The 57671-nt window shown below is 51.6% G+C and carries 53 protein-coding genes and 1 tRNA gene (2 of these 54 only partly in view); 22 read left to right on the top strand and 32 right to left on the bottom strand.

Annotated features, from left to right (window positions below; translation table 11 throughout):
• On the bottom strand, positions 1 to 838 hold the 5' portion of the coding sequence (yeiB, locus tag ACJHW7_RS06035) for a DUF418 domain-containing protein YeiB (protein WP_040234816.1). 320 nt of this gene lie to the left of the window's left edge; 838 of the gene's 1158 nt are visible here — the first part of the coding sequence; its start codon is at positions 836 to 838; its stop codon lies off the left edge, out of view.
• 16 nt (positions 839 to 854) lie between these two features.
• A complete protein-coding gene (gene folE / locus ACJHW7_RS06030; protein ID WP_001139613.1) occupies positions 855 to 1523 on the bottom strand; it encodes a GTP cyclohydrolase I FolE in 669 nt (222 codons plus the stop codon).
• Between the two features lie 257 nt (positions 1524 to 1780).
• On the opposite strand from folE, the gene yeiG reads away from it, so the two are divergent.
• Complete coding sequence (yeiG, locus tag ACJHW7_RS06025; RefSeq protein ID WP_040234818.1) at positions 1781 to 2617, top strand: S-formylglutathione hydrolase; 837 nt, start codon at positions 1781 to 1783, stop codon at positions 2615 to 2617.
• 31 nt (positions 2618 to 2648) lie between these two features.
• Here yeiG and cirA read toward each other — a convergent pair whose 3' ends face one another.
• From cirA to yieE, 3 genes are all read right to left on the bottom strand, one after another.
• Entirely contained in the window at positions 2649 to 4640 is a 1992-nt protein-coding gene (gene cirA, locus ACJHW7_RS06020) for a catecholate siderophore receptor CirA (RefSeq protein WP_040234819.1), read from the bottom strand.
• A gap of 291 nt (positions 4641 to 4931) precedes the next feature.
• Positions 4932 to 6401 carry a lysine-specific permease gene (gene lysP, locus ACJHW7_RS06015; protein ID WP_000253273.1) on the bottom strand — a complete coding sequence of 490 codons (1470 nt, stop codon included), beginning with the start codon at positions 6399 to 6401 and terminating at the stop codon, positions 4932 to 4934.
• A gap of 204 nt (positions 6402 to 6605) precedes the next feature.
• Positions 6606 to 7487, bottom strand: coding sequence for a DNA-binding transcriptional regulator YeiE (gene yieE / locus ACJHW7_RS06010; RefSeq protein WP_000548294.1), 882 nt, complete (start codon positions 7485 to 7487; stop codon positions 6606 to 6608).
• 98 nt (positions 7488 to 7585) lie between these two features.
• On the opposite strand from yieE, the gene ACJHW7_RS06005 reads away from it, so the two are divergent.
• The 3 genes from ACJHW7_RS06005 to ACJHW7_RS05995 all read left to right on the top strand — a co-directional run bounded on the left by ACJHW7_RS06005 (position 7586) and on the right by ACJHW7_RS05995 (position 10657).
• A complete protein-coding gene (locus tag ACJHW7_RS06005; RefSeq protein WP_000182053.1) occupies positions 7586 to 8635 on the top strand; it encodes a YeiH family protein in 1050 nt (349 codons plus the stop codon).
• Positions 8636 to 8708: 73 nt separating this feature from the next.
• Complete coding sequence (gene nfo, locus ACJHW7_RS06000) at positions 8709 to 9566, top strand: deoxyribonuclease IV (protein ID WP_000873890.1); 858 nt, start codon at positions 8709 to 8711, stop codon at positions 9564 to 9566.
• Between the two features lie 2 nt (positions 9567 to 9568).
• Entirely contained in the window at positions 9569 to 10657 is a 1089-nt protein-coding gene (locus ACJHW7_RS05995; protein WP_001065014.1) for a sugar kinase, read from the top strand.
• Between the two features lie 55 nt (positions 10658 to 10712).
• Here ACJHW7_RS05995 and ACJHW7_RS05990 read toward each other — a convergent pair whose 3' ends face one another.
• Together ACJHW7_RS05990 and rihB are read right to left on the bottom strand one after the other, a co-directional pair.
• Positions 10713 to 11963, bottom strand: a complete 1251-nt coding sequence (locus ACJHW7_RS05990; protein WP_000382971.1) for a NupC/NupG family nucleoside CNT transporter — start codon at positions 11961 to 11963, stop codon at positions 10713 to 10715.
• A 99-nt stretch (positions 11964 to 12062) separates the two neighbouring features.
• A complete protein-coding gene (gene rihB, locus ACJHW7_RS05985) occupies positions 12063 to 13004 on the bottom strand; it encodes a ribosylpyrimidine nucleosidase (RefSeq protein WP_000415417.1) in 942 nt (313 codons plus the stop codon).
• 129 nt (positions 13005 to 13133) lie between these two features.
• On the opposite strand from rihB, the gene ACJHW7_RS05980 reads away from it, so the two are divergent.
• Positions 13134 to 13832, top strand: coding sequence for a transcriptional regulator YeiL (locus ACJHW7_RS05980; RefSeq protein ID WP_000658575.1), 699 nt, complete (start codon positions 13134 to 13136; stop codon positions 13830 to 13832).
• Positions 13833 to 13899: 67 nt separating this feature from the next.
• On the opposite strand, the gene ACJHW7_RS05975 is transcribed toward ACJHW7_RS05980, so the two are convergent.
• The 6 genes from ACJHW7_RS05975 to fruB form a co-directional block, all read right to left on the bottom strand.
• Entirely contained in the window at positions 13900 to 15150 is a 1251-nt protein-coding gene (locus ACJHW7_RS05975) for a NupC/NupG family nucleoside CNT transporter (protein ID WP_001389701.1), read from the bottom strand.
• A gap of 93 nt (positions 15151 to 15243) precedes the next feature.
• The gene (gene psuG, locus ACJHW7_RS05970; RefSeq protein ID WP_001292454.1) at positions 15244 to 16182 is read right to left on the bottom strand and encodes a pseudouridine-5'-phosphate glycosidase; all 939 of its coding nucleotides are present in this window, start codon (positions 16180 to 16182) and stop codon (positions 15244 to 15246) included.
• Entirely contained in the window at positions 16170 to 17111 is a 942-nt protein-coding gene (locus tag ACJHW7_RS05965) for a pseudouridine kinase (protein WP_001208138.1), read from the bottom strand. Before ACJHW7_RS05965 ends, psuG begins: the two co-directional genes overlap by 13 nt.
• Positions 17112 to 17534: 423 nt before the next feature.
• Positions 17535 to 19226 carry a PTS fructose transporter subunit IIBC gene (gene fruA / locus ACJHW7_RS05960; RefSeq protein ID WP_000854439.1) on the bottom strand — a complete coding sequence of 564 codons (1692 nt, stop codon included), beginning with the start codon at positions 19224 to 19226 and terminating at the stop codon, positions 17535 to 17537.
• Between the two features lie 16 nt (positions 19227 to 19242).
• Positions 19243 to 20181, bottom strand: a complete 939-nt coding sequence (gene fruK, locus ACJHW7_RS05955) for a 1-phosphofructokinase (RefSeq protein ID WP_000091263.1) — start codon at positions 20179 to 20181, stop codon at positions 19243 to 19245.
• Complete coding sequence (gene fruB, locus ACJHW7_RS05950) at positions 20181 to 21311, bottom strand: fused PTS fructose transporter subunit IIA/HPr protein (protein ID WP_040234824.1); 1131 nt, start codon at positions 21309 to 21311, stop codon at positions 20181 to 20183. Before fruB ends, fruK begins: the two co-directional genes overlap by 1 nt.
• Positions 21312 to 21678: 367 nt before the next feature.
• On the opposite strand from fruB, the gene setB reads away from it, so the two are divergent.
• Positions 21679 to 22860: a sugar efflux transporter SetB gene (gene setB / locus ACJHW7_RS05945; RefSeq protein ID WP_072847805.1), complete on the top strand. Its 1182-nt coding sequence runs from the start codon at positions 21679 to 21681 to the stop codon at positions 22858 to 22860.
• On the opposite strand, the gene ACJHW7_RS05940 is transcribed toward setB, so the two are convergent.
• Positions 22857 to 23111, bottom strand: coding sequence for a YkgJ family cysteine cluster protein (locus tag ACJHW7_RS05940; protein ID WP_000389030.1), 255 nt, complete (start codon positions 23109 to 23111; stop codon positions 22857 to 22859). The two genes, setB and ACJHW7_RS05940, sit on opposite strands and share 4 nt — an antisense overlap.
• Positions 23112 to 23265: 154 nt before the next feature.
• On the opposite strand from ACJHW7_RS05940, the gene yeiP reads away from it, so the two are divergent.
• From yeiP to yejF, 10 genes are all read left to right on the top strand, one after another.
• Positions 23266 to 23838 (top strand): elongation factor P-like protein YeiP, encoded by a 573-nt coding sequence (gene yeiP / locus ACJHW7_RS05935; protein ID WP_001136827.1) that lies wholly within the window; start codon positions 23266 to 23268, stop codon positions 23836 to 23838.
• Positions 23839 to 24059: 221 nt separating this feature from the next.
• A complete protein-coding gene (locus ACJHW7_RS05930; RefSeq protein WP_040234826.1) occupies positions 24060 to 25526 on the top strand; it encodes a mannitol dehydrogenase family protein in 1467 nt (488 codons plus the stop codon).
• A 117-nt stretch (positions 25527 to 25643) separates the two neighbouring features.
• The gene (gene yeiR, locus ACJHW7_RS05925; protein ID WP_001613459.1) at positions 25644 to 26630 is read left to right on the top strand and encodes a zinc-binding GTPase YeiR; all 987 of its coding nucleotides are present in this window, start codon (positions 25644 to 25646) and stop codon (positions 26628 to 26630) included.
• 38 nt (positions 26631 to 26668) lie between these two features.
• Positions 26669 to 27382 (top strand): Kdo(2)-lipid A phosphotransferase, encoded by a 714-nt coding sequence (lpxT, locus tag ACJHW7_RS05920; protein WP_072847806.1) that lies wholly within the window; start codon positions 26669 to 26671, stop codon positions 27380 to 27382.
• 411 nt (positions 27383 to 27793) lie between these two features.
• Positions 27794 to 28360, top strand: coding sequence for a bifunctional murein DD-endopeptidase/murein LD-carboxypeptidase (gene mepS / locus ACJHW7_RS05915; RefSeq protein ID WP_000241011.1), 567 nt, complete (start codon positions 27794 to 27796; stop codon positions 28358 to 28360).
• Positions 28361 to 28540: 180 nt separating this feature from the next.
• Positions 28541 to 30097, top strand: coding sequence for a cyclic di-GMP phosphodiesterase (locus ACJHW7_RS05910; RefSeq protein ID WP_040234828.1), 1557 nt, complete (start codon positions 28541 to 28543; stop codon positions 30095 to 30097).
• Between the two features lie 81 nt (positions 30098 to 30178).
• Complete coding sequence (locus tag ACJHW7_RS05905) at positions 30179 to 31993, top strand: extracellular solute-binding protein (RefSeq protein WP_040234829.1); 1815 nt, start codon at positions 30179 to 30181, stop codon at positions 31991 to 31993.
• Complete coding sequence (locus tag ACJHW7_RS05900; protein ID WP_000501604.1) at positions 31994 to 33088, top strand: microcin C ABC transporter permease YejB; 1095 nt, start codon at positions 31994 to 31996, stop codon at positions 33086 to 33088. It begins immediately after the preceding gene.
• Positions 33088 to 34113: an ABC transporter permease gene (locus ACJHW7_RS05895; protein WP_040234830.1), complete on the top strand. Its 1026-nt coding sequence runs from the start codon at positions 33088 to 33090 to the stop codon at positions 34111 to 34113. Before ACJHW7_RS05900 ends, ACJHW7_RS05895 begins: the two co-directional genes overlap by 1 nt.
• Position 34114: 1 nt before the next feature.
• On the top strand, positions 34115 to 35704 hold the full coding sequence (gene yejF / locus ACJHW7_RS05890) for a microcin C ABC transporter ATP-binding protein YejF (protein ID WP_040234831.1): 1590 nt from the start codon (positions 34115 to 34117) through the stop codon (positions 35702 to 35704).
• A 3-nt stretch (positions 35705 to 35707) separates the two neighbouring features.
• Here the strand turns inward: yejF and ACJHW7_RS05885 are convergent, their stop codons facing one another.
• The 3 genes from ACJHW7_RS05885 to rsuA all read right to left on the bottom strand — a co-directional run bounded on the left by ACJHW7_RS05885 (position 35708) and on the right by rsuA (position 38298).
• Entirely contained in the window at positions 35708 to 36052 is a 345-nt protein-coding gene (locus ACJHW7_RS05885; protein ID WP_000202798.1) for a YejG family protein, read from the bottom strand.
• Positions 36053 to 36384: 332 nt separating this feature from the next.
• Entirely contained in the window at positions 36385 to 37575 is a 1191-nt protein-coding gene (gene bcr / locus ACJHW7_RS05880; protein WP_000213385.1) for a multidrug efflux MFS transporter Bcr, read from the bottom strand.
• 27 nt (positions 37576 to 37602) lie between these two features.
• Positions 37603 to 38298: a 16S rRNA pseudouridine(516) synthase RsuA gene (gene rsuA, locus ACJHW7_RS05875; RefSeq protein ID WP_001234850.1), complete on the bottom strand. Its 696-nt coding sequence runs from the start codon at positions 38296 to 38298 to the stop codon at positions 37603 to 37605.
• Positions 38299 to 38447: 149 nt separating this feature from the next.
• Between rsuA and ACJHW7_RS05870 the strand changes: the two genes are divergently transcribed.
• Both ACJHW7_RS05870 and rplY read left to right on the top strand, forming a co-directional pair.
• Positions 38448 to 40208, top strand: a complete 1761-nt coding sequence (locus tag ACJHW7_RS05870) for a DEAD/DEAH box helicase (protein ID WP_000578056.1) — start codon at positions 38448 to 38450, stop codon at positions 40206 to 40208.
• A gap of 124 nt (positions 40209 to 40332) precedes the next feature.
• Positions 40333 to 40617: a 50S ribosomal protein L25 gene (gene rplY, locus ACJHW7_RS05865; protein ID WP_000494183.1), complete on the top strand. Its 285-nt coding sequence runs from the start codon at positions 40333 to 40335 to the stop codon at positions 40615 to 40617.
• A gap of 138 nt (positions 40618 to 40755) precedes the next feature.
• On the opposite strand, the gene yejK is transcribed toward rplY, so the two are convergent.
• Entirely contained in the window at positions 40756 to 41763 is a 1008-nt protein-coding gene (yejK, locus tag ACJHW7_RS05860) for a nucleoid-associated protein YejK (RefSeq protein ID WP_000050789.1), read from the bottom strand.
• 181 nt (positions 41764 to 41944) lie between these two features.
• On the opposite strand from yejK, the gene ACJHW7_RS05855 reads away from it, so the two are divergent.
• From ACJHW7_RS05855 to ACJHW7_RS05845, 3 genes are all read left to right on the top strand, one after another.
• Positions 41945 to 42172 carry a YejL family protein gene (locus tag ACJHW7_RS05855; protein WP_001135667.1) on the top strand — a complete coding sequence of 76 codons (228 nt, stop codon included), beginning with the start codon at positions 41945 to 41947 and terminating at the stop codon, positions 42170 to 42172.
• Positions 42173 to 42191: 19 nt separating this feature from the next.
• Positions 42192 to 43952 (top strand): LPS biosynthesis-modulating metalloenzyme YejM, encoded by a 1761-nt coding sequence (yejM, locus tag ACJHW7_RS05850; RefSeq protein WP_000256166.1) that lies wholly within the window; start codon positions 42192 to 42194, stop codon positions 43950 to 43952.
• 74 nt (positions 43953 to 44026) lie between these two features.
• Positions 44027 to 44103 (top strand) — tRNA-Pro (locus ACJHW7_RS05845).
• Positions 44104 to 44203: 100 nt separating this feature from the next.
• Here the strand turns inward: ACJHW7_RS05845 and yejO are convergent.
• Positions 44204 to 46795 (bottom strand): autotransporter YejO, encoded by a 2592-nt coding sequence (yejO, locus tag ACJHW7_RS05840; RefSeq protein ID WP_021556989.1) that lies wholly within the window; start codon positions 46793 to 46795, stop codon positions 44204 to 44206.
• Between the two features lie 319 nt (positions 46796 to 47114).
• On the opposite strand from yejO, the gene narP reads away from it, so the two are divergent.
• Positions 47115 to 47762, top strand: coding sequence for a nitrate/nitrite response regulator protein NarP (gene narP, locus ACJHW7_RS05835; RefSeq protein WP_001301754.1), 648 nt, complete (start codon positions 47115 to 47117; stop codon positions 47760 to 47762).
• Positions 47763 to 47972: 210 nt separating this feature from the next.
• On the opposite strand, the gene ccmH is transcribed toward narP, so the two are convergent.
• The 13 genes in view from ccmH to napA are tightly spaced (at most 41 nt apart) and all read right to left on the bottom strand, a layout consistent with a single transcriptional unit that may run on beyond the window.
• Positions 47973 to 49025 carry a cytochrome c-type biogenesis thiol:disulfide oxidoreductase CcmH gene (ccmH, locus tag ACJHW7_RS05830; RefSeq protein WP_001211554.1) on the bottom strand — a complete coding sequence of 351 codons (1053 nt, stop codon included), beginning with the start codon at positions 49023 to 49025 and terminating at the stop codon, positions 47973 to 47975.
• Positions 49022 to 49579 (bottom strand): thiol:disulfide interchange protein DsbE, encoded by a 558-nt coding sequence (gene dsbE, locus ACJHW7_RS05825; protein WP_000824439.1) that lies wholly within the window; start codon positions 49577 to 49579, stop codon positions 49022 to 49024. Before dsbE ends, ccmH begins: the two co-directional genes overlap by 4 nt.
• Positions 49576 to 51519 (bottom strand): cytochrome c-type biogenesis heme lyase CcmF, encoded by a 1944-nt coding sequence (gene ccmF / locus ACJHW7_RS05820; protein ID WP_000982453.1) that lies wholly within the window; start codon positions 51517 to 51519, stop codon positions 49576 to 49578. The genes dsbE and ccmF overlap by 4 nt, the downstream gene beginning before the upstream one ends.
• Positions 51516 to 51995 carry a cytochrome c maturation protein CcmE gene (gene ccmE / locus ACJHW7_RS05815; protein ID WP_021556990.1) on the bottom strand — a complete coding sequence of 160 codons (480 nt, stop codon included), beginning with the start codon at positions 51993 to 51995 and terminating at the stop codon, positions 51516 to 51518. The genes ccmF and ccmE overlap by 4 nt, the downstream gene beginning before the upstream one ends.
• Positions 51992 to 52201, bottom strand: coding sequence for a heme exporter protein CcmD (ccmD, locus tag ACJHW7_RS05810; protein WP_000186540.1), 210 nt, complete (start codon positions 52199 to 52201; stop codon positions 51992 to 51994). Before ccmD ends, ccmE begins: the two co-directional genes overlap by 4 nt.
• Positions 52198 to 52935: a heme exporter protein CcmC gene (gene ccmC, locus ACJHW7_RS05805; protein ID WP_001295447.1), complete on the bottom strand. Its 738-nt coding sequence runs from the start codon at positions 52933 to 52935 to the stop codon at positions 52198 to 52200. Before ccmC ends, ccmD begins: the two co-directional genes overlap by 4 nt.
• 41 nt (positions 52936 to 52976) lie before the next feature.
• Positions 52977 to 53639 carry a heme exporter protein CcmB gene (gene ccmB, locus ACJHW7_RS05800; RefSeq protein WP_000971730.1) on the bottom strand — a complete coding sequence of 221 codons (663 nt, stop codon included), beginning with the start codon at positions 53637 to 53639 and terminating at the stop codon, positions 52977 to 52979.
• Positions 53636 to 54259 (bottom strand): cytochrome c biogenesis heme-transporting ATPase CcmA, encoded by a 624-nt coding sequence (gene ccmA, locus ACJHW7_RS05795; protein WP_000525587.1) that lies wholly within the window; start codon positions 54257 to 54259, stop codon positions 53636 to 53638. The genes ccmB and ccmA overlap by 4 nt, the downstream gene beginning before the upstream one ends.
• 12 nt (positions 54260 to 54271) lie before the next feature.
• A complete protein-coding gene (napC, locus tag ACJHW7_RS05790) occupies positions 54272 to 54874 on the bottom strand; it encodes a cytochrome c-type protein NapC (RefSeq protein WP_000528376.1) in 603 nt (200 codons plus the stop codon).
• 9 nt (positions 54875 to 54883) lie between these two features.
• Positions 54884 to 55333 carry a nitrate reductase cytochrome c-type subunit gene (gene napB / locus ACJHW7_RS05785; protein WP_000835174.1) on the bottom strand — a complete coding sequence of 150 codons (450 nt, stop codon included), beginning with the start codon at positions 55331 to 55333 and terminating at the stop codon, positions 54884 to 54886.
• The gene (gene napH / locus ACJHW7_RS05780; protein ID WP_000013513.1) at positions 55330 to 56193 is read right to left on the bottom strand and encodes a quinol dehydrogenase ferredoxin subunit NapH; all 864 of its coding nucleotides are present in this window, start codon (positions 56191 to 56193) and stop codon (positions 55330 to 55332) included. Before napH ends, napB begins: the two co-directional genes overlap by 4 nt.
• Positions 56180 to 56875 carry a ferredoxin-type protein NapG gene (gene napG, locus ACJHW7_RS05775; RefSeq protein ID WP_000091291.1) on the bottom strand — a complete coding sequence of 232 codons (696 nt, stop codon included), beginning with the start codon at positions 56873 to 56875 and terminating at the stop codon, positions 56180 to 56182. Before napG ends, napH begins: the two co-directional genes overlap by 14 nt.
• A 6-nt stretch (positions 56876 to 56881) precedes the next feature.
• Positions 56882 to 57671 carry the end of a periplasmic nitrate reductase subunit alpha gene (gene napA, locus ACJHW7_RS05770; protein ID WP_000778067.1) on the bottom strand. It continues 1697 nt past the right edge of the window, so 790 of the gene's 2487 nt are visible here — the last part of the coding sequence; its start codon lies off the right edge, out of view — the gene reads right to left on this strand; the stop codon is at positions 56882 to 56884.

Below are 57671 nucleotides of genomic sequence, written 5' to 3'. Positions count from 1 at the left end.
CAATCGCCTGAAACGGCGCACTCAGTTCCCGCGGCATTTGAAGTAAGAAGGCACACCAGCGATACGCCCAGTCCAGCTGCCATTGCAGGGCGATGGCAGGAAGGTTAATGGTCACCCCAATCGCCACCAGCACAAAACCAGTACGACGATAGTGACGTAAGCTGAATTGCCCTTTCAGCCAGCCGCTGCGCATCAGCGCCGCACCAATGAGCATCATCCCTGCCAGTTGCCAGCCATACTGTGCGCCCAGTGCCAGTAAACTGTTGCCAACACCATCGGCACGATTACTGATCGCTTCAACGCCGCCGTGAAGCTTCCAGTATTTTTCATACAAAATAGCCGATGCATCCGGCGTCCAGGCGCGGCTGGTCTGGCTGTCGGAAATCAACCCCAATAACAGCAAAACGCCAAGCCCCACCAGATAAAGCATGACGCCTGTATTAAACAGGCTTTTTACCGATGGCGCATCGCGCACCAGCCGCCAGCAGATTAAGCCCACCAGCCCGTAAGCCAGCAGAATATCGCCGTCCCAGAACAATAAACCGTGAATAAAGCCCAACAAGACTAACAGCGTTAACCGCGACTGGATCCAGCGTCTGCCACGGGGCAGCAACATTTGCAGGCCAGCACCAAACAGCAGCGCAAAAAGCGTGAGGAATTTCACCTGGCCGATGAGATCGAGAAATGCCCAGGTCCATGCATCCTGCGGCGTAATAGCACCGTACCAGGCGGGATTGAGATAAGCCGCCTTTGGTAGCCCAAAGGCGCTGATGTTTAATAGCAGGATCCCCAGAATGGCGACGCCGCGAACAAAATCGAGCGTGACGTTGCGCTCCATGGTTCCTGCCTTTTAATCAGTTGTGATGACGCACAGCGCGCAGAAACTCGTGGCGCGTATTCTGACTGGATTTGAACAATCCACCAAGAGAGGTCGTTGTCGTGGCACTGGTTGCATCGCGGATGCCACGCGCTTTCACGCAGTAATGCACCGCGTCGATGGAGACAGCCACGTTATTGGTCCCCAGCAGCGTTTGCAGCGCAATGAGGATTTGCTGAGTCAGACGTTCCTGCACCTGCGGGCGCTGGGCAAAGAACTGCACGATGCGGTTAATTTTCGACAGGCCGATCACCGAATCTTTCGGGATATAGGCTACCGTCGCTTTGCCATCGATAGTGACAAAATGGTGTTCACAGGTACTGGTCAGAGTGATATCGCGCACGGTGACCATTTCATCGACCTTCATTTTGTTTTCAATGAGGGTGATTTTCGGGAAATTGGCGTAATCCAGACCGGAGAAAATTTCATCGACATACATTTTAGCGATGCGATGCGGCGTTTCCATCAAACTGTCATCAGCCAGGTCGAGATTCAGCAGCTGCATGATTTCGGTCATATGACCAGCAATAAGGCTTTTGCGCGTTTCGTTATCCATTTCATGCACGGGCGGGCGCAGCGGTGTTTCCAGTCCTCGCGCAACTAACGCTTCATGAACCAGGGCCGCTTCTTTACTGAGTGATGGCATTTATGATTTCTCCTGCAGGTGTGACGCCTCCGCCCTGCGTGGGGGCAAAGTTATTAAGCTGATTTACAGCCTGATTATTGTGCGTGAGGCGGCGCACATAATCCAGTATTCACAGCGATAATTATTGTAATTGCCGCTGCCTTTCATCAGCAGATGTTAAAACATCGTTATGCAAATACGGAAGTGAAAGTTACTCACAGCACATTGAATAAACGGTATGATGAAGAAATTGCAAACAACACAACAAGGAGCCACGCATGGAAATGCTCGAAGAGCACCGCTGTTTTGAAGGCTGGCAGCAACGCTGGCGACACGACTCCAGTACCTTAAACTGCCCGATGACGTTCAGTATCTTTCTCCCACCCCCTCGTGATCACACCCCGCCACCAGTGCTGTACTGGCTTTCCGGATTAACCTGCAATGACGAGAACTTCACCACCAAGGCGGGTGCCCAGCGGGTAGCGACGGAACTGGGGATTGTACTGGTGATGCCAGATACCAGCCCGCGCGGCGAACAGGTTGCCAACGACGATGGCTACGATTTAGGCCAGGGCGCGGGGTTTTATCTTAACGCCACGCAACTGCCGTGGGCGACGCATTACCGGATGTATGATTATCTGCGCGATGAATTACCGGCGTTGATTCAGTCGCAATTTAATGTCAGCGACCGCTGCGCCATTAGCGGTCATTCAATGGGTGGTCACGGTGCGCTGATTATGGCGCTGAAAAACCCGGGCAAATACACCAGCGTTTCCGCCTTTGCGCCAATTGTGAATCCGTGCAGCGTCCCGTGGGGAATCAAAGCGTTTAGCAGCTATTTAGGTGAGGACAAAAATGCATGGCTGGAATGGGACAGTTGCGCGCTGATGTATGCCAGTAACGCGCAGGATGCGATCCCGACGCTTATCGATCAGGGTGATAACGATCAGTTTCTTGCTGACCAACTGCAACCCGCAGTTCTGGCAGAAGCCGCGCGCCAGAAAGCGTGGCCTATGACGCTGCGTATTCAGCCGGGATATGATCACAGTTACTACTTCATCGCCTCTTTTATAGAGGATCACCTGCGCTTCCATGCGCAGTATTTACTGAAGTGAAAGTCCGCCCGGTTCGCCGGGCATCTTCTCATCAGAAGCGATAATCCACTGCCATAAAGTAACGACGTCCGTCTTCGTTATAGCTGTAGTCGTCACGACTGAGATCCTTGTCGCCAAGGTTCAGCACGCCTGCGCGCAGTTTGACGTCTTTAGTCACCTGCCAGGCCGCGCCGGTATTCCAGATGGTATAACCGCCCGGTGTTTTAGCCGTCGCGCTGTCGGCGCGTTTCTGCCCGGTATAGTGACCAGAAACATAGAATGACCAGTCTTCCAGCGCCAGCGGTTTCCAGTCCAGCGTACCGTTAGCAGTATGGAACGGCAGATCGGATAGCGGTTTGTTTTCGCCGTTGCTGACATCACGACCATCGTTGTAGGTGTAGTTGATCGACAGTTTCCATTCATCGTTGAACGGAATTTTCAGTTCGGTTTCCACGCCCTGAATACGAGCTTTGTTAACGTTGTAGTAGCTAAATACCGGTATGCGCCGTCCGTTAGCGCCCGTCTCAAAACCGACAAAGTTTTGGTAGCCTGGTGCAGCATTGACGTCAGACGTACGGCTGATGCTGATACGATCTTTCACATCGTTACGGAAAACGGTAACGCTGGATTCAACCCCTTCCAGCCAGCCTTCTTCGCCCATGTAGTAAAGCCCCAGCTCCCAACTTTCGCTGGTTTCTGGTTTCAGATCCGGGCTACCCACAATCTTACATGCGCCACGGCAGGAATTGCTCGTCCAGTCAGGGCTAAGTTGCAACAGAGAAGGTGCTTTAAATGCCGTCGCCCAGCCCCCTTTCACCGTTACGGTGTCGGTGGCGTTATAAACCAGGTAGGCACGCGGACTCCAGTGTTCACCGTAGGTTTCATGATCGTCCATACGTACGCCGGTCGTCAGCGCCAGCGGCTCGAAGATCCGCCATTCATCTTCCACAAACAGCGCGTACTGGCTGGCAGACGTTTTGGAGCTGGTTCCCCCGGTCAGGTTCACCGCATCACTAAGTTTGTCGTGACGCCATTCACCGCCAACCGTGAGAAACTGATTAATCGCCGTCAGCGGCAAGGTGTATTTGCCGTCGACCGTATTGCTTTCGGAAGTTATCGGGCTGCTGTTGCCAGGGTTTTTGTTCTCGACTTTCTCACCGTAGTATTTCAGTTCGCTGGTGCCGTAATCCCAACGCCCATTATGGCTGACGGAGTAGTTCTGGCGTTCCAGGCGGTTTTTGTCCAGCGAGTCGGAATCACGATCCTGACGGTCGAAACCGTATCCGGCAGTAAAATCGTGATTTTGATTCGGTGTCCAGGCAAATTCGACATTGCCGTCGCGGCTGGAGAATCCTTCAATACGCGGCGTATCTCCGGTATCGGTGGTCGTTGAGTTTTGCGGGTCATCCTTTTCACGTTTTGCCAGGCTGCCGTAAGCTTTCATTCCCAGCACACCATCAATTAATGGTCCACTGGTAAAGAACTGACCGTTATAGGTATCACCGCGATCGCGATGTTCCTGAATGGTGGTATCGACGGTAACGGTACCCGACCATTTCTGACCGATTTTTTTGGTGATGATATTCACTACACCGCCGAGCGCATCGGAGCCGTACAGCGACGACATCGGGCCACGAACCACTTCAATACGTTCGATGGAATCGACCGGGATCCAGTTCAGATCGAAATCATTGTGGCGGAAGACGGCATTGCGGGAGTTAACGCGTTTACCGTCGACGAGAATCAGGGTGTAGCTGCTGTCCAGACCACGAATACTAACGCCCTTACGGTTATCCCCTTCGTTCGTCAGTTGTACGCCAGGCACTTCTTTGAGGACATCCTTCAGATTCTGTACCGGTTTTCGCTGCAGGTCTTCCTGGGTAATGACGCTGATACTGGCGGGTGCATCTTTAAGGTTTTGTTCAACGGAAGATGCAGTGACAACCATCGTTTCGCCATCGTCATCGACCGCTAACACAGGCCATGCACAAGAAATAGCGGACAAACACAGCCCGACCCGTACGAAAGGGTTCAACCTAAACATTCCATATCTCCATGAGGTAACTACGAAAATAAAATGGGTTATCGCTCACATCTTCTTCACGTCCCCTTGCGTACGGCAGCATCGCGGTGGACTTATTTGTATGCAGGTGATCATCCCAGAAAGCCGGAACAGCCTCTGATTTGTCAGCCTTTTTTGATTGCGGCGTAACGATAATGCAAACGATAACAATTATCAATCCAAATGTTAAATTTTATATCCGCATGATTTGTCAGGGAAATGGAATTGAAAAAGCCCTCTCGGTTGAGAGGGCTTAGCAAGGAAGGGAGAAACTTATTTCTTATCGTTCTGCGGGAACTTCATTTCGCTGTAGCGTACGAAGTGGGTTCCTTTAATCAGCTTGTAGCCGAACCAAATAATCAGGAACAGCGGGATACCAATATACGTTGCCGCTACGCCGCCCCAGTCAATGGTATCTTTCAGGAATGCTTCGTAGTTCTGGCCCAAAGTGATAATCAGACACAGAATGAATGCGAAGATCGGACCCAGTGGGAAGAAACCTGAACGGTACGGCAGATCGTTAATGTCGTGTCCCTGCAATACGTAACCGCGACGGAAGCGATAGTGGCTAATGGCAATCCCCAGCCAGGCGATAAAACCGGTCATCCCGGAGGTGTTCAGCAGCCACAGGTATACCGTCTGGTTGCCAAACATGGAGGTCAGGAAGCACAGACCGGCAATCACCGTCGTCGCATACAGCGCATTACGCGGCACGCCACCACGCGACAGTTTAGCGAAAATGCGCGGCGCTTTACCGTCACACGCCAGGGTGTACAGCATACGAGTAGACGCATACATACCGGAGTTACCCGCTGACAGCACCGCCGTCAGAATAACTGCGTTCATCACCGCCGCCGCAGAGAGCAGACCCGCGTGCTGGAACACCAGGGTGAACGGACTAACGCTGATGTCTTTAACATCGTTACGCAGCAGGCTCGGATCGGTGTACGGAATAATCAGGCTGATAATCAGGATCGCGAACACATAGAACAACAGGATTCGCCAGAACACCTGACGTACCGCGCGTGGAATGTTTTTCGCCGGATCTTCGGACTCGCCTGCAGCAATACCGATCAGCTCGGTTCCCTGGAAAGAGAAGCCGACAATCATAGCTACGCCGATCATCGCCGCAAAACCACCAGCAAACGGCGCTTCGCCGATTGTCCAGTTGCTCCAGCCCGCAGGCTGCGCGCCTTTGAAGATACCGATAATCATCAGCACGCCAACGATGATAAAGACAATAACTGTCGTGACTTTGATCAGTGAGAACCAGTATTCCGCTTCACCAAAGCCGCGAACAGAGATGTAGTTCAGCAGGAAGATAACGCCGAGGAACAACGCACTCCAGATCCAGCCCGGTGTATCCGGGAACCACCAGCTCATGACCAGCTGAGCTGCAACCAGGTCAACGGCAATAGTCACCGCCCAGTTGTACCAGTAGTTCCAGCCCAGCGCGAAGCCAAAGCCTTCTTCGACATAGTTCTGACCGTAAGTGGCAAACGAACCGGAAACCGGCATATATGCAGCCAGTTCACCGAGACTGGTCATCAGGAAGTAAACCATCAGGCCAATCAACATATACGAGAGCAATGCCCCGCCCGGACCTGCCTGAGAAATCGTTGCGCCAGAGGCAACAAAAAGACCTGTACCGATGGAACCACCAATGGCAATCATCGTCAGGTGACGCGCCTTTAATTCACGGCGTAAGCCCGGCGCTTCTGTGGTTTTAGTTTCCGAAACCATACAAAAATGCTATCCATCTAAAAAATGAGGCGCGATTGTAGCAGACGATTGGCAATCCTTCCGGCAGAAATACACGGTTATAAGACACCTTCATGATCGCCCAGGGATTATAAGTAAAGCAGCCAATCTCTTTTCTGGCGAATGCATGCTGAAGGCGCTGCGTCACGAAATCGACACAGCACCAGCATGTTCTTGTACAGCAACTTAACGCGGGACATTCGCGGGATCGCAATAGTCCAGAAAGCGCCGTAGCGCGTTGGAAAGGTGTTTTTGCCGATGATGTATACGCCACAACGTACGCATCAGGCGCGGCAGAGGGACCGCAACTTCACTTAATGTGCCTGCCTGCAATTGGTCTTCAATCACCCGTCGCGACAGGCAACTAATTCCCAACCCATGACGCACCGCATGTTTGATTGCCTCGGAGTTACCTAATTCCATCGCCATCTCAAACTTCGGTAAATGTGACAGCAACAGATAATCGACAATCTCCCGCGTGCCGGAGCCGCGTTCACGCAGGATCCACGGCGCAGCGGCCAGCTGTTCTAAGGTGACCGGACCACGAGCCAATGGCGAAGTCGGCGCGGCGAAAACCACCAGCTCGTCTTCCAGCCACGGTTCAGAAATGATTTCAGTGCTGTGGCACGGTCCTTCAATAAAGCCAATATCAACGCGGAAATCCAGCACCGCTTGCATCACGTCCTGGCTGTTCCCAACGCTAAGTTCAATCGGCAACTGCGGATAATCATGGCGATAACGGGCGATAACTGCAGGCAGAATGTAGTTACCGATGGTACTACTGGCATAGATACGAATCGCGCCGTTGTCTTCGCGAAACAGTTGTTCGATTTCAACCGCCTGTTCAAGCAATGCCAACGCACGCGGATAGAGCAGCCGCCCGTGTTCATTAACAACCAGTCTTTTCCCCACGCGATCAAACAGTTGCACGCCAAGCTGCCCTTCCAGGTCGGTCAAGGCTGCGCTCACTGCTGATTGCGACAACGCCAGCATCACCGACGCCTGGGTGGTTGATCCACTTTTCAATACTTCTGCAAAAACTTCCAACTGCCGGAGGGTGATGTGCATAGTCGCTTACCACTTATAAAGATTAATTATAAATATATAATCAATTTTATTTTTAAACCAGTTAGTCGTAACCTTATGCCCGGTTAAAGGAGAGGGTTATGACGAATATCACCTTACAGAAACAACATCGTACACTGTGGCATTTTATTCCGGGGTTAGCCCTGAGTGCAGTTATCACCGGGGTCGCCCTGTGGGGTGGTTCCATTCCCGCGGTTGCGGGTGCCGGGTTTAGTGCCCTCACCCTCGCAATCTTGTTGGGGATGGTTTTAGGCAACACCATCTATCCGCACATCTGGAAAAGCTGTGACGGTGGTGTGCTGTTTGCCAAGCAATATTTATTACGTCTGGGTATCATTCTTTATGGCTTCCGTCTGACGTTCTCGCAAATTGCCGATGTCGGTATCAGTGGGATCATCATTGACGTGTTGACGCTGTCCAGTACCTTCCTGCTGGCTTGCTTCCTGGGGCAGAAAGTGTTTGGTCTGGATAAGCACACCAGCTGGTTGATCGGTGCCGGTAGCAGTATCTGTGGTGCTGCAGCGGTACTGGCGACTGAGCCGGTAGTGAAAGCGGAAGCCAGTAAAGTAACCGTGGCTGTTGCAACCGTTGTTATCTTCGGGACCGTCGCGATTTTCCTCTACCCGGCGATATATCCGCTGATGTCTCAATGGTTTAGTCCGGAAACTTTCGGTATCTACATTGGTTCTACTGTGCACGAAGTGGCGCAGGTGGTGGCGGCAGGTCATGCCATCAGCCCGGATGCGGAAAACGCAGCAGTTATTTCCAAAATGCTGCGCGTGATGATGCTGGCTCCGTTCCTCATCCTGCTGGCGGCGCGTGTTAAACAGCTGTCTGGGGCGAACAGCGGCGAGAAAAGCAAAATCACTATTCCGTGGTTTGCCATCTTGTTCATCGTAGTTGCCATCTTTAACTCGTTCCACCTGTTACCGCAGAGCGTGGTGAACATGCTGGTAACGCTGGATACCTTCCTGCTGGCAATGGCGATGGCGGCGCTGGGTCTGACCACTCACGTCAGCGCGCTGAAAAAAGCCGGGGCGAAACCTCTGCTGATGGCACTGGTACTGTTTGCCTGGCTGATTGTTGGTGGTGGTGCGATTAACTATGTGATTCAAAGCGTCATCGCATAAACCACTACATCTTGCTCCTGTTAACCCGCTATCATTACCGTTTTCCTCCAGCGGGTTTAACAGGAGTCCTCGCATGAAATACATTGGAGCGCACGTTAGTGCTGCTGGCGGTCTGGCAAATGCCGCAATTCGCGCCGCCGAAATCGACGCAACCGCGTTTGCCTTGTTCACCAAAAACCAACGTCAGTGGCGTGCCGCGCCGCTCACGACGCAAACCATCGATGAATTCAAAGCCGCCTGTGAAAAATATCACTACACATCGGCGCAAATTCTTCCCCACGACAGCTATCTGATTAACCTCGGACATCCGGTCACTGAAGCTCTGGAAAAATCGCGCGATGCCTTTATAGATGAAATGCAGCGTTGCGAACAGCTGGGGCTTTCTTTGCTCAACTTCCACCCTGGCAGCCATCTGATGCAGATTTCAGAAGAGGATTGCCTTGCGCGTATTGCCGAATCCATCAACATTGCGCTGGATAAAACTCAAGGTGTGACCGCGGTGATTGAAAATACCGCCGGTCAGGGCAGTAACTTAGGGTTTAAATTCGAACATCTCGCGGCGATTATCGACGGCGTGGAAGATAAATCCCGTGTCGGCGTCTGCATTGATACCTGCCATGCTTTCGCTGCCGGGTATGATTTGCGTACTCCAGCCGAATGCGAGAAAACGTTCGCGGATTTTGCCCGTATTGTTGGCTTTAAGTATCTGCGCGGGATGCACCTTAACGATGCGAAAAGCACCTTTGGCAGCCGCGTTGACCGCCATCATAGCCTCGGTGAAGGCAATATCGGTCATGATGCGTTCCGCTGGATCATGCAGGACGACCGTTTCGACGGCATTCCGCTGATCCTCGAAACCATCAACCCGGATATCTGGGCAGAAGAGATCGCCTGGCTGAAAGCGCAACAAACTGAAAAAGCGGTAGCCTGAAGATGAATAACCGGGAAAAGGAGATCCTTGCAATTTTACGGCGTAACCCGCTGATTCAGCAGAACGAAATTGCGGACATGCTGCAAATCAGTCGTTCGCGCGTTGCGGCGCATATTATGGATTTAATGCGCAAAGGCCGGATTAAAGGCAAAGGTTACATTCTCACCGAGCAGGAATACTGCGTAGTGGTGGGGACAATCAATATGGATATTCGCGGGATGGCGGATATCCGTTACCCGCAATCGGCTTCTCATCCCGGTACAATTCATTGCTCAGCGGGCGGCGTGGGACGCAACATCGCCCACAATCTGGCGCTGTTAGGCCGTGACGTCCATTTGCTTTCAGTGATTGGCGATGACTTTTATGGCGAAATGCTCCTGGAAGAAACGCGCCGCGCCGGCGTGAATGTCTCCGGCTGCGTTCGTTTACATGGTCAAAGCACATCGACGTATCTGGCAATTGCCAATCGAGACGATGAAACCGTGCTGGCGATTAACGATACCCATCTGCTGGAACAGTTATCGCCGCAATTATTGAACGGGTCGCGCGATTTACTTCGTCATGCGGGCGTGGTACTGGCTGATTGCAACCTGACAGCCGAGGCGCTGGAATGGGTCTTTACCCTCGCTGGTGAGATCCCGGTGTTTGTCGATACCGTTTCAGAATTCAAAGCGGGCAAAATCAAACACTGGCTGGCGCATATTCACACCCTGAAACCCACTTTACCGGAGCTGGAAATTTTATGGGGACAGGCGATCACCAGCGATGCTGACCGTAATGCTGCAGTGAATGCGTTGCATCAGCAAGGTGTTCAGCAACTGTTTGTTTATTTGCCCGATGAGTCAGTTTATTGCAGCGAAAAGGATGGAGAACAATTTTTGCTGACCGCACCAGCGCATACGACAGTAGACAGTTTTGGTGCTGACGATGGTTTTATGGCGGGCCTGGTATATAGCTTTCTGGAAGGAAACAATTTCCGTGACAGCGCCCGTTTTGCGATGGCCTGCGCGGCAATTTCACGCGCCAGCGGCAGCTTAAACAACCCTACCCTGTCTGCCGATAACGCGCTTTCATTAGTGCCAATGGTGTAACAATGTTGCCGGATTCGACGCTTGACCGCATCTTATCCGGCTCATAAATCGCACACTACGCTAAACCAATAAAGAACCCGGCAATGGTGGCACTCATCAGGTTAGAAAGTGTCGCCGCCGCCAGCGCGCGTAAACCAAGCTGGGCGATTTCCGGCGCACGGTGTGGCGCAACCGCAGAAAACGCCCCCACCACCACCCCGATAGAACCAAAGTTAGCGAAACCGCACAACGCGAAGGAAATAATCGCCACGGTTTTAGCATCCAGAGTGCCAGCCGTTTGCAGATAAGGTGAGAAATTGAGATAAGCGACAAATTCATTTATTGCCAGTTTCTGTCCAATCAAACTCCCGGCAAGATTCGCATCACTCCAGTCAACACCCATTACCCACGCCAGTGGGGCCAGCAGATAACCTACAATGGACTCCAGCGAGGCATGTTCAAAACCAAACCAGCCGCCAACGCCGCCGATAATACCGTTAATTAACGCAATGATGGCGACGAATGCCATCACTACTGTCGCCACACCTGCGGCGATTTTCAGCCCGGTCATTGCCCCTGTCGCGGCGGCTTCAATAATGCTTTTTGGCGGTGTTTCGGTGAAAGAGAGGTTATTAAAAGAAACCTGCGAAGATTCCGTAGCCGGGCTTAGCAGGCGGGCAAACAAGATCCCGCCTGGGATCGCCATTAACGATGCCGCCAGCAAATATTCCACAGGTACGCCCAGTGCGGCGTAACCAATCATTGTCGAACCGGCAATTGAGGCCATGCCACTACAAATCGCTGTAAATAATTCATTGCGATTCAGCCGATCGATAAAGGGTTTGACGATTGCCGGAATTTCGTTTTGCCCGAGGAAAATGGTAGTGACCGCGACGAATGACTCGATCTTGCTGATATTTAATGCTTTCTGGAAGATACCGCCGAGAATGCGAATTAAGATCCCCATCACACCGATGTAATAGAGAATACTCACCAGCGCGGTGACGAAGATAATTGCCGGTAATACTCTGAAACCAAAGATAAATCCTGCGCCATCAAATAAGGTGTCCATTTTCGGTCCGACCAGAGAACCGAAGATAAATGCGCTACCCGCGTCGCTGTACGCCATCACTTTATGCACGCCAAAAGCGACTTTTTCAGCGACCCAACGCCCTGGCGGTAACCAAAGCATAATGCCGCCAATCACGACCTGTAACACTAACGCCGCGCCAACGGTACGCAGGCTGATCTTCTTCTTGTTTACTGACAGTAAAAACGCAATCGTCAGCAATACCACCATTCCCAGAACACTTCTCATGACATCCATAGTGATTATCTCTTCATGTCATATTGGGCGACGGCTTTCTGCCCATCAGAAATAGCCAGGCCTGCATCTTGCGATACCGGCCCGGCTTGTTATCAACACTTAATGGGTTTTGATGTAGCCGCGCACGCACTCTTCGACTAAGCCCCAGAACCAGTCGGTATCAATAGTGATGCCGACTTTGGTATTAGCGGGCTTGCCAAGAACGCCCAGCTCGTCGCAGACGGTACGCCCATAACAAGGGCCACTGTTGACGTCCACTTCGACGTACATCTCCTGGGTTTTAATGCCATCAGGGTTAATCAGATAACCGATGCAGGTGGCGTCGTGCACCGGGCCGCCAGCCAGGCCGTAGTTTTCGAACTGGGTTTTGAGAGTGAAGTTCATGATGTCGCTGAACAGCTCTCCGGCAGGGCCGCCTGCCCTTTCCATTCGTGCAATCACGTCCGGGGTGCAAACGGTCTGGTTGGTGAGATCGAGGCCCATCATCACTAATGGAACGCCAGAGGTGAACACCACGCGTGCGGCTTCCGGGTCAGCAAAGATGTTGAACTCGGCAGATGGCGTGAAGTTGCCTGTACCGTAAGCGCCGCCCATTAGCACAATTTCACGGATTTTGGGCAGGATCGCGGGTTGCATACGCATTGCCACCGCGATATTTGAAAGCGGACCAACCGGCACCAGAGTGATATCGCCATCGCTTGCCATCAGGGTATCAATGATGTATTTCACCGCATGAGTGCTTTCTGCCTGGCGGGTCAGCGGCTCGAATACCGGGCCATCCAGTCCGGTATCACCGTGAATATTATCGGCAACGATTTGTTGCCGCATAATGGGTTGTGGCATCCCCGCATAAACCGGAACATTAATCTCCAGTTTCTGGCAAACATTCAGGCCATTAATTAATGTTTTATCAAGCGTCTGATTACCCGCTACAATAGTGATGCCTAATAAATCTATTGCCGGATGTTTCGCCGCCATCATTATAGCAATAGCATCATCATGACCCGGATCACAATCCAGAATAATTTTTCTCTTTTCCATTGTTTATTTCCTCTGTTTCCAGTTGCGTTATTTTTTCTACAGCAAAGAAATTTCGATCGGGCCGATGATTGAATCTTAACAACAGCGTACGTATGCTAAATATGAGAAATCTCATAGCGGATAAACATCGTGAAAGAAATCCACAATAATGATCTTAAGCAGCAATTGATGAGTGAATCCGCGTTTAAGGATTGCTTTTTAACGGATGTTTCAGCCGATACGCGGCTGTTTCATTTTTTAGCGCGTGACTACATTGTGCAGGAAGGGCAACAGCCGTCCTGGCTGTTTTACCTGACGCGAGGCCGCGCCAGGCTTTACGCCACGCTAGCTAATGGTCGCGTGTCGCTGATCGATTTCTTTGCCGCCCCCTGTTTTATTGGTGAGATTGAGTTAATCGATAAAGACCATGAACCGCGTGCGGTACAGGCTATTGAAGAGTGTTGGTGCCTTGCGCTCCCTATGAAACATTACCGTCCGCTGTTATTAAACGACACCCTATTTTTACGAAAACTTTGCGTCACCTTAAGTCATAAAAATTATCGTAATATTGTTTCTTTAACTCAGAATCAATCATTTCCGTTAGTGAATCGCCTGGCAGCATTTATATTACTCTCACAAGAAGGTGATCTTTATCACGAAAAGCATACGCAAGCGGCAGAGTATTTAGGCGTTTCTTATCGACATCTTTTATATGTTCTCGCGCAATTCATTCACGACGGTTTATTAATTAAAAGCAAGAAAGGGTATCTCATTAAAAACAGAAAGCAGTTGTCAGGACTGGCGCTGGAGATGGACCCGGAGAATAAATTCTCCGGGATGATGCAGTAAAAATTATTTGCAATAGCGCGATTGCCGGATGCAACGCTTAATAAGCGAGTACATCCGGCAATGAAACTCAAGCTAAACCAATAAAGAACCCGGCAATGGTCGCGCTCATCAGGTTGGAAAGCGTTGCTGCTGCCAGCGCCCGTAAACCAAGCTGAGCGATTTCCGGTGCACGTTTTGGCGAAATAGCCGAAAATGCCCCAACGACAACACCGATAGAACCAAAGTTAGCAAAACCACAAAGCGCAAAGGAGATAATCGCAATGGTTTTCACTTCCAGCGTGCCGCCCGTTTGCAGGTATGGGGAGAAACTCAGGTAAGCGACGAATTCGTTAATCGCCAGTTTCTGCCCAATCAGGCTACCCGCAAGGTTGGCATCACTCCAGTCCACACCCATGATCCACGCCAGCGGTGCCAGCACATAGCCAAAAATACTTTCCAGAGAAGCATTGGTAAAACCAAACCAGCCGCCAATTCCGCCGATAATGCCATTAATCAGCGCAATAATTGCGACAAACGCCATTACCACCGTCGCCACACCGGCGGCGATTTTCAACCCGGTCATCGCACCGCTCGCCGCCGCTTCGATAAAGCTTTTTGGCGGCGTTTCACTGAACGACAGATTTTCAAATGTGACCTGCGAAGGCTCGGTTGCCGGACTAAGAATACGTGCAAACAAAATACCGCCGGGGATCGCCATCAGCGATGCCGCCAACAGGTAGTCAATTGGTACGCCCATTCCGGCATAACCAATCATCATCGAACCCGCAATGGACGCCATCCCGCTACAAATTGCGGTAAACAACTCGTTGCGATTCATGCGATCGATAAACGGTTTAACGATCGCCGGGATCTCATTTTGCCCGAGGAAAATAGTGGTAACCGCAACAAAAGATTCGATTTTGCTGATGTTGAGGGCTTTCTGGAAAATGCTGCCAAGGATGCGAATCAGCAGCCCCATCACGCCAATGTAGTACAGCAGACTAATGAGCGCAGTGACGAAGATAATCGCCGGGAGTACGCGAAAGGCGAAGATAAAACCCGCACCGTCAAAGAGGACATCCATTTTCGGCCCGACCAGCGAACCAAAAATGAAGGCGCTACCGGCATCACTGTAAGACATCACTTTATGAACGCCTAATGCCGCCTGTTCTACTGCCCATTTTCCCGGCGGAAAATAGAGCATGATGCCACCAATAGCGATTTGCAGCAGCAGTGCGGCTCCAACCGTGCGCAAACTGATGCTCTTTTTATTTACCGACAACAGAAATGCTATTGCCAGTAACACCACCATCCCCACAACACTTCTCATTATGTCCATAATGATTTTCCCTTCATGCCAGTAAACCCGGCGTCAGCGCCAGGTTTTAGTATGTTTGATGAGTACGGGCGACGGCTTTCTGCCCGTCAGAAATTAACCCGCGAGACGCTGGTATTCTTTGGCAATTTCACTCGCCAGAATGGCGTTGTTGAACACCAGTTGGATGTTGGATTTCAGGCTGTCACCGCCGGTCAGTTCAGCAACGCGCGCCAGCAGGAATGGCGTACTTTCTTTACCAATAACACCCTGCGCTTCAGCTTCAGCTACCGCCTGATCGATCGCCGCATTGATAGTGTGTTCTGGCATCGCAAACTGTTCCGGGATCGGGTTCGCTACCACGAGGCCACCGTTCAGCCCGCTTTGCCATTTCACCGCCATTGCACGGGCAATTTCACTGGCGCTGTCGAGACGAATGCTGACGTCAAACGGGCTGGTACGGCAGAAAAACGCAGGCAGCGCTTTAGTCTGATAGCCAATTAACGGCACACCGAAGGTTTCTAAATACTCAGTGGTTAATCCTAAATCGAGAATAGATTTCGCCCCGGCACAAACAACGGTGACATTAGTATTTGCCAGTTCTTGCAAATCGGCAGAAATATCGAAGGTATGTTCCGCCCCGCGATGCACACCACCAATTCCCCCGGTGGCAAATACTTTAATTCCGGCAAGCGCCGCAATAATCATCGTTGAAGCTACAGTGGTTGCGCCATTTTTTCCGGCGGCAACAACAAAAGGTAAATCGCGACGACTAACTTTGGTCACGTTATGCCCTTCACGACCCAGTAATTCAATTTCTTCTTTGCTTAAACCAACTTTCATCACGCCGCCAATAATGGCGATAGTGGCAGGTACAGCGCCCTGTTTACGAATAGTTTCTTCAACTTCAATTGCGGTCTGGGCATTTTGTGGGAACGGCATCCCGTGAGAAATAATGGTCGATTCCAGCGCCACAACCGGTTTTTTGTTTTTTAAAGCGTCCTGCACTTCCGGGGAAATTTGTAATAATTCAGGGGAAATTTTTAATTCAGACATTCTGCGTTCTCCACTAACGATATAACGTTGGCAATCGATAAATCGGGGTTATTGGTGTATTCACAGGAGAGCGCCATTGACGAACATCCCTGTGCGAAACGAACAGATTCGGCAAACGGCATTCCGTCTACCCAACACGAAGCAAGTCCCGCCATCATGGCATCGCCCGCTCCGGTAACATTAATAACATTGGTTTTGATCGGGGCAGACCAGCCACTTTCACCGCTGATATCACTGTAATAAACGCCATCGCCGCCCATGCTCAATACCAGTCGGTTCAGGCCATGTTGATGGAACCAGGCAGCAACTTTTGCCACATCTTCACGCCCTGACAGCGCAATCCCACTCAGTGTTTCCGCTTCAAGGCGGTTTGGCTTCAGAGTGTGGATCTGATTTAGACGGTCGCGCACTTTGACACATTTCCACGCTGAAACCGGATCGACAAATACGGGTACGTTGGCAGCATTATCCAGAATCCATGCCAGTGCCTCTTCACTGATATTACAGTCCGCGACAATGACCTTTGCCCTCTGAATAAATTCACGGTGCTGTGCGAGATATTCAGCTGTAATAGCGTTGCTAATATTCATGTCATTTATAGCAACCAGCATTTCACCGGTATTATCGAGTAATGATAAATAACTCGACGTATTTTCTCCCGGCACAATCAGGCATTTATCGACATAAACGCCAGATTGATTGGTTTGCGTTAGCAGCGATTGACCATAAAAATCACTACCTACTGCGCTCAGTAACCAGGCTTTGTTACCCAGCAACGCCAGGTTTTGTGCAATATTTCGCCCTACTCCACCAGGTGTAAATTTTATTTTACCTGGATTTGAATCCGCATAATTTAATGATTCATGTGAATATCCGGCGACATCAATATTCGCCGAACCTATAATTACGACATAATCCTTTTCGCGCATAGCACGTCCTCTGGTAAAAAATTACCAACCCTGTCAATCCACAAGGATATAGATACTGCAAAGACGGTTTAAACATGTGTTCATATTTAAACATGTGCTCATAGTATGCATGTTTTACGTAAAGTAAATTGCCGCCAGAGAGGCAAAGCGGGCAGATTTGAGCAGGCTCACAAAATGCGATTAAATGCCTGAATTACAAAAGCGAGGAATTTGTGACGGGATGCACAGAACATGAACACTAAAAAAGGGCAAAAAAGAATCTGCCCTTGAGGAAATAACCTTAGTGTTTGATGAACGTTTCAGGTTTCTACTGAAAGATAAAACCATTTAAATTCATAAAATTACATTCACAAACCGGTCATTCTCTTTGCGCTCATCCAATGATACAGGGCAGTAAATTTCTGCCCTGTAACACACCTTTTATTACGCGGCTTTCGCTACTGCGTCCACTTCCGGACGTTTCAGGAAGGCATAGGCCAAACCCGCCACCAGCGTACCGGCAATAATTGCTACCAGGTAACCCAGTACCGGCGTAATAGCGCCAGGGATCAGCAGAACAAACAGACCACCGTGCGGTGCCATCAGTTTCGCACCAATCGCCATTGAGATTGCGCCAGTCAGCGCCCCACCCACGATACAGCACGGCAGCACACGCATCGGATCACGAGCAGCAAACGGAATTGCACCTTCCGAAATAAAGCACAGACCAAGAACCAGAGCGGCTTTGCCACCTTCCTGCTGCGCTTTGTCAAATTTGCGACGCGCCACCATTGTTGCCAGACCCATTGCCAGCGGTGGCACCATACCTGCCGCCATAATCGCCGCCATCGGGCCATAGGTTTGAGTACTCAGCAGACCCACACCGAATGCGTACGCTGCTTTATTTACCGGACCGCCCATGTCAGTACACATCATGCCACCGAGGATCGCCCCCAGCAGAACCGCATTCGCAGTCCCCATGGTCTGCAGCCAGTGAGTCAACCCTTCGAGAATGCCAGCAACCGGTTTACCGATCAGGTAGATCATCGCCAGACCGACCACCAGACTGGAAATTAGCGGAATGATCAGGATCGGTTTCAGCGCCTCCATACTCTGTGGCAGTTTCAGTTGCGTACTGATTAACTTCGCAATGTAACCAGCCAGGAAGCCCGCAATAATACCGCCAATGAAGCCAGAACCGGTGCTGACCGCCAGCATACCGCCAATCAGACCCGGCGTGAGACCCGGACGATCGGCAATGGAGAAGGCAATATAACCTGCCAGTACCGGCACCATCAGCGCAAAGGCTGAACCACCACCAATCTGCATCAGCGCCGCTGCCAACGTACCCGGCTCTTTAAACGCTTCGATACCAAAAGCAAAAGAAAGCGCGATACACAGACCACCTGCAACGACCATCGGCAGCATGTAAGAGACGCCCGTCAGCAAGTGACGGTATGCGCCTGCACTCTCTTTCTTACCTTCAGAGGTCGCCGTTTGAGCTTTGCCCGCCGGTTCATACGGCGTTGCTTCAGCAACCGCTTTATCCAGTTCCTGCGCGGTTTTCTTCAGCGCCAGACCGGTAGAGGTACGATACATCGGTTTACCAGCAAATTTCGCCAGATCCACTTCGATATCTGCCGCCACAATCACCAGATCCGCTGCGGCTACTTCTTCGGGGGTGATTGCATTACCCGCACCAACAGAACCACGGGTTTCAACTTTCACCCACCAGCCACGTTTTTTCGCTTCGGTTTCAATGGCTTCAGCCGCCATAAAGGTGTGTGCTACGCCTGTCGGGCAAGCAGTCACCGCAACTACGCGTTTCGGACCGCTGGCGGCAACCGGTGCTGTCGCAGCGACCGGCGCAGTGTAAGGTTTCGCATGGCCTTTGGCTTCACTCAGGAACAGCTCAGGGTGCGCAACTGCCCGGGAAATATCGCCCAGCCAGACATTTTTACCGTTCAGCGCGCTGTCATTCGGGATGGAATCACCGAGAACAATCGCCATTTCTGCGTCGTTCGGATTGTCGATGATTTCCAGTTTTGCTTTTCGCGCCGCCGCGCCCAGCAGGGTCTTCGCCATATAGGCGCGTGCCTGACCGAGATTAGCGTCAATAATCAGCAGCGTTTTCATTATGCCTCTCCTGCTGTCAGTTAAAAGGTTGTAAGTCGACCCGCGCCATCATTGCGGCCAACTGCGGACGATCGGTAATACCCACATTGCTTTGACTTACCGCCAGGGCTGCAACAGCAGTCGCCAGACGCAGTGTGTGTTCACTGGATTCACGCATTAGCAAGCCATAAATCAGGCCACCAACCATAGAATCCCCTGCGCCAACGGTGCTTACGACATCGACTGACGGTGGTTTGGCGATCCATTCGCCGGAGGCATTAACCCAAAGCGCGCCTTCGGCACCCAGTGAAATAACGACATGCGCAATACCTTGTTCACGCAGCGCATGCGCAGCTTCAATCACATCTTTCATTTCAGGCAGTTTACGGCCTGCCCAGATTTCCAGCTCGCGGCGGTTAGGTTTCACCAGCCACGGTGCCGCTTTCAAACCTGCTACTAACGCTTCACGGCTACTATCAAAGATAATGCAAGGGCACTGACTACGCAGGCGAGTCATCCAGTCGGTGAACGCTTCCGGGCTGACGCCTGACGGTAAGCTTCCGCTGACACAGACCATATCGAACTGACCGAGCCAGCTCAGAGAATCAGTCACAAAGCGTTCCCAGTCGGCGGGAGTGACTTCAAAACCCGAGAAGTTGAAGTCGGTCACTTCGCCGTCTTTTTCCGTCAGCTTAACGTTAATTCGGGTGCGCCCCTGTACAACCTGGAAACGGTTGGCAATGCCCAGCTCGCTGAACAGTTGCTGAAAACCATCCTGATTGTCTTTACCCAGGAAGCCGCCAACGGTGACATCAATTCCCAGGTCTTTTAATACTTTGGCCACGTTGATGCCTTTACCCGCCGCATGCAGACCGGTGGTTTTCACCAGGTTCACTTCGCCGCGTTCAATTTCCGGGCAGAAACCAACAAGGTCATAAGCCGGATTAAGGGTGATAGTAGCAACACGTCTGCTCATTATGCGCCCTCCCCAAGACCAGCAGCGATAGCGTCGCCGATTGCTTTCAGCGCCTGTTCAGCATCTGCACCCTGGGCGGTAAAGCGTAGGCGATGACCTTTCTTAACGCCAAGTGCCACAACTTTCATCAGACTACGTCCGTTTGCCGGTTTGCCGGTGCCATCAAGGTTTGTCACGGTAATATCACTGCTAAATTGTTTAATGGTGTTGACCAGCATGGTACCTGGACGAGCATGCAGGCCGTGTTCATTGCGCACCACAAACTCCGCGCTTAACACGTCGTCGGTCGGCGCATCATCGCTGGTCAGCAGCGCCAGCAACGTTGCCGCATCCGCTTTCAGCAAGCGGTCAGCTTTATTGTCGAGCAACAAATCAGCGAGACGCTTAAGAACCGCAATGGGCTGATCGTCATTCATCGCCACACTCACCAGCATGGCTGCCGTTTCGCCGTCCACATAAAAAGCATTTGCCGCACGGCTTACCGCAATCGCGCTACGCAGATTGCCTTCGGCGCTATCGCTCAGCCAGATACCCTGTCCGAGATTCAGCGGTTGTTCATTGATGGCTTTGGTGACGAAAGTGGCGTCAACTGCCCCCGCCTCTTTCAGACGCGCAGCGTTCAGCGCCTGAAGAGTCAGCAGATCGCTGGCGACGATATCCAGCGTCAGCATTTCGTTGTCGAGCTTCAGCTGCTCACTCTGCTTTTCGCCCATCAGCAATGCGCGAAGTTCTTCTGCTGTTGTTGCTGACTTCAGTTGTTCAGCAACGGAATCATCGCTCAGTACGTGGGTCAGCTGGCGTAGCAGGCCCAGATGCTCATCCGAGCTGGCAGCAATACCGATCGCTACGTACGCTACCTGACCGTCACCCCAGGTGACGCCTTCCGGGAACTGAAATACCTGAACGCCGGTTTTCAGCACCTGATCGCGGGTGTCGGTAGTGCCGTGTGGAATAGCAATACCATTGCCGAGGAACGTTGAGGTTTGCTGTTCGCGCGCCAGCATGCCATTGACGTAGCCTTCTGCTACATTACCGGCCTGCACCAGCGCCGCAGCGACCTGGCGAATCGCCTCTTCTTTGTCTCCGGCCTTTTCGCCCGGATGGATGTCCTGTACGGATAACTGGAACATAGTTCTCCTCTCTTGCTGAATTGAAACGATTCAGCTTCTATGAGAAAAAAAGCGCCAACCTGGCTTAGGGTTAAAGACAAGATCGCGCTGAAACGTTTCAAGAAAGCATAATACTTCTGTTTCAGCACGCAAGGAAAGCCGTAAAGTTATGAGCAAAAGTTTGATGTGCTGCACAATTTTTTGTCATTTTTCCTAATTGCTGACGGGAAAATCCGTTATCAGCAATGTCATTTCAGCAGCGTCAGCAGCCAATCAGCAACAGTGAAATGGCATTTTGATTATTCGTGGCGCTTTTGATTTCGCTGTCTGTTTATTTTCTGACAAGCAGCGTAAACTCCGCGTCTTCCTCTTCCAGTGATCGACCAGCATGCATAACTCCCCCGCAGTCTCCAGCGCGAAATCGTTTGACCTGACCTCGACGGCGTTTTTAATCGTTGCCTTTCTCACCGGTATTGCGGGCGCTCTGCAAACCCCGACACTCAGTATTTTTCTTACCGATGAAGTACATGCCCGTCCGGCGATGGTGGGATTCTTCTTTACCGGCAGCGCTGTCATTGGGATTCTGGTAAGTCAGTTTCTCGCCGGGTGCTCTGATAAGCGCGGCGATCGCAAATCGCTGATTGTCTTTTGCTGCCTGTTAGGCGTGCTGGCCTGCACCCTTTTTGCCTGGAATCGCAACTACTTTGTGTTGCTATTCGTTGGCGTCTTTCTTAGCAGCTTTGGCTCGACCGCTAACCCGCAAATGTTTGCCCTTGCCCGTGAACATGCCGACAAAACCGGACGTGAAGCGGTGATGTTCAGCTCTTTTTTACGCGCTCAGGTTTCACTGGCATGGGTCATTGGCCCGCCGCTGGCTTATGCCTTAGCGATGGGTTTTAGCTTTACGGTAATGTATCTGAGCGCAGCGGTAGCGTTTATTGTTTGCGGCGTGATGGTGTGGCTGTTTTTACCGTCGATGCAAAAAGAGCTTCCGCTAGCGACCGGCACGCTTGAAGCGCCGCGCCGTAACCGTCGCGATACGCTGCTGCTGTTTGTCATTTGTACATTGATGTGGGGCTCGAACAGTCTGTACATCATCAACATGCCGCTATTTATAATCAACGAACTGCATCTTCCCGAGAAACTGGCAGGCGTAATGATGGGGACCGCCGCCGGGCTGGAAATCCCGACGATGTTGATTGCCGGATATTTTGCCAAACGTCTGGGTAAGCGTTTCTTAATGCGCGTTGCTGCCGTGGGTGGCGTCTGTTTTTACGCAGGAATGCTGATGGCGCATTCACCTGCCATTCTGTTGGGCTTGCAGCTGCTAAATGCTATTTTTATTGGCATTCTGGGCGGCATCGGGATGCTCTATTTTCAGGATTTGATGCCCGGTCAGGCAGGTTCAGCCACCACGCTCTATACCAACACGTCGCGCGTGGGCTGGATCATCGCAGGATCAGTGGCGGGCATCGTCGCCGAGATCTGGAATTATCACGCTGTGTTCTGGTTTGCGATGGTGATGATTATCGCCACTCTGTTTTGCTTACTGCGGATTAAAGATGTTTAAGGCGCGGTCAGCATTTCCAGATCGATAAGCCAGGTCATTGCCTGCTGACGCGAGTTACCGCACATTTCAGCGCTGGCTTGTAAGCCTGCACAGACTTTCGGCCGCAGTGGCGAGGTGAAAATTTTACAGCGTTGCTGTTCATCAAGCTGAATGCAGGGCGTATTGGCGGGCTTGCCATCTGGCATACCGGGAATAGGGCTGGAAATTGAAGGGGCAGTGCAACACGCCCCGCAACCCGGACGGCATTCCATACGTTGTTCTCTTAAGGTTAACCACCGGATTGATGAGCGCGCACAGTACCACCTTTTTTGCACCAGCAAAAGTGCGAATACCACTTGCCCGAAAGGCCCGTCGCGAGTACTTTGTCGCGATATTTTTGACATTTTCGACTACAGGAATTTTTCGATGCCAAGAGCGAACGAAATTAAAAAAGGTATGGTACTGAATTACAACGGCAAACTGCTGCTGGTTAAGGACATTGATATTCAGTCGCCCACTGCCCGCGGTGCCGCTACGCTGTACAAAATGCGTTTTTCTGATGTCCGTACCGGGCTGAAAGTAGAAGAGCGTTTCAAAGGTGATGATATCGTTGACACCGTGACGCTGACCCGCCGTTACGTTGACTTCTCCTATGTCGATGGTAACGAATATGTCTTTATGGATAAAGAAGACTATACCCCGTATACCTTCACCAAAGATCAGATTGAAGAAGAGTTGCTGTTTATGCCAGAAGGCGGCATGCCGGACATGCAGGTGCTGACCTGGGACGGTCAACTGCTGGCGCTTGAGCTGCCGCAGACCGTTGATCTGGAAATCGTTGAAACCGCACCAGGCATCAAAGGGGCATCTGCCAGCGCCCGTAACAAACCGGCGACATTGAGCACTGGTCTGGTGATTCAGGTACCAGAATACTTAAGCCCGGGCGAAAAAATTCGTATCCATATCGAAGAACGCCGTTATATGGGGCGTGCTGACTAACTTCAGCCGCATGCAGAAAAGGGATAGCTCAGGCTGTCCCTTTTTTATTTATTATACCAATCTTCTATTTTGCGCTTCCTGAACACCTTACGCCCTCAATTTTCACTCGTTGATTGATCGCCCTCACACTTCATCGCATTAACAATCCAGACCAATTTCAATTGCTGTCATATAACTTTACACTGTCATTGTTAATTAATCGTTACTAAGACGTGACTCCTATGAATACAATCGCCTCCGTTACGCTCCCGCATCATGTACACGCTCCACGCTACGATCGCCAGCAGTTGCAATCACGTATCGTTCATTTTGGCTTTGGAGCCTTTCACCGCGCACATCAGGCGTTACTGACCGATCGTGTGCTGAATGCCCAGGGCGGTGACTGGGGGATCTGTGAAATCAGCTTGTTCAGCGGTGATCAACTGATGAGCCAGCTCCGCGCACAGAACCATTTATACACCGTGCTGGAGAAAGGGGCGGACGGCAATCAGGCGATAATTGTCGGTGCCGTTCACGAATGCCTGAATGCAAAACTGGATTCCTTAGCGGCAATTATTGAGAAATTTTGCGAGCCACAGGTGGCAATTGTTTCCCTGACGATTACCGAAAAAGGCTATTGTATTGACCCGGCCACCGGTGCACTCGACACCAGCAATCCGCGGATTATTCACGATCTACAAACCCCTGAAGAACCTCACTCCGCACCGGGTATTCTCGTCGAAGCACTGAAACGCCGCCGTGAGCGCGGCCTTACACCGTTTACCGTGCTCTCCTGTGACAATATTCCCGACAATGGCCATGTGGTGAAAAACGCGGTGCTGGGAATGGCAGAAAAACGTTCGCCAGAACTCGCCGGGTGGATAAAAGAGCACGTCAGTTTTCCGGGAACTATGGTCGACCGCATTGTTCCGGCAGCAACCAACGAATCACTGGCGGAAATCAGCCAGCATCTGGGGGTGAATGATCCCTGCGCGATTAGCTGCGAACCGTTTATCCAGTGGGTGGTGGAAGATAACTTCGTCGCTGGGCGTCCTGCCTGGGAAGTCGCAGGTGTACAAATGGTGAATGATGTCCTGCCATGGGAAGAGATGAAACTGCGGATGCTTAATGGCAGCCACTCTTTTCTCGCTTATCTGGGTTACCTCTCAGGATTCGCCCATATCAGTGATTGCATGCAGGATCGCGCATTTCGCCATGCCGCCAGAACATTAATGCTGGATGAGCAAGCGCCGACACTGCGGATTAAAGATGTCGATTTAACACAATATGCGGATAAGTTAATTGCACGTTTTGCTAATCCGGCGCTGAAACATAAGACCTGGCAAATCGCGATGGATGGCAGCCAGAAATTACCGCAACGCATGCTGGCAGGTATTCGCATACATCTGGGGCGCGAAACGGACTGGTCGTTGCTGGCATTAGGCGTTGCAGGCTGGATGCGTTACGTCAGCGGCGTTGATGATGCCGGAAATGCCATTGATGTTCGCGATCCGCTTAGCGATAAAATTCGCGAACTTGTTGCGGGCAGCAGCAGTGAACAACGCGTCACCGCCCTGCTTTCCCTGCGTGAAGTTTTCGGTGATGATCTGCCAGATAACCCGCATTTTGTGCAGGCCATCGAACAAGCCTGGCAACAAATCGTACAATTCGGCGCACATCAGGCGCTATTAAACACCCTCAAAATTTAACGATTTCTGCGGTTAAAGCGGATGAAGCTCACCTTCGTCCGCTCTCCCCTTCTCTTTTCTGCCTTTTTTAGCCAGGATTAACGCTCAGTTAACTTACCAGAGTATTGCGGAGCCGTTGTGACCAGGACCAACCTCATCACCGGTTTTCTCGGCAGCGGGAAAACCACGTCGATTCTTCATCTGTTAGCCCATAAAGATCCCAACGAAAAATGGGCGGTACTGGTTAATGAATTTGGGGAAGTCGGAATTGATGGTGCTTTGCTCGCCGACAGCGGCGCATTGCTGAAAGAGATCCCCGGCGGCTGCATGTGCTGCGTTAATGGTTTACCCATGCAGGTAGGGTTGAATACCTTACTGCGTCAGGGAAAACCAGACCGCTTGTTGATAGAGCCGACCGGGCTGGGCCATCCGAAACAGATCCTCGATCTCTTAACCGCACCAGTCTATGAACCGTGGATAGATCTGCGCGCCACGTTGTGCATTCTCGATCCACGCCTGCTGCTGGACGAAAAAAGCGCCAGCAATGAAAACTTCCGTGACCAGCTGGCTGCCGCAGACATCATTGTCGCCAATAAATCCGACCGTGCGACGCCCGAAAGTGAGCAAGCGCTACAGCGTTGGTGGCAGCAAAATGGTGGCGATCGACAATTAATTCACAGTGAGCATGGGAAAGTTGACGGTCATCTTCTGGATTTGCCGCGTCGCAATTTAGCCGAGTTGCCCGCCAGCGCCGCGCATTCTCATCAGCATGTCGTGAAAAAAGGGTTAGCAGCGTTAAGCCTGCCAGAGCATCAACGCTGGCGTCGCAGTCTGAACAGTGGACAAGGACATCAGGCCTGCGGCTGGATATTCGACGCTGATACGGTATTCGACACCATTGGCATTCTGGAATGGGCGCGACTTGCACCGGTGGAACGCGTCAAAGGCGTGCTGCGTATTCCCGAAGGGCTGGTGCGAATCAACCGTCAGGGCGATGACCTGCACATTGAAACGCAAAACGTTGCGCCACCGGACAGCCGTATTGAGCTGATTTCCAGCAGCGAAGCTGACTGGAATGCCTTGCAGAGCGCGCTGTTGAAGCTTCGTTTAGCGACTACCGCGTAAGGTTGCCTGCGTTTTTCAGTAAGATAATTAGAGAAAATATGATTAAAAATTTGCCGCAAATAGTGTTGTTGAATATTGTCGGCCTCGCGCTGTTTCTTTCCTGGTATATTCCCGTTAATCATGGATTCTGGTTGCCGATTGATGCGGATATTTTTTATTTCTTTAATCAGAAACTGGTCGAAAGTAAGGCCTTTTTGTGGCTGGTTGCATTGACCAACAATCGCGCTTTCGACGGTTGTTCACTGCTGGCGATGGGAATGTTGATGCTGAGTTTCTGGCTGAAAGAAAACGCCCCAGGCAGACGACGTATCGTGATTATTGGTCTGGTCATGCTATTAACTGCAGTGGTATTAAACCAGCTGGGTCAGGCATTAATTCCTGTAAAACGGGCCAGCCCAACATTGACTTTTACCGATATTAACCGCGTCAGCGAACTGCTTTCTGTCCCCACGAAAGATGCCTCACGAGATAGCTTTCCCGGCGATCACGGCATGATGCTGCTTATTTTTTCGGCATTCATGTGGCGTTATTTCGGCAAAGTTGCAGGTCTTATCGCCCTTATTATTTTTGTGATTTTTGCGTTTCCCAGAGTAATGATTGGCGCACACTGGTTTACTGACATCATTGTCGGTTCGATGACCGTGATATTGATCGGTTTGCCCTGGGTGTTGCTGACGCCATTAAGTGATCGATTAATCACCTTTTTTGACAAATCACTACCGGGAAAAAACAAACATTTCCAAAACAAATAACTCACAGTAATTAACATCATCAGGTTTATTTTTATAGTGAGGATAATCCTGATGATGCGCACCGTGCTTTCATGCATCGAAAGCAAAAATCATTCTCTAAGTAAATGAATGGATTGCATGCGTTTCACTCAATCGTACTTTAATTGAGCAATCCCGCTTATTAACTTTCTGTATCACTTTTTCTTATAAAAAATCATGTAAAACCGCTCGCCAAGACCGCACCAATCGGGTAATCTCGAACTCGTTTTGCCTCGGCGGTAGATTATCCTCACAGCATATAATTTTGTGCGTTAGTCCACAGATTTGGCCTTAAGGAATTGTTTCAACATGCCCAGGTAATTAGTCTCGTGTCGCTTGGCATTTTTTTATAACGATATTTGTCGTTAAGGACTTCAAGGGAAAACAAACAACATGGTCAAATCTCAACCGATTTTGAGATATATCTTGCGCGGGATCCCCGCGATTGCAGTAGCGGTTCTGCTTTCTGCATGTAGTGCAAATAACACCGCAAAGAATATGCATCCTGAGACACGTGCAGTGGGTAGTGAAACATCATCACTGCAAGCTTCTCAGGATGAATTTGAAAACCTGGTTCGTAATGTCGACGTAAAATCGCGAATTATGGATCAGTATGCTGACTGGAAAGGCGTACGTTATCGTCTGGGCGGCAGCACTAAAAAAGGTATCGATTGTTCTGGTTTCGTACAGCGTACATTCCGTGAGCAATTTGGCTTAGAACTTCCGCGTTCGACTTACGAACAGCAGGAAATGGGTAAATCTGTTTCCCGCAGTAATTTGCGTACGGGTGATTTAGTTCTGTTCCGTGCCGGTTCAACGGGACGCCATGTCGGTATTTATATCGGCAACAATCAGTTTGTCCATGCTTCCACCAGCAGTGGTGTTATTATTTCCAGCATGAATGAACCGTACTGGAAGAAGCGTTACAACGAAGCACGCCGGGTTCTCAGCCGCAGCTAATAAACCGTTTGGATGCAATCCCTTGGCTATCCTGACGAGTTAACTGAAAGCACTGCTTAGGCAGTGCTTTTTTGTTTTCATTCATCAGAGAAAATGATGTTTCCGCGTCTTGATCCAGGCTATAGTCCGGTCATTGTTATCTTTTAAATGTTGTCGTAATTTCAGGAAATTAACGGAATCATGTTCATACGCGCTCCCAATTCTGGACGTAAGCTCCTGCTTACCTGCATTGTTGCAGGCGTAATGATTGCGATACTGGTGAGTTGCCTTCAGTTTTTAGTGGCCTGGCATAAGCACGAAGTCAAATACGACACACTGATTACCGACGTACAAAAGTATCTCGATACCTATTTTGCCGACCTGAAATCCACTACTGACCGGCTCCAGCCGCTGACCTTAGATACCTGCCAGCAAGCTAACCCCGAACTGACCGCCCGCGCGGCGTTTAGCATGAATGTCCGAACGTTTGTGCTGGTGAAAGATAAAAAAACATTCTGTTCATCTGCGACCGGTGAGATGGACATTCCACTCAATGAATTGATTCCGGCGCTCGACATTAATAAAAATGTCGATATGGCGATCTTACCCGGCACGCCGATGGTGCCGAACAAACCCGCAATCGTCATCTGGTATCGCAACCCTTTGCTGAAAAATAGCGGCGTCTTTGCCGCTCTGAATCTCAACCTGACGCCTTCACTCTTTTATAGTTCACGGCAGGAAGATTACGATGGCGTCGCCCTCATTATTGGCAATACTGCGCTATCTACCTTTTCTTCACGTTTGATGAACGTTAACGAATTAACCGACATGCCAGTCCGTGAAACTAAAATTGCGGGCATTCCTCTGACCGTTCGGCTTTATGCAGATGACTGGACATGGAACGATGTGTGGTACGCATTTTTACTGGGCGGCATGAGTGGAACTGTCGTTGGCCTGCTCTGCTATTACCTGATGAGCGTACGTATGCGCCCCGGCAGAGAAATCATGACCGCCATCAAGCGCGAACAATTTTACGTGGCGTATCAACCGGTGGTGGATACACAAGCTTTGCGAGTAACGGGCCTGGAAGTACTGCTACGCTGGCGGCATCCTGTCGCGGGAGAAATTCCCCCGGATGCCTTCATTAACTTTGCCGAATCGCAAAAGATGATTGTACCGCTGACTCAGCACCTGTTTGAGTTAATTGCCCGCGATGCCGCAGAATTAGAAAAAGTGCTGCCGGTAGGCGTCAAATTTGGCATTAACATTGCGCCGGACCATCTGCACAGCGAAAGCTTTAAAGCAGATATCCAGAAACTGCTCACCTCCCTACCCGCACACCATTTCCAGATTGTGCTGGAAATTACCGAGCGCGATATGCTGAAAGAGCAAGAAGCCACAAAACTCTTCGCCTGGCTGCACTCGGTCGGCATAGAAATTGCTATTGATGACTTCGGCACCGGGCACAGCGCGCTTATCTATCTTGAGCGTTTTACGCTCGATTATCTGAAAATTGACCGTGGATTTATCAACGCCATCGGTACGGAAACGATCACTTCACCCGTACTTGACGCGGTGCTGACGCTGGCGAAACGCCTCAATATGCTGACGGTTGCTGAAGGGGTCGAAACGCCGGAACAGGCGCGATGGCTAAGCGAACGCGGCGTTAATTTCATGCAAGGCTACTGGATTAGTCGCCCGTTACCGCTGGACGATTTTGTCCGCTGGCTGAAGAAACCGTATACGCCGCAGTGGTAAGGTGTGCTTACGTCCCTTATTATTCATAGTGAAAGCATGCCGGATTGCGGCTAATGATGAGTAAAAGGAAATCCGTTGCAGATGATTGTGCGCATACTGCTGCTGTTTATCGCTCTGTTCACCTTTGGTGCGCAGGCGCAGGCTATCAAGGAAAGCTATGCCTTTGCCGTGCTGGGCGAACCCCGGTACGCGTTTAATTTCAACCATTTTGATTATGTGAACCCCGCCGCGCCAAAAGGTGGGCAGATAACGTTGTCAGCCCTCGGCACCTTCGATAATTTCAACCGCTATGCACTGCGCGGCAACCCGGGCGCACGCACCGAGCAGTTGTACGACACGCTATTTACGACTTCCGATGACGAACCAGGCAGTTATTACCCGCTGATTGCTGAAAGTGCACGCTATGCTGACGATTATTCCTGGGTGGAGGTCGCTATTAATCCGCGCGCCCGTTTTCATGATGGTTCGCCCATTACTGCCCGCGATGTAGAGTTTACTTTTCAAAAATTTATGACCGAAGGCGTGCCGCAATTTCGTCTGGTCTACAAAGGCACCACCGTCAAAGCCATTGCGCCGTTAACCGTGCGCATTGAGTTAGCTAAACCCGGCAAAGAAGATATGTTGAGTCTGTTTTCGCTGCCGGTATTTCCAGAAAAGTACTGGAAGGATCACAAACTTAGCGATCCGCTCGCCACGCCTCCGCTTGCCAGTGGTCCGTACCGCATTACGTCCTGGAAAATGGGGCAAAATATTGTCTATTCCCGCGTGAAAGATTACTGGGCAGCAAACTTACCGGTAAACCGTGGACGCTGGAATTTCGACACCATTCGCTACGATTATTACCTCGATGATAACGTCGCCTTTGAAGCGTTTAAAGCAGGTGCCTTTGATTTGCGTATGGAAAACGACGCTAAAAACTGGGCCACGCGTTATACCGGTAAAAATTTCGATAAAAAATACATCATCAAAGATGAGCAAAAGAACGAATCAGCCCAGGATACGCGCTGGCTGGCGTTTAATATCCAACGTCCGGTATTCAGCGATCGCCGGGTCCGGGAAGCAATCACCCTCGCCTTTGACTTTGAATGGATGAACAAGGCGTTGTTTTACAATGCCTGGAGTCGCACGAACAGTTATTTTCAGAATACCGAATACGCGGCCAGAAATTACCCCGACGCCGCGGAGCTGGTGCTTCTGGCACTAATGAAAAAAGATCTACCGTCAGAAGTCTTCACACAAATCTACCAGCCGCCGGTATCTAAAGGCGATGGCTACGATCGTGACAACCTGTTAAAAGCCGACAAACTTCTCAACGAAGCGGGCTGGGTGCTGAAGGGTCAGCAACGCGTTAATGCCACAACGGGTCAGCCACTCAGCTTTGAATTATTGCTTCCCGCAAGCAGCAATAGTCAGTGGGTATTGCCGTTCCAGCACAGCCTGCAACGGCTGGGTATCAACATGGACATTCGCAAGGTGGATAACTCGCAAATCACTAACCGCATGCGCAGTCGCGACTATGACATGATGCCGCGCCTATGGCGGGCGATGCCGTGGCCCAGTTCCGATTTACAGATTTCCTGGTCATCGGAATATATCAATTCCACTTATAATGCCCCCGGCGTGCAAAGCCCGGTTATCGACTCGCTGATCAACCAAATTATTGCCGCGCAGGGAAATAAAGAAAAATTACTGCCGTTAGGGCGAGCACTGGATCGCGTATTAACGTGGAATTATTACATGCTGCCAATGTGGTACATGGCGGAAGACCGTCTCGCCTGGTGGGATAAATTCTCCCAACCTGCTGTGCGCCCTGTTTACAGCCTGGGTATCGATACCTGGTGGTATGACGTTAATAAAGCGGCCAAACTGCCGTCAGCCAGACAACAGGAAGAGTAGATGGGCGCTTACCTGATTCGCCGTCTGTTGCTGGTGATCCCAACATTATGGGCGATTATCACCATCAACTTTTTCATCGTGCAAATTGCGCCTGGCGGTCCGGTCGACCAGGCCATCGCCGCCATTGAGTTTGGTAATGCCGGAGTATTACCCGGCGCAGGCGGTGAAGGTGTTCGTGCCAGCCATGCGCAAACGGGTGTCGGCAATATCAGCGACAGTAATTACCGTGGCGGACGCGGATTAGATCCAGAAGTGATCGCTGAGATCACTCATCGCTACGGTTTCGATAAGCCGATCCACGAACGTTACTTCAAAATGCTCTGGGACTACATCCGCTTTGATTTTGGCGATAGCCTGTTTCGCAGCGCCTCGGTGCTGACGCTGATTAAAGACAGTCTACCGGTTTCCATCACCCTCGGATTGTGGAGCACGCTGATTATCTATCTGGTGTCGATTCCGTTAGGCATTCGCAAAGCTGTTTATAATGGGAGCCGCTTTGACGTCTGGAGTAGCGCATTTATCATCATCGGCTACGCCATTCCGGCCTTTTTGTTTGCCATCCTGCTGATTGTCTTCTTCGCAGGCGGCAGCTATTTCGATCTGTTCCCTCTACGCGGCCTGGTTTCCGCTAACTTTGATTCGCTGCCGTGGTATCAGAAAATCACCGATTATCTGTGGCATATCACGCTGCCGGTGCTGGCGACAGTGATTGGTGGCTTTGCGGCGCTGACCATGCTGACCAAAAACTCATTCCTTGATGAAGTGCGCAAGCAATACGTGGTGACCGCGCGTGCGAAAGGGGTAAGTGAAAAAAATATTCTCTGGAAACATGTGTTCCGCAACGCCATGCTGCTGGTGATTGCCGGTTTTCCGGCGACGTTTATCAGCATGTTTTTTACCGGCTCGCTGCTGATTGAGGTGATGTTTTCACTCAATGGTCTTGGCTTACTGGGCTACGAAGCGACCGTCTCGCGCGATTATCCTGTAATGTTTGGTACCTTGTATATTTTCACCCTGATTGGCCTGCTGCTGAATATTGTCAGTGATATCAGCTATACGCTGGTCGATCCGCGTATAGATTTTGAGGGACGTTAATGTCGCGACTCAGCCCCGTCAATCAGGCCCGTTGGGCGCGTTTTCGCCATAACCGTCGCGGCTACTGGTCGTTATGGATTTTCCTCGTTTTGTTTGGTTTGAGTTTGTGTTCTGAACTTATCGCCAACGATAAACCGTTGCTGGTGCGTTATGACGGCAGTTGGTATTTCCCGTTGTTGAAAAACTACAGCGAAAGCGATTTTGGCGGCCCGCTGGCAAGTCAGGCTGATTATCAGGACCCGTGGCTGAAACAACGGCTGGAAAATAATGGCTGGGTACTGTGGGCACCGATTCGCTTTGGTGCTACCAGTATCAACTTTGCTACCGATAAGCCCTTCCCTTCTCCACCCTCCCGGCAAAACTGGCTGGGAACGGATGCCAACGGCGGCGATGTGCTGGCACGTATTCTCTATGGCACGCGGATCTCGGTTCTGTTTGGCCTGATGCTGACTCTCTGTTCCAGCGTGATGGGCGTGCTGGCGGGGGCGCTACAAGGCTATTACGGCGGTAAAGTCGATCTCTGGGGGCAACGCTTTATTGAAGTATGGTCGGGGATGCCGACGCTGTTTTTGATTATTTTACTTTCCAGCGTCGTACAGCCTGACTTCTGGTGGCTGCTGGCAATTACTGTCTTGTTTGGCTGGATGAGTCTGGTCGGCGTGGTGCGGGCGGAGTTTTTACGTACTCGTAATTTCGACTACATTCGTGCGGCACAGGCGCTTGGCGTCAGCGATCGCAGTATCATCCTGCGTCATATGTTGCCTAATGCCATGGTCGCGACCCTCACCTTTTTACCGTTTATTTTATGTAGTTCGATAACCACCCTGACCTCGCTCGATTTCCTCGGCTTCGGTCTGCCGCTCGGTTCACCGTCACTCGGCGAACTGCTGTTACAAGGGAAAAATAACCTTCAGGCCCCTTGGCTTGGGATCACCGCCTTCTTGTCGGTGGCGATATTGTTGTCTTTGCTGATCTTTATTGGTGAAGCCGTCCGCGACGCATTTGATCCTAATAAGGCGGTGTAGCATGACGCAAACTCTGTTAGCGATTGAAAATTTGTCGGTGGGTTTTCGCCATCAGCAAACCGTACGTACAGTAGTAAATGATGTTTCACTACAGATTGAGGCTGGCGAAACGCTGGCGCTGGTGGGTGAGTCTGGTTCAGGCAAAAGCGTTACCGCGCTGTCAATTTTACGCCTGCTCCCTTCCCCGCCGGTTGAATATCTCTCCGGCGATATTCGTTTTCATGGCGAATCGCTGCTTCATGCCAGCGATCAAACGTTGCGCGGCGTACGTGGTAATAAGATCGCCATGATTTTTCAAGAGCCGATGGTGTCGTTAAATCCATTGCATACCCTGGAAAAACAGCTTTATGAAGTGCTTTCACTCCACCGCGGGATGCGTCGGGAAGCGGCTCGTGGCGAAATTCTTAACTGCCTTGATCGCGTTGGTATCCGCCAGGCGGCAAAACGGCTGACAGATTATCCGCATCAGCTCTCCGGCGGCGAACGCCAGCGGGTGATGATTGCGATGGCGCTGTTAACGCGACCGGAATTATTAATTGCCGATGAACCGACCACCGCACTGGACGTCTCTGTCCAGGCGCAGATTTTACAGCTGTTGCGCGAACTGCAAGGCGAGTTGAATATGGGCATGCTGTTTATTACTCATAACCTCAGCATTGTCAGAAAACTGGCCCACCGCGTGGCGGTAATGCAAAACGGTCGCTGTGTCGAGCAAAATTACGCCGCTACGCTATTTGCCTCACCCACTCATCCTTACACACAAAAGCTACTCAACAGTGAACCGTCAGGCGATCCAGTGCCGTTGCCAGAACCTGCCTCAACGTTGCTGGATGTTGAACAGCTTCAGGTTGCCTTCCCCATTCGCAAAGGGATTTTGAAGCGCATTGTGGATCATAATGTGGTGGTGAAAAACATCAGTTTTACGCTACGGGCGGGTGAAACACTGGGTTTAGTGGGCGAGTCCGGTTCCGGGAAAAGCACGACGGGACTGGCGCTGCTGCGACTGATTAATTCTCAGGGCAGCATCATCTTTGACGGTCAGCCACTGCAAAATTTAAATCGCCGCCAGCTGTTACCTATTCGTCATCGCATTCAGGTGGTATTTCAGGATCCAAACTCCTCGCTCAACCCACGACTCAACGTTTTGCAGATTATTGAGGAAGGCTTACGGGTTCACCAGCCGACGCTTTCTGCCGCACAACGCGAACAACAAGTGATAGCCGTGATGCATGAAGTGGGATTAGATCCTGAAACACGCCACCGTTATCCGGCGGAGTTCTCTGGTGGTCAGCGACAACGTATTGCGATTGCCAGGGCATTAATTCTTAAGCCCTCGCTGATCATACTTGATGAACCGACATCATCACTCGACAAAACGGTACAGGCGCAAATATTGACGTTACTGAAATCATTGCAACAAAAGCATCAACTGGCCTATTTGTTTATCAGCCATGATTTGCACGTTGTCCGCGCGTTATGTCATCAGGTTATCGTACTGCGACAAGGGGAAGTAGTGGAACAAGGACCGTGCGCGCGCGTGTTTGCCACACCGCAGCAGGAGTATACGCGTCGGCTACTGGCGTTGAGCTGACGCTTAAAAAGGATTGTAGTTTGAAAAGGGTTCGGCAATTGCCACACCAAAATTTTTCAATCGGCATGTTGCAGCAAACTCGTCCTGGCGATTTACAAACAGGCACGGCTCACCTTCACACTCCAGCACCGAACATGGAACTTCGATGTCGCTTAACGCCTGGCTTAGTTTGTACATCACCGACCATGCATTATCACCATCCGGGCTAAGCAATTTAAGCGCCACCAGGCTGTTGTCACCGCACGGTCCATTTTGCGGAATCGGTTCAACCTTCGAACCTGCGAAACCAGCAGACCAGCGATAGTTCTGCGGCAGTCGATGGACGATTGAGAGTTGTAATGAAGTCACTTATTTTCCCCGGAAGTACATTTACTTCACAATTTGTTTACATCAATTTTAACACATCATCAACAATCCGTCTTTATACAGATCGTAAAGATTGATGCCTCGCCTGCGTGGCCTCTATGGCTCTGATTTAAGTAATATCTGCGGGCGTGGTCACGTTTGCGGGGCTATATGTACCCGTTTCTGCGATCTAACTCAACCTTTTTAACTACAATGATGTGACTTTTTACATAAATTGATTTTACATAAAATAAACATATATCGGGGGAATGATAGATTTGTGGTTGACATGCATCAACAAAGGAAGCCTTTTAGCTTCCTCGTTGTGCAATAGATCACCGTTTTTTCGGCCGACTGGCGTACAGACAGAAGAGAATGGAGCTGGTTGCGCAGAATGCAATTGACCAAATCATCGGCCATGCAGAGTTAAAGGTCGCAAGAGAAAGCAATGCGCCAACAATTGCCCCTATGCCAAAACGGAAGGTTCCTGCCAGCGAAGATGCCGTTCCCGCCATATGGGGAAACTCATCAAGAATGACCGCCATCGCATTGGATGACACCATCGACACGCAGCCCACAAACGCCGCAACGCCAACCACCAGCGACCAAAATCCCAGCCCCAGCAGCGCACTGATGACCATCCACGCTGCCATAATAAATTGTATCCACAACCCCGAGCGGAACATATTTAACGCGCCAATGCGGCGGACGAAGCGGCTGTTAAAAATGGTCATCACGAACAGGAAAACAATGTTTAGTGCAAAGTAATAACCAAAGTTTTCCGGCGCGACGTGGTTAATTTCAATGTAGACAAACGGTCCGGCGCTTAAGAACGAGAACATCCCGGCAAAGCTGAAACCACTGGCCAGCATATAACTCAGGACACGCTTATGACGGAACAGCGCCGCAAAGTTACCAATAGTGGTACGAATGTGAAAAGGCTGGCGACGCTCCGGTGGTAAGGTTTCTTTGATCAGAAAGAAGATCATTGCCGAAGCCAGAATCGCCGCCACGGCGAGGATCCAGAAGATGTAATGCCAGCTCAGCCACACCAGCACCCAGCCGCCAACTATCGGTGCCATCAGCGGTGCAATGGTTGTCACCAGCATGACAAACGACATCATCCGCGAGAACTCTTCTTTCGGGTAGATATCACGCATCAAAGCGTTGATAACCACGCTGGCCGCAGCCGCCGCCAGCCCGTGGAAGAAACGCATCACAATCAGCTGATCGATGGTTTGTGCCAACGCACACGCCACCGCGGCGGCGGCAAACACCAGCGTACCGCCAAGAACCACCGGCTTACGCCCGAAGCTGTCTGCCATCGGCCCGTAGATTAACTGCCCCAACGCAAAGCCCAGAATATAAGTACTGAGGGTCATCTGCGTACTGCCCGCCGGTACGCCAAACTGCGCTGAAATTACCGGTAGCGCGGGCAGATACATATCAATCGACAGCGGCATCAACATGGCCAGCAGGCCAAGGATAAAAACAATAGCAAACGACGAATGCTGTCGGGTGGTCACAACGGGCTCCTGAAAGTCATTGAAAAGTTAGACGACGCTGGCAATTTCTTCTTCAGTTAACGGACGATATTCACCGGGGGCTAAATCAGCATCCAGCGTAATGCCGCCAATACGTTCACGATGCAGCTCAACCACATGGTTACCCACAGCGGCGAACATGCGTTTCACCTGATGATAACGCCCTTCGCTGATGGTCAGACGAACCTGCGTTGGGGTAATCACTTCCAGCACCGCCGGCTTAGTGAGATCTTTTTCGTTATGCAGCTGCACGCCTTTAGCAAATTGCTCTGCCGTATCGTCAGCTACGGGTGATTCCAGCGTCACCAGATAGGTCTTCTCGCAATGATGGCGCGGAGAAGTAATGCGGTGCGACCACTGACCATCATCAGTCATCAGCACCAGACCGGTGGTATCGATATCCAGCCGCCCTGCGGCGTGCAGTTTCCACGCCACTGGTTCATCAAGAAAATAGAGCACCGTTGGGTGATCAGGGTCGTCCGTGGAGCAAACATAGCCCTGAGGCTTATTGAGCATGAAGTAACGTGGACCGTGTTGCTGCGCCAGCGGGTTGCCATCGTAAGCGACATCATGTTCAGGAAGCAGTTTGAACGCTGCATTACGGACGATTTCGCCATCAACGGTGACACGATTGCCGCGGATTTCACGCCCGGCAATAGCACGGCTAACACCGAGTTGCTGTGCGATAAATTTATCAAGTCGCATGTGTGTGATTTTGCCTGTAAAAAACGGAGGTCGGGTAATGACCCGAAAATCTGAACTGTTGTCTGCCCAGTATAGCGGTCTAATAACATCCCTCAAGGGAAAAAGATCCGTGGCATACTATTAGCAGAATAATCTACCTACGCGAGACCATGATTTTTACACTTCGCCCATATCAGCAAGAAGCCGTGGATGCCACGCTCAACCATTTTCGTCGTCATAAAACCCCTGCCGTTATCGTGCTGCCCACCGGCGCAGGTAAAAGCCTGGTGATAGCGGAACTGGCACGGCTGGCTCGTGGTCGCGTGCTGGTGCTGGCACACGTTAAAGAACTGGTGGCGCAAAACCATGCAAAATATCAGGCACTGGGACTGGAAGCCGATATTTTTGCCGCCGGGCTAAAGCGCAAAGAGAGCCACGGTAAAGTGGTATTTGGCAGTGTGCAGTCGGTCGCCCGTAATCTTGATGCCTTTCAGGGTGAATTTTCGCTGTTGATTGTCGATGAATGTCACCGTATTGGTGACGATGAAGAGAGCCAGTATCAGCAAATCCTCACTCACCTGACAAAAGTGAATCCCCACTTACGCCTGCTGGGGCTGACTGCCACGCCTTTTCGACTGGGCAAAGGCTGGATCTACCAGTTCCATTATCACGGCATGGTACGCGGCGATGAGAAAGCCCTTTTCCGTGACTGCATTTATGAACTGCCGCTGCGTTATATGATTAAACACGGCTATCTGACGCCGCCAGAACGACTGGATATGCCAGTAGTGCAATACGATTTCAGCCGCTTGCAGGCACAGAGTAATGGGCTGTTCAGCGAAGCCGATCTCAACCGCGAGCTAAAAAAACAACAACGTATTACCCCGCACATCATCAGCCAGATTATGGAGTTTGCTGCAACGCGCAAAGGGGTGATGATTTTCGCCGCCACCGTTGAACACGCAAAAGAGATTGTGGGATTACTACCCGCCGAAGATGCTGCACTGATTACTGGCGACACCCCCGGCGCTGAGCGCGATGTGTTAATTGAAGATTTTAAAGCCCAGCGTTTTCGCTATCTGGTCAACGTCGCGGTACTGACCACCGGATTTGACGCCCCGCACGTCGATCTTATCGCCATTCTGCGCCCTACCGAATCAGTGAGTCTTTACCAACAAATTGTCGGGCGCGGTCTGCGTCTCGCTCCGGGCAAGACTGATTGTTTAATTCTTGATTATGCGGGTAATCCTCACGATCTCTACGCGCCGGAAGTTGGTACACCGAAAGGCAAAAGTGACAACGTTCCGGTACAGGTTTTCTGCCCTGCCTGCGGTTTTGCCAACACCTTTTGGGGGAAAACGACCGCCGACGGGACATTGATTGAACACTTTGGTCGCCGCTGTCAGGGATGGTTTGAAGATGACGACGGTCATCGCGAACAGTGTGACTTCCGTTTCCGTTTTAAAAATTGCCCGCAATGTAACGCAGAAAATGATATTGCCGCTCGCCGCTGCCGCGAATGTGACACGGTACTGGTTGATCCGGATGATATGTTAAAAGCGGCGCTACGACTGAAAGATGCGCTGGTATTACGCTGTAGCGGCATGTCTTTGCAGCATGGGCACGACGAGAAAGGCGAATGGTTGAAAATCACCTATTACGATGAAGACGGCGCGGATGTGAGTGAGCGTTTCCGTCTGCAAACGCCCGCCCAGCGAACTGCTTTCGAGCAGCTTTTTATCCGCCCGCATACGCGCACACCGGGCATCCCTCTGCGCTGGATCACCGCCGCCGATATCCTCGCCCAGCAAGCCTTATTGCGACACCCGGATTTTGTCGTTGCCCGCATGAAAGGTCAGTACTGGCAAGTGCGTGAAAAAGTGTTCGATTACGAAGGTCGTTTTCGTCGGGCGCACGAATTACGCGGTTAATGGTAGTTTTGATTGATGTATAAGGCGATTGAGTATAGAATCTCGCCCGCTTTTGCATACGCAAAGCAGATCACTTACCTGTTGCTGGGTCGCCTGTAGCAGGATTAATTTAAGAGAGAAAGAAATGTTTACTATCAACGCAGAAGTACGTAAAGAGCAGGGTAAGGGTGCGAGCCGCCGCCTGCGTGCCGCTAACAAGTTCCCGGCAATCATCTACGGTGGCAAAGAAGCACCGCTGGCTATCGAGCTGGATCACGACAAAGTCATGAACATGCAAGCTAAAGCTGAATTCTACAGCGAAGTTCTGACCATCGTTGTTGACGGTAAAGAAATCAAAGTTAAAGCTCAGGACGTACAGCGTCACCCGTACAAACCGAAGCTGCAGCACATCGACTTCGTTCGCGCTTAATTGCTGAATAAGTTGTAAAAAACCCCGCACCGGCGGGGTTTTTTGTATCTGCAGATTATGCCTGATTACGGTATTGCTATTTTTTGCAGGCCAGATAAGGCGTTCACGCCGCATCTGGCATTCAGAACACAAAACCGATTAATTGCCGCCGGACGTCCGGCGCTGCAATTGGTCGCGCAAATTCGGCGGCGTGCCTTTAATGGTCAAGGTATCGGTTGCTGGATCCCAGAAGATGCGTTCACCTAACAGCATCGCATCAAAGTTAATAGTCAAGCCACCGCCGCTACCGGCAAACTTCGTCAACTGACGCAGTGTGCTACGGTCTGCCGGGAAGCTCTCTTCCAGTTCGTAGCCTTTTTCAGCCGCAAACTCCGTGAAGCTCACTTCGCTTACGCCTGCCAGCTCTTTCGACAGCGATTCCAGTTCGATCTCTTCGCCTGCCTGCAGCTGCTCATTACAGTAGCTATAAACCTGCTGGCGCACGTTCTGTCGCTCTGCTTTATCCAGTTGTGCTTCGGCAGTGAAATCATCAACCGCTTGCAACAGCCCACGGTTTTGCGCTTTCGCGTTTAAACCTTCGCTGGCCCCGAGGAAATCCATAAAGAAATCCGCCACTTTGCGCCCTACTCTCCCTTTCAGGAAAGTGAGATAGCGGGTGGACTCTGGATTGGTTTCCCATTCGGTTAAATCGATACGCGCAACAATATCCGCATGATTGATATCAAGATAATGGGTTGGGTTGATGTCGAGATTTTCGTTAACGCGCATACTGCTCAGGTTGCTCAGAACTGCCACCAGCAAATACTCCACCGCCAGATAGCGATAGTGGCAAAACAGCACGAATCCACCGTCAGCAAAAGGATATTTCGCTAATTCGTCACGCAGGCGACCGGTTGCCGCGCGGCTAAATGCCAGAAAGTCCTCTTCACCCTGACGCTGTAAGCGCAGCGTCTGCGCCAGTTCACTCTCTTCGCTAAACAAGCCGTAAGCTTTATTTTTGGCGCTATAGACCCGATGCAGTTCTGCCACCATCTCAACGACGGTTTCTGTCGGTTCCAGCAATGAATCGCGCAACACCAGCTCAAGGTTCTGCTCATCACGCTTGATAAGCTGGTGCAGAGCAATCTGGTTGATATCCAGACTCATGATAAACTCTCCTTTAAGACCGGGCGGTATTCAACCACCGCCGGTTAAGCGACGCAATAAAAGATGGCGGTCATTTTACAGAAGGCGGCGTAACGAGAATGATTTAACGCATAAAAAAGCAGAAAAAAAACCGTTGCTACGGTAATATGTTGCCCTTTCATCAACTAACTGATTTCGATTTATGCCACAAATTTCCCGCTACAGTGATGAACAGGTTGAACAATTGCTCGCAGAGCTGCTCAACGTACTGGAAAAACATAAGGCTCCGACCGACCTTTCCCTGATGGTGTTAGGCAACATGGTCACTAACCTTATCAACACCAGCATTGCCCCGGCCCAACGCCAGGCAATTGCCAACTCTTTTGCCCGCGCCTTACAGTCCTCTATCAACGAAGACAAAGCGCACTAAGGGAAACAGATAACAGGTTATGGTAACTCATCGTCAGCGCTACCGTGAAAAAGTCTCCCAGATGGTCAGTTGGGGGCACTGGTTTGCACTGTTCAATATTCTGCTTTCGCTCGTCATTGGCAGCCGTTACCTGTTTATCGCCGACTGGCCGACCACGCTTGCTGGTCGCATTTATTCCTACGTAAGCATTATCGGCCATTTCAGCTTCCTGGTGTTCGCCGCCTACTTGCTGATCCTCTTCCCGCTGACCTTTATCGTCGGCTCCCAGAGGCTGATGAGGTTTTTGTCCGTCATTCTGGCAACGGCGGGAATGACGCTATTACTGATCGATAGCGAAGTCTTTACTCGTTTCCATCTCCATCTTAATCCCATCGTCTGGCAACTGGTTATCAACCCAGACGAAAATGAGATGGCGCGCGACTGGCAGCTGATGTTCATCAGCGTGCCGGTTATTTTATTGCTTGAACTGGTGTTTGCGACGTGGAGCTGGCAAAAGCTGCGCAGCCTGACGCGTCGTCGGCGCTTCGCGCGCCCGCTGGCCGCATTCTTATTTATCGCCTTTATCGCCTCGCATGTGGTGTATATCTGGGCCGATGCCAACTTCTATCGCCCGATCACCATGCAGCGCGCTAACCTGCCGCTTTCGTACCCGATGACGGCGCGACGTTTTCTTGAGAAGCATGGCCTGCTTGATGCGCAGGAGTATCAACGCCGTCTTATTGAGCAAGGTAATCCAGACGCCGTTTCCGTTCAGTATCCGTTAAGCGAACTGCGCTATCGCGATATGGGCACTGGGCAGAATGTGCTGTTGATTACTGTCGATGGCCTGAACTACTCACGCTTCGAGAAGCAGATGCCTGCGCTGGCAGGTTTTGCTGAGCAAAATATTTCGTTTACGCGCCATATGAGCTCCGGCAACACTACAGACAACGGCATCTTTGGCCTGTTCTATGGCATCTCGCCGAGCTATATGGACGGCATTCTGTCGACCCGTACGCCTGCGGCATTAATTACTGCGCTTAATCAGCAAGGCTATCAGCTGGGGTTATTCTCATCAGATGGCTTTACCAGCCCGCTGTATCGCCAGGCATTGTTGTCAGATTTCTCGATGCCGAGCGTACGCACCCAATCCGACGAGCAGACCGCCACGCAGTGGATCAACTGGCTGGGCCGCTACGCACAAGAAGATAACCGCTGGTTCTCGTGGGTCTCTTTCAATGGCACTAACATTGACGACAGCAATCAGCAGGCATTTGCACGGAAATATAGCCGGGCGGCAGGCAATGTCGATGACCAGATCAACCGCGTGCTCAATGCACTGCGTGATTCTGGCAAACTGGACAACACGGTGGTGATTATCACTGCCGGTCGGGGTATTCCACTGAGCGAAGAGGAAGAAACCTTTGACTGGTCCCACGGTCATCTGCAGGTGCCATTAGTGATTCACTGGCCAGGCACGCCGGCGCAGCGTATTAATGCGCTGACTGATCATACCGATCTGATGACGACGCTGATGCAACGCCTGCTACATGTCAGCACACCTGCCAGCGAATATTCGCAAGGTCAGGATTTGTTCAACCCTCAACGCCGTCATTACTGGGTTACCGCAGCGGATAACGATACGCTGGCAATTACCACCCCGAAAAAGACGCTGGTGCTGAACAATAACGGTAAATACCGCACTTACAACTTACGTGGTGAAAGAGTGAAAGATGAAAAACCACAGTTAAGTTTGTTATTGCAAGTACTGACAGACGAGAAGCGTTTTATCGCTAACTGATTAATTATAAATCAGTTAGCGAAATATCTTACTTGCAATCGGTGTGGAAAACGGTAGTATTAACAGCCACGAGTCGGCACGTAGCGCAGCCTGGTAGCGCACCGTCATGGGGTGTCGGGGGTCGGAGGTTCAAATCCTCTCGTGCCGACCAAAAATCCCAAAAAAACCAACCCTTACGGTTGGTTTTTTTATATCTGCAATTAATTCGATAAACAGACCGTGACACATCACAGCCTGTTTATTTTCTGTTATCAGAACGTCCAGACCACACCCGCCTGAGTATTCCACGGCGATTCTACCCCTGCGCCATTGCCATAGCTGACTGACAAATGACCGCTTAACGTCGGGGTAAACGATGACCTTATCCCAGCCTGATAAACGCCACGGGTTCCAGCCACATCATTATTAAATTTGCCATCGTCATTAACTTTCACCTGGTTAGAATCGGCGTATTCCTGACGTACGGCGGCTTTCAGCCAGGGTTCCAGCGTCGTACCGTTTTGCAGGTCCATGTGATAGCTTACCGCCGTTCCCGCTTCAGCGCGTAATATCCGGGTATTTCCCACGTCCGCGCGCATGCCGTTTGATAACGTGTAGTCCTGACCATCTGTGGTAAAGCCGGTAAAGGCCAGATAGGGTCTAACACTCCACAATCCGTCAACCCAACGGAACCCGCTCTCAACATGAGCACCCGCGCCGTTACTATTGTAATCGCCAAACGCTGTTGTCCCATTACTCATCTTGCCATGGATGGTGTTGGCAAAACGGTCAACTTTCACCACCCCATCAACATAGGCACCGTTCTGATGCTCCCAACCGGCATAAGCCCCCAGGGTATAGCTATCGATATTACCTTTTCCGCCGCGATCAAAACCAATATCAGAATGAGAGTAACCAAAGAACAAGCCGCGAATTGTGCTGCTTTCTTCACGGGAGAAACGGCTATCGATACCGAGCGTCAGGCCCGTCAATGTTTGCTCAAAACCAGCTCCCGCATCAGTGGTCACGTTGTTGCGGGTGTTAATTGCCGAACTCCACATCGCCGTATCGTAACTAACGCCTTTTACGCTACCAAGACGCTCACGCACGGTGTCCAGTTCTGCATCAAATACCAGCGGTTGTGCGGCCGCCATATTCAGCACATCAGTGGTTGAAGGGGTAATTTGCGCGCGATTCTCTGCCAGACTCCAGCTATGGTTACCATTATCCAGCAAGGTATATTCATACGTACCGATATCAACAACGCCTCCGGCATTGCCCAACGTAAATGCAGCATCACCGCCGCCCGTTGTTACCAGTGTAAGGCTATCTCCTGCTGCCGGGCTGGCACCGGTGTCCGTCACGAATATTTTGAAATCACCTGTTGCCTGACCGGTGACGTTGAGCTGATCGCTCTGATGATTAGCCATATCGGTACGCATATAAAAATTGCCGTTTCCCGACAGGGTATTGGTGGTCAACGTAATGAAATTTTCCGCACTTGCCGTCACTGATGAACGAGTCACTGGCTCATCCATCATAATCACATTTGCGTCAGACATCGCAAGGTTGGCTAAGTTGAGGAGGGTGTTTTGGTTCGTCGTAGTGATATCGGCAATGATGGTCCATACGCTATTTTCGAGCGAAACGTCCGCTTTGCTGGTATCCACGGCACCATGCGTTCTAAAAGAAGCGCCCTCAGAAACCACTACCTTACCCACCAACATTGCGGGTGCATAATTTATTTGCGGCTTCATGACCTCAAGAATGCCATCATTCCCTCTGACTGAAACGTTAACCATTGTGCCAGCCCAGACGTTAGCGCGGCCATTGTTGATAACCATATTTTCAGAGATGGCTTTAGAGGAATACGTTATACTTCCATTCTGATCTGATCGACCGAGATCATATACCGCATTTGCCTGCACTCTCGTACCAGTATCCTTTCCCAGCGATTGCATAGTGGCATGCTCATCAAGGATAGTGTCAATGGCCTGCGTGTCCTCCATAACAATAAGCCCGGAACCATCATCCAGTTCATAATTTTTTGACACACCATCTTTTATACTAAATTGGCCTTTACTGTTTGTACCACTCACTTCCAGCGCATTCGTTGAGACAATTAATTTTCCGCCTGCTTTTTTATCAACGCCAGTTGCAGTCCCGCCATCCATAACCTCCAGTAAGCCGCCACTATCTACAGTAGTATTATAAGCGAAGTCATTTTCTTCAACTCGCAAACTTCCGCCGTTTTCCAACAGCATATTGTTTGCAATTCCATTCTTGATATCGAACTGACCGAGACGGTTTGTTCCGAATACCTCCATGACCCGCGTGGTTGCTTTAATAGCACCGCCTGCTTTCTGATCTACCGCAATCGCTAATCCCCCCTCTTTAACCTCCAGTAATCCTCCCTTTTCGATAGCGGCAAGGACGGTAATCCCATCTTTTTCAACGATTAAGCGCCCGCCTTTAATCGTGGGATCATTCGCTGCGCCATAAACCTGTAGCACACCATTATTGAGGGTAGTCTGGTTTGCCGCGCCACCCATTTGAACAATTTGATAACCATCATTTAATACGGAGTATTCTGCGGTGCCATTCATTTCAATGTACTGATACCCGCCGTTAATTTCAGTATTACTACTTATACCAAATTCTTTAATATGCTGTTCTCCGCCAGGATTGATTTTCGTATTATTGGCGGTCCCATAAACCAGCTGGATATCTTTTTCCAGGACAACACCATCAACTGTCTCACCATACTCAACTGTTGATGCCAATGCTATGGGTGAATATAACGCTGTAGCCACCAGAACAGATATTGCGGAACGACAAAGAGAAACAGAACCAGATTGATGCATTGAGCTTTCATCCTATGAAATTAATTGCTGTTAAAAGCATTGGGTACAGAAAATACCCATAGCTCCATACCCGGAATCAGTTTTTAAAAACTGTTTAAAGAAATGCACAAGTATTGTGATTGATTTTTTAGTTGTTTTTCTTGATGAGAAGCTGATGCAAAATTCCGTCTTTATAATGAAAATGATGCCAAAACGAACGACAAGGTTGTAGTTTTCACTACATGTCCATACATAAAATGGGGTAACATTCACGCGCCTGGTAGCGATACCAACGCTACGCTCAAACATAATGATTCTAATAAAACCTCAGGAGACTACTATGCCTGAAGCAACGCCTTTTCAGGTGATGATTGTGGATGATCATCCACTTATGCGACGCGGTGTTCGTCAGTTACTGGAGCTTGATCCTGGCTTTGAAGTGGTCGCCGAAGCAGGCGACGGCGCGAGCGCGATCGATCTGGCTAATAGACTGGATATCGACGTGATCTTGCTGGATCTCAATATGAAAGGTATGAGTGGCCTGGATACCCTCAATGCCTTGCGCAGGGATGGCGTTACCGCGCAAATTATTATCCTGACCGTATCAGATGCCTCCAGCGATGTCTTTGCGCTGATAGACGCAGGCGCAGACGGTTATCTGTTGAAAGACAGCGACCCGGAAGTTTTGCTGGAAGCGATTCGTGCCGGAGCGAAAGGCAGCAAAGTCTTTAGCGAACGCGTCAATCAGTACTTACATGAACGTGAAATGTTTGGCGCGGAAGAAGATCCCTTCAGCGTGCTGACGGAGCGCGAGCTGGATGTTCTGCACGAGCTGGCACAGGGGCTGTCAAATAAACAGATTGCCTCGGTGTTGAATATTTCCGAGCAGACAGTAAAAGTACATATTCGCAATCTGCTGCGCAAACTCAATGTCCGCTCACGCGTGGCAGCCACCATTCTGTTCCTGCAACAACGCGGGGCACAATAAAAATAGCCCGATGGATTTATCATCGGGCTGAGATTTATGACAAACGCAAAACTGCCTGATGCGCTACGCTTATCAGGCCTACGCGGATCGATCAATTTATTGAATTCACACGATTGTGTAGGCCGGATAAGGCGTTCACGCCGCATCCGGCATAAACTAAGCGCACTTTGTCATCAGTCTGGCCTGATGGAATCACCATCGGGCCTCTTTTTATTTACTCTCCTGCGGCGACAAATGTTGCATCGCCTGCGCGATACTACGTTCAATCACCGCACGGCGAGTATCGTTGGCAGGTAAGAGTTTCAACATCATCTCCCACGCGGCAACGGCTTCGCCAAATCGCTGCTGCTCAAAGGCATTAAACGCATACATGCTTAACACACGAATATTGCTATGGTCCGTTCTCACCAACTGGCGCAGCAGTTCGCCGCCGAGGCGGTTGTCGTTGGGATCAGATGAACGTGTCAACGCTTCAGCATAACCCAGTGCGGCATCGCTGTTTTTCGGATCGAGGCGATACGCAGTAGCGTATGCATCGGTGGCGATACTGGCGTTACCCAGCGCCATGCCAACGCGACCCAACATAATCCAACCTTCTATATCTCCCGGATTTTTTTGCAGTTGAGTACGCATCCCCAGCGCAAGGCGCGACATCTCTTCTTCGTTGAGCGGATCGGCTTTCGGATCCAGCGCCCTGTCCAGCAACGCCGGAGCCTGTGCCGTGGCCTGCTGCCAGATTTTCACCTGCTGATAATTGCCAGTCTGGTAGTAGCTGACGCCAGCCACAATTAACGCCACCACAATACCCGGCAGATAAACAACATATCCGGCACGCTTACCTTCCGGCACGCTTTGTTCAGGAAACGCTTCCAGCACCACGCGTACCCGACGCCGCGAGCGGGCGTAAATGACCCAACCGCCAATGCCAATAGCCACTACTGGCAGCACCCACAGCAGCACGGTCAGCGGCGTTAACGGCGGATCGTAAGTGACGAAGTTGCCGTAACGCGCCACCATATAATCGACAATCTCTTTCTTACTTTTACCTTCCTGCATCAGTTCATACACTTTCTGGCGCAGGTCGGTGGCAATCATCGAGTTGGAATCGGCAATGCTGTTGTTCTGGCATTTCGGGCAACGCAGTTCTTCAGTGAGCTGACGGAACTGTTGTTCCTGTGCTTCATCTTTAAACTGCAACACATCGATGGTCGCCAGCGCTGAGCCGGAGATCATCAGCATCAGCACGCCCAATAAAAACCTCATTGTGCGGCCTCCTTACTGTATTTCTCCCACAGCGGCTTGATCTCTTCTTCCCAGACGCGAGGATTGAGATCGCCCGCATGGCGATAGCGAATGATGCCGTTGCCGTCAATAAGAAACGTTTCTGGCGCGCCATAGACACCGAGATCCAGCCCTAACATGCCGTCGCCATCAAACAGGCTTAGCGCGTAAGGATTGCCCAGTTCTTTCAGCCAGCTGATTGCCTTCTGGCGATCGTCTTTATAGTTCATGCCGACCACGCGGATGCCCTGCGCAGAAAGCTGATTCAGATATTGATGTTCCGCACGGCAGGTCGGACACCAGGTCGCCCAGACGTTAAGCAGCACTGGTTTGCCCTGAGTCAGCACATCCGCCTGATAAAACTGCCCCGGATTGTCCAGTGATTCGAGACGAAACTTCGGCACTGGCTTGCCAATGAGCGCCGATTCCAGATTGGTCGGATCATCCCCTTCGGCATTACGCGCCAGCTGCCACAGCAGCGCCGCGGCAATCGCCAGGAAGATAATCAACGGAATTAACAATACTTTGCGCTTCATACAGCCTCCGGCGCAGTTTTTTGCGGGCTCACGCGCTTACGATAGCGAGGATCAAACAGACACAGCAGTCCGCCCAACGCCATCATCAGCCCGCCCGCCCAAATCCAGCGAACAAATGGTTTGTAGTAAAGACGCACGGCCCACGCGCCGTTTTCCAGCTCTTCACCGAGGGCCGCGTACAGGTCACGCGTGATGCCGCCGTCAATTGCCGCTTCGGTCATCATCGACCCGGCAGTGTTGTAATAACGTTTTTCCGCATACAGCACCGTTTCCGGTTTACCCTCTCGCGTTACGCCGATAGTCGCCACACCGCCACGCCAGTTCGGGCCAGTCACCTCTTTGACATCACGGAAGGTGAAGCGATATTCATGAATATCGACGCTATCGCCGGACTTCATGCGCACATCACGCTCAACGCTATAGTTCTGGCTAAAGGCAATGCCAACAATTGTCACTGCCAGCCCCAGGTGAGCCGCCACCATCCCCCAATAACTGAAGGTGGTTTTCGTGCCGCGTGAAATACGTAGCGCAGCTTCCGCAATTGCCAGCACCGCAATCCAGCAGGCCATTGCCAGGCCGAGCACCGTCATCGCCACCACTTTGCTTTCGAACAGCCACGGCAACAGCAGAGACAGCACCAGCGTAGAGATGAAGGCGATAATCAATAAATTGCGGATTTTACGTGGGCGATCGCGCCCCCAGCGCACCAGAGGACCGACACCCAGCAGTAGCGCAAACGGCACCATCAGCCAGGTAAACATGGTGTTGAAGAACGGTTCGCCAATCGAAATACTGCCCAGTCCCAGTTGCTTGTGCACCAGCGGCAGCAGCGTCCCCAGCAACACCACCAGCATCGCGGCGACCAGCAAAACGTTGTTCGCTAACAGCAGAGATTCCCGCGACCACAGCGCATTGTTTACGCGTGAGCGAACTTTGTGTCCACGCGCGGCAAACAGCAGCAGCGAACCGCCAATCACCAGCACCATAAAGGCGAGGATAAACATACCGCGCGCCGGATCAGACGCAAACGCGTGTACCGATACCAGCACGCCGGAACGCACGAGGAAAGTCCCCAACAGACACAACGAGAAGGCACTGATTGCCAGCAGTAATGTCCACGCTTTGAAGCTGGCACGCTGTTCAGTCACCGCCAGCGAGTGCATCAGCGCAGTCCCCACCAGCCACGGCATAAACGAGGCGTTTTCTACCGGATCCCAGAACCACCAGCCACCCCAGCCGAGTTCGTAATAGGCCCATGCGGAACCGAGCACGATGCCGAGCGTCAGGAAGATCCACGCTGCCAGCGTCCACGGACGAGTAAAACGCGCATAAGTGCTGTCCAGACGCCCGCTCAGCAAAGAAGCAATGGCAAAAGCAAACGCCACCGAGAAACCCACGTACCCCATATAAAGCAGAGGCGGATGGAAGATCAGCCCCGGATCCTGCAATAGCGGGTTAAGATCGCGACCTTCAATCGGGAAATTCGGCAACGTGCGTGAGAACGGGTTAGAAGTAAAGAGAATGAACAGCAAAAAGCCGACACTGACCATCCCCATTATCGCCAGTACGCGGGCCACAATATCCAGCGGAATACGCTGACTAAAAATCGCCACCGCAAAGGTCCAGCCGCTCATCAGCAGCACCCACAGCAGCAGTGAGCCTTCATGTGCGCCCCAGGTAGCCGCCACGCGATACCACACCGGAAGCTGGGTATTGGAGTTGCTGGCAACATAGGTGACGGTAAAGTCGTTGACCACGAAAGCATTGACCAGCACCAGAAATGCGCCAGCCACAGACATAAACAGCAGCCAGGCAAACAAGCGGGAAGACGCCATCATGCGCGCATCTCCGCGCGCCACGCCCCATAGCGGATACACGGACAGCAGCAGCGCAATCCCTAACGCCAGGCACAGCAGCCCGTTACCAATTTCCGGCATCATGATGCTGGGTCCTTATAAACACTCGCCGGGCGACGGTGGTTAGCTTCCATCGCTTTCTCAACTTCTGGCGGCGTGTAGTTTTCGTCGTGTTTCGCCAGCACTTCTTTCGCGAGGATATGATTGCCTTTTTCCAGCTCGCCCTGCACCACAACGCCCTGCCCTTCACGGAACAGATCCGGCAAAATGCCTTCGTAAGAGACATCCACTGAGCCTTCAGCGTCGTAAATGGTGAAGGTCACTTTCAGCGAATTGGGATCGCGCTGCACACTACCCGGCATCACCATCCCGCCAACGCGCAGACGCTGACCGACTTCCGGCATTTGCTGAGTTTCACGCTTGCCGTAGAGAATTTCCCCCGGCGTATAAAAGAGATCGATATTCGAGCGCAGCGCATATAGCACCAGACCGATAGTCAGCGCCAGCCCTGCCAACACGGCACAGACAATCCACAAGCGGTTTTTACGGCGAATATTCATGCAGCCTCCTGCTGTTGCGCAGCACGTAAACGCGCCTCACGCGCCCGCTGTTGCGCCACGCCACGCAGAATTGCGCGATGTTGCATCACCGAGTGCACGACCAAAACCACCAGCGGAATAACGGTCATCACCACCGCCAGCCAGACAAAAAAGGCGTAACCGCCCATTGCGAAAAATTCATTCCAGGAAGCAAATGCAGGGGTCATTTACGGCCTCTTTTCAGTATCAGTTCACTCACCCACGGACGGCGTTTTTCCATCAGCAAAATCAAATTCCGCATCCGCATCAGCGTCAGCGTGGCAGACAGGAGCAGGAAGCCAAAAATCGACCAGCGCAGCGGCGAACGCATCGCCGGATCGATACTTTGCTGCATCCGCGTTGATCCCTGATGCAGGGTGTTCCACCACTCCACGGAGTAATGAATAATCGGCAGATTCACCACGCCAATCAGCACCAGGATACCTGCCGCACGGCCCGCCAGACGGCGGTCATCGAAGGCGTGCCACAGGGCAATGACACCAACATACAGAAACAGCAGCACCAGTTCAGAAGTCAGACGTGCATCCCATACCCACCAGGTGCCCCACATCGGTTTTCCCCATGCAGAGCCGGTAACCAGGGCAATAAAGGTAAACACGGCACCAATGGGGGCCATCGCCGCCACCGCCAGGTTGGCCATTTTCATCTGCCAGACAAGGCCAATAAACGCTGCCACCGCCATTGATGCATAAATGCCCATCGACCAGATCGCCGCAGGTACATGCAAGTAGATAATGCGGTAGCTATTTCCCTGCTGATAATCAGCCGGAGCAAAGCCGAATCCCCAGATCCAGCCAACGGTAAGCACGACCACACTGGCAATTGCCAGCCACGGTATAAACCAGCCACAGATTTGATACAGCCGTGGTGGGATCGCCAGTTGATGCAGTGTTTTCCACATAGTTTCGATACCAGACTCGAACAAAAATCAGTAATCCAGCGTTATTGAATGCTGATTCGTAACGCTGCCGCCGTCGCAAAAGGACTTAATGTCGCGGTGCCTGCCAGCAACGCGCCTAAAATTGCCAGATACCCGTCAACGGGCAAATGCATAGAAGCCGCGTCCATCGCGGCGGTGGCAAAGATGAGTAATGGGATAGTCAGCGGTAACACCAGTATGCTGAGCAGCACACCACCGCGCTTAAGTCCCACTGTCAGCGCCACGCCCGGTGCACCGAGAAAGCCAAGCGTAGGCGTTCCCAGCAGCAGCGTCAGCGCCATCACTTGCCAGCCATAAACATCCATTCCCAGTAGCATTGCTACCAGTGGCGAAAGGATGAGTAACGGCAGACCGGTTACCATCCAGTGCGCCATCACCTTCGCCAGCACAACGGCGGGCAAGGGTAACGGCAACAACATCAATTGTTCAAGACTGCCGTCCTGCAAATCGTCACGGAACAGTCGTTCCAGCGCCAGCAAGGATGAAAGCAGCGCAGCAACCCAGATAATGCCCGGTGCAATACGCGCCAGCAGTTGCGGCTCCGGACCGATACTGAGCGGAAAAAGGGTAATTACAATCAGGAAGAACCACAGCGGGTTGGCGATTTCGGCGCTATGGCGAAACGCTACGCGCAGCTCAAGACGGAAAATGCGCCAGAACATCATGCAGCCCTCGTTTGCGTCAGTGAAATGCGGCGAATTTTACTTTCAGCAACGTTGAGCGGCTGGTGGGTAGTCAGAATCACAATCCCCCCCTGCTCCGTATGCTGCGCCATACGCTGGGTCAGACGATCGACGCCGTTGACGTCAATCGCGGTAAAAGGCTCGTCGAGGATCCATAACGTGGCACGGGTCAGCCACAGACGCGCTAAAGCGACGCGGCGTTGTTGCCCGGCAGAAAGTTGATTTACCGGAATATCTTCGAATCCGGCAAGCCCGGCCTGCGCCAGGGCTTCCAGACATTGTGCGGTATCGCCATCGCGATGATAAAAGTGCAGATTTTCTAACGCCGTCAGCCGGGTTTTGATCCCCGGCTGATGGCCTATCCATAACAGGTTTTGATGGTAGCTGTCACGTACCTGATGCAAGGGCTGCCCTTGCCAGAGAACCTCGCCTGCGTCAGGGCGAGACAACCCCGTCAGCAAACGGAGAAGCGTTGTCTTCCCCGCGCCGTTGCTACCGGTGATTTGTACCCACTCTCCTGCGTTCAGCGTAAATGACAAGCCACTAAATAAGGTTCGTTCATCCCGCTCACAAAGTAACTCTCTGGCTTCAAGCATACCCACGCAATAACCTTGTTAAAAACCTGGCTCGACTTCACGCATATCGGGCAGCTTGTGCGCTATCCCTTTATGGCAATCAATACAGGTTTGCCCATCTTTCACCGCCTGGTCATGCATCTTCGCGGCAACCGATTTCTGGGCGGTTGTATCCATATACTCGAAGTTGTGACAGTTACGGCACTCCTGCGAGTTATTGTCCTTCATGCGCCGCCACTCATTCTGTGCCATCGTCAGACGATGAGCTTCAAATTTCTGCGGCGTGTCAATAACGCCAAAAATTTTACCATACAGCTCTTTACTTGCTTTGAGCTTGCGTATCATCTTCGGCACAAACTCGTGCGGAACGTGACAATCCGGACAGGTCGCACGGACGCCGCTACGGTTGTTGTAGTGCACGGAATCCATGTATTCCTGATACACCGTGTTACGCATTTCGTGGCAGCTAATGCAGAACTCTTCGGTATTGGCTTTTTCCATCCCGGTGTTAAAGCCGCCCCAGAAGACGATGCCGCCGACAAAACCGATCAACAGCAGCGTCCCCAGCGCCAGACGGCTGGGGGTACGCCACCATTTCCACAGGCGCTTAATCAGACCAGGCTTACGGTCAGAATTTCCCATAATAACCTCTTATTTCCCGTAACCTTTTGATGGGGTAAAGGTATTCCCCACGATTGGCGCGGTATCGGCCTGCGGTACGTGACATTGCAGACAGAAATAACGACGCGGAGCCACTTCCGCGCCCACTTTGCCGTCGCTGTCCATAAAGTGAGTAGGACTGATACGCGGCGCGCCAGTGGTGCGATAGCTTTCGACACCGTGGCACTGCAAGCAGCGGTTGGTATTGGTCGTTACCTGATAACCTTCAACGCTATGCGGGATCATTGGCGGCTGATTCACATAGTTCAGCGGCATCCGATCCTGCTCTTTTGGCATCCGAATGGCCCCTTCCTGCGTCCCGGATACTTCCGGCGACTGGCTAAAATCGACGCCATTAGCCGCCCAAACCGCGCCGCTTACCACCAGGGCCAGCATCGCCGTCCATTGACACAGCGCTTTCTTCAGGTCATGGCTTTTCATGATTTCGCTCCCGAACTCCATCGTGTAGTTATTGTAAATACATCCTCAGAACAGACATCCACGCAGCGACCGCACGTCATGCAATCGCGGCTGGTGACCTGCACCGGGCTTTGTTCATCCAGCACCGGGGCACGTAGCACATGCGGTTCCGGGCAAACATGAAAACAATCCATACAGCGGTTACATTTCTGCCGATCGCTGGCCGCAACGGTAATCACACCTTTGCTACCCAGCACGCCATAAAGCGCGCCAACCGGACAAATGTGCCCGCACCAGCCGTGTTCAACGACCAGTAGATCAAATAAAAACAGCGCGAGAATAAGCAGCGCGCCGCTGCCGAAGCCCATTACCAGGCTACGCCCCATCAGGGAAACGGGGTTGATCCATTCCCAGATGAGCGTGCCGGTTAAGGCTGATCCCACCAGAATGACCACCAACAGCACGTAGCGAATGTGGCGAGGGATCGTCGCAGACTGATTGAGGTCAAAGCGCCTGCGTAACCAGTTCGCTAAGTCGGTAATCGGGTTCAGCGGGCAGACCCAGCTGCAAAATAATCGCTTTCCCGCCAGGGCGTAGAGCACGGTGATAATCACCGCACCGGTCAACGCCACCGTGGCAGGCAGATGACCACTGGCAAGACTTTGCAGCGTCATCAGCGGATCGGTCAGCGGAACGGTGTCGAATAACAGGCTACTGCTGTAGTTGCCGTGCAAGATCCACACACCAAACCACGGACCGCTCAAAAACATCCCCAGCACGAAGAACTGACAAAGGCGACGTAACACCAGCCAACGGTGACTGCGCCACCAGCCTTTTTTCTCCAGCGCCTCGCGCCCGGCGTCACGTTTACGATTTGCCATTGTTCCCCTCCAGCCAGCCGAAGCGGTAATGGTGACCTAACTCCCCTTTCGCCAGTGACAGCGGTAACACCTTGATTGCCGGTTGTTCCAGCACGCACACTTTTTCGCACTTACCGCAGCCGGTACAGGCGTCGCTGTGAACCGTCGGCAGAAAGCGGGCGTGCTTACCGGTACGCGTGTTGCGCTCCAGCTCCAGGGTGATGGCCTCATCAATTTTCGGGCATTCGCGATAACAAACATCGCAGCGCAGCCCCTGAAAGTTGAGACAGTTTTCCTGGTCTACCAGCACCGCCAGCCCCATCCGCGCGTCGTCGATCGATTCGATCTCACGATCCAGCGCACCGCTCGGGCACACTTTGGCGCACGGAATGTCCTCACACATTTCGCAAGGAATATCCCGTGCGACAAAATATGGCGTGCCCGCCGACAGACCAGAGGCCAGCGTCGCCAGTTTTAAGGTGTCGTAAGGGCAAGCCTGAACACACTGACCACAACGCACACAGGCACTGGCAAAGGCGTTCTCGTTTATGGCTCCGGGCGGGCGCAACCGCACGCCAGATGCGCGTGCGGTTTGCTGTTGTAACCCCAGCGCCACACCCACGGCAGCCAGCCCGCCTGCTGTGCGAACAACATCGCGCAGAAAGCGGCGGCGACCATTTTGAGGTTTCGCTGACCGGGACATAATGGCTTACACCTTCTCCAGTTTGACCGCGCACTTCTTGAAGTCCGTCTCTTTCGAGAGCGGATCGGTCGCGTCCAGCGTTAGTTTGTTAACCAGCTGTGCGGCGTCGAAGAACGGCATGTACACCAGGCCCTGCGGCGGACGGTTACGACCGCGCGTTTCGACAATCGAGATCACTTCGCCACGGCGAGAAACCACTTTCACTTTGTCGCCACGACGCAGATCGCGCGCTTTCGCATCCAGCGGGTGAATAAACAGGACCGCTTCCGGGAAGGCGCGGTGCAGTTCCGGTACACGGCGAGTCATACTGCCGGTGTGCCAGTGCTCCAGGACGCGTCCGGTAGAGAGCCACAGGTCGTACTCTTCATCCGGTGCTTCCGCCGCTGGTTCGAACGGCAGTGCGAAGATCACCGCTTTGCCATCCGGTTTACCGTAGAACTTGTAGCCTTCGCCCGCTTTCACGTACGGGTCGTTACCTTCGCTGTAACGCCACTGAGTTTCTTTACCGTTCACCACCGGCCAGCGCAGACCGCGCGCTTTATGGTAGTCATCGAACGGTGCCAGATCGTGACCGTGACCACGACCAAACCATGCGTACTCTTCGAACAGCCCTTTTTGCAGATAGAAGCCCAGCTCGCGGGATTCATCGTTCAGCTGATCTTCCGCCAGTTCGGATACCGGGAATTTGCTCACTTCCGGGGTGGCATACAGAACCTCGTACAACGTTTTGCCACGCAGTTCCGGTTTCTTCGCCAGCAGCTCTTCCGGCCATACTTCTTCGGTTTTGAAGCGACGG

Source organism: Escherichia sp. WS1152 (assembly GCF_046487665.1).
Classification (GTDB): Bacteria; Pseudomonadota; Gammaproteobacteria; order Enterobacterales; family Enterobacteriaceae; genus Escherichia; species Escherichia coli.
Note: the sequence above shows the minus strand (reverse complement) of the source record. Positions and strands in the feature narration are given on the sequence as shown.

What these genes read in the sequence shown, in the direction of transcription:
- folE (WP_001139613.1), bottom strand. Translation starts at nt 1,523, where the DNA reads ATGCCATCACTCAGTAAAGAAGCGGCCCTGGTTCATGAAGCGTTAGTT.
- yeiG (WP_040234818.1), top strand. Translation starts at nt 1,781, where the DNA reads ATGGAAATGCTCGAAGAGCACCGCTGTTTTGAAGGCTGGCAGCAACGC.
- cirA (WP_040234819.1), bottom strand. Translation starts at nt 4,640, where the DNA reads ATGTTTAGGTTGAACCCTTTCGTACGGGTCGGGCTGTGTTTGTCCGCT.
- lysP (WP_000253273.1), bottom strand. Translation starts at nt 6,401, where the DNA reads ATGGTTTCGGAAACTAAAACCACAGAAGCGCCGGGCTTACGCCGTGAA.
- yieE (WP_000548294.1), bottom strand. Translation starts at nt 7,487, where the DNA reads ATGCACATCACCCTCCGGCAGTTGGAAGTTTTTGCAGAAGTATTGAAA.
- ACJHW7_RS06005 (WP_000182053.1), top strand. Translation starts at nt 7,586, where the DNA reads ATGACGAATATCACCTTACAGAAACAACATCGTACACTGTGGCATTTT.
- nfo (WP_000873890.1), top strand. Translation starts at nt 8,709, where the DNA reads ATGAAATACATTGGAGCGCACGTTAGTGCTGCTGGCGGTCTGGCAAAT.
- ACJHW7_RS05995 (WP_001065014.1), top strand. Translation starts at nt 9,569, where the DNA reads ATGAATAACCGGGAAAAGGAGATCCTTGCAATTTTACGGCGTAACCCG.
- ACJHW7_RS05990 (WP_000382971.1), bottom strand. Translation starts at nt 11,963, where the DNA reads ATGGATGTCATGAGAAGTGTTCTGGGAATGGTGGTATTGCTGACGATT.
- rihB (WP_000415417.1), bottom strand. Translation starts at nt 13,004, where the DNA reads ATGGAAAAGAGAAAAATTATTCTGGATTGTGATCCGGGTCATGATGAT.
- ACJHW7_RS05975 (WP_001389701.1), bottom strand. Translation starts at nt 15,150, where the DNA reads ATGGACATAATGAGAAGTGTTGTGGGGATGGTGGTGTTACTGGCAATA.
- psuG (WP_001292454.1), bottom strand. Translation starts at nt 16,182, where the DNA reads ATGTCTGAATTAAAAATTTCCCCTGAATTATTACAAATTTCCCCGGAA.
- ACJHW7_RS05965 (WP_001208138.1), bottom strand. Translation starts at nt 17,111, where the DNA reads ATGCGCGAAAAGGATTATGTCGTAATTATAGGTTCGGCGAATATTGAT.
- fruA (WP_000854439.1), bottom strand. Translation starts at nt 19,226, where the DNA reads ATGAAAACGCTGCTGATTATTGACGCTAATCTCGGTCAGGCACGCGCC.
- fruK (WP_000091263.1), bottom strand. Translation starts at nt 20,181, where the DNA reads ATGAGCAGACGTGTTGCTACTATCACCCTTAATCCGGCTTATGACCTT.
- fruB (WP_040234824.1), bottom strand. Translation starts at nt 21,311, where the DNA reads ATGTTCCAGTTATCCGTACAGGACATCCATCCGGGCGAAAAGGCCGGA.
- setB (WP_072847805.1), top strand. Translation starts at nt 21,679, where the DNA reads ATGCATAACTCCCCCGCAGTCTCCAGCGCGAAATCGTTTGACCTGACC.
- ACJHW7_RS05940 (WP_000389030.1), bottom strand. Translation starts at nt 23,111, where the DNA reads ATGGAATGCCGTCCGGGTTGCGGGGCGTGTTGCACTGCCCCTTCAATT.
- yeiP (WP_001136827.1), top strand. Translation starts at nt 23,266, where the DNA reads ATGCCAAGAGCGAACGAAATTAAAAAAGGTATGGTACTGAATTACAAC.
- ACJHW7_RS05930 (WP_040234826.1), top strand. Translation starts at nt 24,060, where the DNA reads ATGAATACAATCGCCTCCGTTACGCTCCCGCATCATGTACACGCTCCA.
- lpxT (WP_072847806.1), top strand. Translation starts at nt 26,669, where the DNA reads ATGATTAAAAATTTGCCGCAAATAGTGTTGTTGAATATTGTCGGCCTC.
- mepS (WP_000241011.1), top strand. Translation starts at nt 27,794, where the DNA reads ATGGTCAAATCTCAACCGATTTTGAGATATATCTTGCGCGGGATCCCC.
- ACJHW7_RS05910 (WP_040234828.1), top strand. Translation starts at nt 28,541, where the DNA reads ATGTTCATACGCGCTCCCAATTCTGGACGTAAGCTCCTGCTTACCTGC.
- ACJHW7_RS05905 (WP_040234829.1), top strand. Translation starts at nt 30,179, where the DNA reads ATGATTGTGCGCATACTGCTGCTGTTTATCGCTCTGTTCACCTTTGGT.
- ACJHW7_RS05900 (WP_000501604.1), top strand. Translation starts at nt 31,994, where the DNA reads ATGGGCGCTTACCTGATTCGCCGTCTGTTGCTGGTGATCCCAACATTA.
- ACJHW7_RS05895 (WP_040234830.1), top strand. Translation starts at nt 33,088, where the DNA reads ATGTCGCGACTCAGCCCCGTCAATCAGGCCCGTTGGGCGCGTTTTCGC.
- yejF (WP_040234831.1), top strand. Translation starts at nt 34,115, where the DNA reads ATGACGCAAACTCTGTTAGCGATTGAAAATTTGTCGGTGGGTTTTCGC.
- rsuA (WP_001234850.1), bottom strand. Translation starts at nt 38,298, where the DNA reads ATGCGACTTGATAAATTTATCGCACAGCAACTCGGTGTTAGCCGTGCT.
- ACJHW7_RS05870 (WP_000578056.1), top strand. Translation starts at nt 38,448, where the DNA reads ATGATTTTTACACTTCGCCCATATCAGCAAGAAGCCGTGGATGCCACG.
- rplY (WP_000494183.1), top strand. Translation starts at nt 40,333, where the DNA reads ATGTTTACTATCAACGCAGAAGTACGTAAAGAGCAGGGTAAGGGTGCG.
- yejK (WP_000050789.1), bottom strand. Translation starts at nt 41,763, where the DNA reads ATGAGTCTGGATATCAACCAGATTGCTCTGCACCAGCTTATCAAGCGT.
- ACJHW7_RS05855 (WP_001135667.1), top strand. Translation starts at nt 41,945, where the DNA reads ATGCCACAAATTTCCCGCTACAGTGATGAACAGGTTGAACAATTGCTC.
- yejM (WP_000256166.1), top strand. Translation starts at nt 42,192, where the DNA reads ATGGTAACTCATCGTCAGCGCTACCGTGAAAAAGTCTCCCAGATGGTC.
- yejO (WP_021556989.1), bottom strand. Translation starts at nt 46,795, where the DNA reads ATGCATCAATCTGGTTCTGTTTCTCTTTGTCGTTCCGCAATATCTGTT.
- narP (WP_001301754.1), top strand. Translation starts at nt 47,115, where the DNA reads ATGCCTGAAGCAACGCCTTTTCAGGTGATGATTGTGGATGATCATCCA.
- ccmH (WP_001211554.1), bottom strand. Translation starts at nt 49,025, where the DNA reads ATGAGGTTTTTATTGGGCGTGCTGATGCTGATGATCTCCGGCTCAGCG.
- dsbE (WP_000824439.1), bottom strand. Translation starts at nt 49,579, where the DNA reads ATGAAGCGCAAAGTATTGTTAATTCCGTTGATTATCTTCCTGGCGATT.
- ccmF (WP_000982453.1), bottom strand. Translation starts at nt 51,519, where the DNA reads ATGATGCCGGAAATTGGTAACGGGCTGCTGTGCCTGGCGTTAGGGATT.
- ccmE (WP_021556990.1), bottom strand. Translation starts at nt 51,995, where the DNA reads ATGAATATTCGCCGTAAAAACCGCTTGTGGATTGTCTGTGCCGTGTTG.
- ccmD (WP_000186540.1), bottom strand. Translation starts at nt 52,201, where the DNA reads ATGACCCCTGCATTTGCTTCCTGGAATGAATTTTTCGCAATGGGCGGT.
- ccmC (WP_001295447.1), bottom strand. Translation starts at nt 52,935, where the DNA reads ATGTGGAAAACACTGCATCAACTGGCGATCCCACCACGGCTGTATCAA.
- ccmB (WP_000971730.1), bottom strand. Translation starts at nt 53,639, where the DNA reads ATGATGTTCTGGCGCATTTTCCGTCTTGAGCTGCGCGTAGCGTTTCGC.
- napC (WP_000528376.1), bottom strand. Translation starts at nt 54,874, where the DNA reads ATGGGAAATTCTGACCGTAAGCCTGGTCTGATTAAGCGCCTGTGGAAA.
- napB (WP_000835174.1), bottom strand. Translation starts at nt 55,333, where the DNA reads ATGAAAAGCCATGACCTGAAGAAAGCGCTGTGTCAATGGACGGCGATG.
- napH (WP_000013513.1), bottom strand. Translation starts at nt 56,193, where the DNA reads ATGGCAAATCGTAAACGTGACGCCGGGCGCGAGGCGCTGGAGAAAAAA.
- napG (WP_000091291.1), bottom strand. Translation starts at nt 56,875, where the DNA reads ATGTCCCGGTCAGCGAAACCTCAAAATGGTCGCCGCCGCTTTCTGCGC.